The sequence below is a fragment of the Pantoea sp. ME81 genome, assembly GCF_903970985.1.
GTDB lineage: Bacteria > Pseudomonadota > Gammaproteobacteria > Enterobacterales > Enterobacteriaceae > Pantoea > Pantoea communis.
This window is the reverse complement of record NZ_CAJCKS010000012.1, coordinates 1-52,477: the sequence shown is the minus strand read 5'-3', so window position 1 is coordinate 52,477 and position 52,477 is coordinate 1. Positions and strand designations below refer to the sequence as shown.

Sequence of the window (52,477 nt, the reverse complement as noted above, 5' to 3'; positions counted from 1 at the left end):
GTCTGATAAATTGTTAAAGAGCGGTGCAATCAGCGCCTTAAGCTGCTGTTGCGAGGTGGCGTATATTACGCTTTCCTCCTTCAGAGTCAAACACTTTTTTTCAGCGTTTTTCTCCGGCGGGATGAATTTCTTCACTCCCTGCTGAGCCGTCTGCGTTGCCGCTTTGCCGTCTCAGTGGTGGCGCATTATAGGGAGTTATTCGGAGCTGACAAGGGTTTATTGCAAAAAAATGATCGTTCGACCTAAATTTAGCCACAACGCTTTATTTCACAACGATTTGCCTGGTAACTGCACAAAATCCTGGGCAAAAACCGCGACTTTATTCCAATCGGTGTATTCAACTTCTTTAGAGGTATCGGTCTCACCGCCCGTCATACGCATAATTAGTTGAATCATGGCACGGTCAAACCAGCGATAGCGGGGATAACGCAACGCGCCGGCAAACACCGCACAGCAATCTGGCTGCCAGGGTGACTGCTCCAGGAACTTATGCGTATAGGCGTTGGTTGCTGGCGTGCACTTATCCGCTTTACGCGCCGTAAGATTGACGCTGAAGAAGCCACTAACGCGCTGATGCAACTCAGCCTTATGCTGAGTAACAAACTTCATTAATGCCGGATGGAAATGTCCGTAACGGATTGAAGCGCCAATCAGCACGCGATCATACTGCGACCACTCAACCTGCTGTACTTCCAGTAAATCAATCACGTCACACAGCTGCTGCGGCGCTAGCGTCTGTGCAATACGCGCTGCGATCTCACGGGTTTGCCCATCACGGCTGGAATATAGAATCAATGCTTTCATTAGATAATCCTGTTTCTCTTATTCACGCCAGAAGGTCGGGGTGAACAGGACCAGCAGTGTGAACACCTCAAGGCGTCCAAAAAGCATGGTTAAAATCAAAATCCACTTAGCGACGTCATTCATAGACGTAAAGTTATCCGCTACAACACCTAAGCCTGGGCCGAGGTTATTCAGCGTTGCGGCAACCGCAGCGAAAGCGGAGAAGTCATCGACGCCCGTCGCGATAATCGCCAGCATGCTGAGTAAGAACACCAGCGCATAAGCAGAGAAGAATCCCCATACCGCTTCAAGGATACGCTCCGGCAGTGCGCGATTACCCAACTTGATGGTGTAGACCGCGTTCGGATGCACCAAACGCTTAAGCTCACGCGACCCCTGCTTAAACAGCAGCAGAATACGAATCACCTTCAAGCCACCGCCAGTCGATCCCGCCATACCGCCGATAAAAGCCGAACAGAGCAACAGTACAGGCAGGAATAATGGCCAGCGCGCAATACTATCGGTGGTAAAGCCAGCAGTCGTTGCCATCGACACCACCTGGAAAAAGGCCTGGTTCAATGTTTGCCAACCGCTGGCATAGACGTTGTGGAACCACAGCACTACCGTACAGATCAGCACTAACGTCAGCTGTACGCCAATAAACATGCGAAATTCGGGATCGCGCCAGTAAACTTTGAGGCTGCGGCCGCTCAATAAAGAGAAGTGCAAGCCATAGTTACAGCCCGAGATCAGCAGGAACACCGCCACGATGGTATTGATGGTAGGACTGTTGAAGTAGCCGATACTCGCATCATGTGTAGAAAAGCCACCAATCGCGATGGTCGAGAAGCTGTGACCGATGGCATCAAACACCGGCATGCCCGCCAGCCACAGCGCCACCGCACAGGCCACGGTAAGTAAGACATAGATTAGCCACAGCGTTTTAGCCGTTTCCGCAATACGCGGGCGCATCTTGTTATCTTTTAACGGCCCCGGCATCTCAGCACGATAAAGCTGCATGCCACCCACGCCCAGAATCGGCAAGATGGCCACCGCCAGTACAATGATCCCCATACCGCCCAGCCATTGCAGCATCTGACGATAGAACAAAATCGCTTTCGGTAAGGTATCAAGGCCCACCAACGTAGTGGCGCCCGTGGTGGTCAGCCCAGAGAAGGATTCGAAGAAAGCATCGGTAACCGAAAGGTGCGGCTGTTCGGCAAAAATGAAAGGCATCGCACCCACACTACCCAGCACCGTCCAGAACAGCACGACGATCAGAAACCCTTCGCGCGGTTTAAGTTCGGTTTTCTTTTTGCGATTAGGCCACCACAGCAGCGAACCAATCACAATCGCCATCATAAAGGTCTGGCTAAACGCGCGTCCGGCGCCATCGCGATAAATTAAGGCCACCAGCCCCGGTAGGATCATCGTCACCGAGAATAAAATTACCAACAGTCCCACGATGCGGGTAATGGCGCGAAAATGCATTCAGCCGTTCCTTTAAACAGATGCTTTTAGTTGTCCAGCGGGATGAGCGTCAGCGCGCCCCGGCTGTAATCAGAAAGGTTTTGCCGAAAGCCATCAACTTGCGGATGCGGCAACGCCAGACGTAGCGCGATACGATCCTGATAATGGCTCTCTTCAATGATGCCGTCAAAGCGTTGCAACAGACGCTCGATATCACTCAACTGGGCATAATCACATTGTAAGGTAAAAGATTGCATCGGCACTTTACGCGCACGCATCAGTTGCTTCAGCCCCTGCTGCACGCCGCCGCCATAAGCTTTTACTAATCCACCGGTACCCAGCATGATGCCGCCATAATAGCGCACTACCACTGCGGTGATTTCACCGACGCCGCTACCCATTAGCTGTGCCAGCATCGGTTTTCCCGCCGTACCAGAAGGCTCACCATCATCGGAGAAACCCAGCTGCTGCGAATCATCCGGCGCACCGGCAACCCACGCCCAGCAGTGATGGCGCGCCGCAGGATGTTCCAACTTCACCTGCTGGACAAACGCACGCGCCGCCTCAACGCCAACGGTATGCGCCAGATAAGTCATAAAGCGGCTTTTCTTGATGGTTTCCTCGCTGAGGCTCACAGCCTCAGCGGGAATATCGTACGCATCCATCAGGCCAGATGCAGATCGCGCGTCATGTTTTCAACGCGATTGGCATGGATCACCACATTATCTTCGATACGAATACCACCGTACGGTTTCAATGCGTCGATCGCCTGCCAGTCAAAGTACTGACTGTATTTACCACCACGCAGTTTTGCCAGTAGTGAATCGATAATGTAGAAACCAGGCTCGATGGTCAGCACCATGCCCGGCTCCAGTACGCGGGTACAACGCAGATAAGGATACTGTGATGGTGCCGCCAGGTGCGTGCCATTGTCATCCTGCATAAAGCCTGCGACGTCATGCACCTGTAAGCCCAGCGGATGGCCCAAACCGTGCGGCATAAACGGACCCGTCAGGTCTTCCGCCACCAGCGTCTCTTCGGTCAGACCTTTCACCAAATCGAACTTCAACAATAGACGGGCAATACGCTGATGCATTTGCAAATGGTAATCGGTGTAACGCACGCCCGCTTTCAACGTTGCAATCAGCGCCAGCTCTTCTTTATTCATCGCCTCTACCATTTCGGCATAACGCGATTTGCTTTGGGCTGCATAGCTGCGCGTCAGGTCGGCGGCGTAACCAAGGTATTCCGCACCCGCATCAATCAGGAAACTGTGGCGCTTCGCCGGTGGCTGATGGTCGAGCCTGGTGTAGTGCAGCACCGCAGCATGTTCGTTAAGCGCGATAATATTGCCGTAGGGCACATCCGTATCACGATGGCCAGTTGCCGTCAGATACGCCTGGTTGATATCGAACTCACTCATACCTGAGAAGAAGGCTTCTTTCGCCGCACGATGTCCTGCAACCGCCAGCTTCTGCGCTTCGCGCATACAGGCCAGTTCGTAATCCGTTTTGATGCTGCGATGGTAATGAAGGAAGTCGATCACGCCTTTTGGATTCACGCGATCGCTATTGATGCCGAGTTGTGTGGCGCGGGAGGGCACAGGTCCGATATAAGCCACATTGTCGCGCTGAGCCGGCAGCAGTTGCCCAATCTCATCGGCATCTTTCAGGCCCACCACCTCAACATCCTGAGTCCAGAAGCTGTTGGGCAATGGCTCGACGTTATGCCAGTAATCCACAGGTGAGTAGAACCACAATTTTGGCTTGTTAACGCCATCGATCCATAACCAGCAGTTAGGCACTTGTGTGACAGGAACCCAAGCCTTGAATTGCGGATTCACCTTAAACGGGTAGTCGTGATCGTCGAGAAAAACGGTTAACAGCTCGCCAGAGTGAATCAACATCGCATCAAGTTTAAAGCGTGCCAGCACCTGTTGCGCTCGCTGTTGCAGCGTATTGATATGCGCGTGATACAGGGTTTTCAGTGAATCCATGGACTTGTCTCCGATATCGCGAAATTGGCCGCAGTGTAGCACAGCCTCAAGTCTGTTGCCGTGCTGCACTCGCTGTGATCGGCGTATCAAATAAGCAAAGACTCGTTTGCAAAAAATTAACATGCCGCCCACACTCCAACTCATCTGGTATGACCAGATCACCTTTCGCGGTTTCAGGAGACGGACATGCTCTACCAAGGCGATACCCTTTCAGTTCACTGGCTTGATGACGGCATTGCCGAGCTGATTTTCGATGCCCCCGGTTCAGTGAACAAACTCGACACCAAAACAGTTGCCTCATTGGGCGATGCACTCAGCGTGCTGGAGCAACAGCCCGAGTTGCGTGGCCTGCTGCTCACCTCGGCCAAACCGGCATTCATTGTCGGTGCCGATATCACCGAATTCCTGTCGCTGTTTGATGCGCCAGAAGAGAAGCTGAGCCAATGGCTGGCGTTTGCCAACAGCATCTTCAATCGCCTGGAAGATTTGCCGGTGCCGACTGTTGCTGCGATTGACGGCTACGCGCTGGGCGGCGGCTGCGAGTGTGTGCTGGCGATAGATTTCCGCGTCGCGACGCCTGCTGCACGCATCGGCTTACCGGAAACCAAACTGGGCATCATGCCGGGGTTTGGCGGCAGCGTGCGCTTGCCACGTTTGCTCGGCGCTGATAGCGCACTGGAAATCATTGCCGCAGGAAAAGATGTTGATGGCACCAGCGCCCTGCAACTCGGTCTGGTCGATGCGGTCGTGAGCAGCGAAAAGCTACGCGCTGCAGCACTCACAATGTTGCAGGATGCCGTTGCGCAAGGCAGCTGGCAGGCGCGCCGGGCACCTAAGCTGGCCCCACTGAAATTAAGCCCGATTGAAGCGGCGATGAGCTTCACCATTGCCAAAAGCATGGTGATGCAAACAGCAGGCAAGCATTATCCCGCGCCTATCACCGCGGTGAAAACCATTGAAGCGGCATCCGGTTTACGTCGTGACGATGCATTGAAACTGGAAACCGCTGCATTCGTGCCGCTGGCACAAAGCGATGTGGCGCGCGCGCTGGTCGGTATCTTCCTGAACGATCAATATGTCAAAGGCCTGGCGAAAAAGCACAGCAACGCAGCCGGTGCACCGCAGCAGGCCGCCGTGTTAGGCGCAGGTATTATGGGGGGTGGGATTGCTTATCAGTCGGCATGGAAAGGCGTGCCGGTGAAAATGAAAGATATTAATCCGCAGGCGCTGACGCTGGGGATGACGGAAGCCAGCAACCTTCTTAACAAGCAACTGGAACGCGGCAAGATTAACGGTGCCAAACTGGCGAGCGTCCTCACGACGATTCAACCTACGCTGGATTACGCCGGTTTCGAACGTGCCGATGTGGTGGTCGAGGCCGTGGTCGAGAACCCGCAAATCAAGGCCAAAGTGTTGGCAGAAACCGAGCAACATCTGCGCGATGATGCCGTACTCGCCTCCAACACATCGACCATTCCGATTAGCCAGCTGGCGCAATCGCTGCAGCGCCCAGAAAACTTCTGCGGCATGCACTTCTTTAATCCCGTACCACGCATGCCACTGGTTGAGGTCATCCGTGGCGAGCAGACCTCAGAAGCCACCATCAGTAAAGTAGTGGCCTGGGCCAGCAAGATGGGCAAAACGCCGATCGTGGTGAATGACTGCCCAGGTTTCTTTGTGAACCGTGTGTTGTTCCCCTACTTTGCCGCTTTCAGCCTGCTGCTACGCGATGGCGCTGATTTCCGTCAGATCGATAAGGTGATGGAGAAACAGTTCGGCTGGCCTATGGGCCCGGCCTGGTTGCTGGATGTGGTGGGCATTGATACCGCCCATCACGCACAACAGGTCATGGCGCAAGGCTTCCCTTCCCGCATGCAGAAGGATTACCGCGACGCGATTGATGTGCTGTTTGAAGCCAAACGCTACGGCCAGAAAAACGGCCTGGGCTTTTACAGCTGGGAGCAAGATAAAAAAGGCAAAGCCCAGAAGAAAACCGATCCGGCTGTTGATGCGCTGCTGGAACCGATTTGCGAGCCGAAACGCGTGTTCAGCGATGAGGACATTGCTAACCGCATGATGCTGCCAATGCTCAATGAAGTGGTGCGCTGCCTCGAAGAGAAGATTATCGCCTCACCGGCTGAAGCCGATATGGCGCTGGTGTACGGCCTCGGTTTCCCTCCGTTCCGAGGGGGTGCCTGCCGTTATATGGACACGCTCGGCAACAGCAATCTGGTCGACCAGGCCAAACGATATCTCTCCCTTGGCCCGCTGTATGCGTTACCCGAACTGTTAGTGCACAAAGCGCATCAACAGCAAAGCTGGTATCCCGCAGCCCAACCGATTGACGAAGCGACACTGCAAAGTGCCTGAGGTAATGAATATGGAAAAGGTAGTCATAGTTGATGCAGTGCGCACACCAATGGGACGCTCAAAAGGCGGCGCGTTTCGTCAGGTACGCGCGGAAGATCTCTCGGCGCATCTGATGCGCGAACTGCTGAGCCGCAACCCCGGCGTTGATCCGGCCTCTCTGGATGACATCATCTGGGGATGCGTGCAGCAGACGCTGGAACAGGGCTTCAACATTGCGCGTAACGCAGCACTGCTGGCCGAAATTCCGCACCGCGTGCCAGCCAGCACGGTGAATCGCTTGTGCGGTTCGTCAATGCAGGCGCTGCACGATGCGGCACGCGCCATTATGGTGGGCGATGCGCACAGCTGTTTGATTGGCGGCGTCGAACATATGGGCCATGTGCCCATGAGCCACGGCGTTGATTTCCATCCGGGTTTGGGCCGCACCGTGGCAAAAGCCGCAGGCATGATGGGATTAACCGCTGAAATGCTGGCGCGCATGCATCACATCACCCGTGAGCAGCAGGATGCCTTTGCGCTGCGTTCACATCAGCGCGCCTGGGCCGCAACCCAACGTGGCGATTTCAAACGTGAAATCGTGCCGACCTATGGCCACGATGCCGACGGCGTATTGAAACGCTATGAAACGGATGAAGTGATCCGCGAAGATACCACGCTGGAAGGGTTGGCTGCGCTGCGTCCCGCGTTTGATCCGGTCAACGGCACCGTTACGGCGGGTACATCATCGGCACTCTCCGATGGCGCGGCTGCCATGTTGATCATGAGTGAAAGCCGCGCGCGCGAACTCGGCCTGACCCCGCGTGCACGTATTCGCAGCATGGCGGTGGTCGGCTGTGATCCTTCCATCATGGGTTACGGTCCAGTGCCAGCCAGCAAACTGGCACTGAAGCGTGCCGGATTAAGCGTGCAGGATATTGATCTATTTGAGCTTAACGAAGCCTTTGCCGCGCAGACACTGCCGTGCATTAAGGATTTGGGATTGCTGGATCAGCTTGATGAGAAAGTGAATTTGAATGGCGGCGCGATTGCGCTGGGGCATCCGCTGGGATGTTCGGGGGCGCGTATCAGCACGACGCTGCTCAATCTGATGGAACGTCGTGATGCGCAATTTGGTCTCGCGACCATGTGCATTGGCTTAGGCCAGGGGATCGCGACGGTGTTCGAACGCGTTTAATACGTTGAAGCACGTGTTCCCGCCCTTTCGGGCGGGCTTTTTTACTCAGATAAAGGCAAACGCATCGCCAAACATCTGCGCTTCAACTGCACCACGTTCCGCACAAAAACGCTCACGTGCAATCTTTGCCATCTCAAAGCGGCCCGCAATATAGATATCGTGCTCGCTGAGAGTTTCATAGTCCTGCATCACGGCGGTCAACACCGTGCCACTACGTCCATCCCAACCCTCTGCGGGTTGTTCTACCACCGGAATCACCTTGAGATGAGGATGCTTGACCGCCAACGCGTTCAACTCATCCAGATCGTACAAATGCATCAATTCCCGGCCGCCCCAGTAGATGGCGATATCGCGGTCTGGCTGCTGCGCCAGTGCCGTCAGCAGAATCGAACGTGCATAGGAGAAACCGGTGCCGCCCGCGATCAGAATAATGGGGCGATCGCTGTCTTCACGCAGCCAGGCATCGCCATGCGGCATATCCACCGTGATTTGACGATCGTTTTTGATGCGATCCATCACCGCCATCGCGTAGAGATTGAGGTCAGATGCGCCAATGTGCAGCTCAATGATGTCTTTTTCCATCGGGGTTGAAGCCAGTGAGAAGGGGCGCTTATCACGCTCATCCATCACCACCATCAGATATTGCCCCGCGCGGAAAGTAAAATCCGCCGCCGGAATCAAACGAACGCGGTAAACGGTATCCGTAATCGCTTCGACCGAAGTCACCTTGCAGTTTAACGTCGTCATACGTGCCCTTTTTTATGGTTTTCTGCCGCCTTTAGCGCTGCGGCGGCTCGGCAAAGATAGCTAACTCATCCCAAATGGCGTCAATACGCGCGGTCACCGCCGGATCTTTCACAATCGGTGTGCCCCATTCGCGAGTGGTTTCGCCCGGCCACTTATTGGTGGCATCAAGTCCCATCTTCGAGCCCAGGCCGGAAACCGGAGAGGCGAAGTCGAGATAGTCAATTGGCGTATTCTCCACCATCACGGTATCGCGCGCCGGATCCATACGCGTGGTGATCGCCCAAATCACATCGTTCCAGTCACGTGCGTTGACGTCGTCATCGCATACGATCACAAACTTGGTATACATAAACTGGCGCAGGAAAGACCAGACGCCAAACATTACGCGCTTGGCATGCCCGGCATATTGCTTCTTGATCGTCACCACCGCGAGGCGATAAGAACAGCCTTCCGGCGGCAAGTAAAAATCGACAATTTCCGGGAACTGCTTGATCAGAATCGGCACCAGCACTTCATTCAGCGCCACACCCAATACCGCAGGTTCATCCGGCGGACGACCGGTATACGTTGAATGATAAATCGGGTTGTGACGTTGCGTTATGTGCGTCACGGTAAATACCGGGAAGCTGTCTACTTCATTGTAGTAGCCTGTGTGGTCGCCGTAAGGGCCTTCTGGCGCCATGTCACCCGGTTCGATGTAACCTTCTAAAACGATCTCTGCGCTGGCTGGCACTTCAAGATCGTTAGACTGGCACTTCACCACCTCGGTTTTATTACCGCGCAGCAAGCCAGCAAAAGCATATTCCGACAACGTATCGGGTACCGGCGTCACTGCACCCAGAATCGTGGCCGGATCGGCACCCAGCGCCACGGACACCGGGAAGCGTTCGCCCGGATGGGCTTTGCACCACTCCTGGAAATCCAGCGCGCCGCCGCGATGCGACAGCCAGCGCATGATCACGCGGTTTTTGCCGATCACCTGCTGGCGATAAATACCCAGATTCTGACGTTCTTTATGCGGACCACGCGTGACGGTTAAGCCCCAGGTAATCAACGGCGCGGCATCGCCCGGCCAGCACTTCATCACCGGAATGCGCGACAGATCGACATCATCACCACTGAAGACCTCTTCCTGACACGGAGCATTGCGCAGGCGCTTGGTCGGCATGTTCAGCACTTGTTTGAACTGCGGCATTTTATCGAACAGATCGCGGAAACCTTTTGGTGGCTCGGGTTCTTTCAGAAACGCCAGCAGCTTGCCCACTTCACGCAGCGCGCTGACCTCTTCCTGTCCCATGCCCATCGCCACACGCTTAGGTGTGCCAAACAGGTTACACAATACGGGCATGTCGTACCCTTTCGGGTTCTCAAACAGCAGCGCCGGACCGCCGGCACGCAGGGTGCGATCGGCAATTTCAGTCATCTCTAACTCAGGATCGATCTCCTGAGTGATGCGCTTTAACTCGCCGCGCTGCTCCAGCAACGCGAGGAAGTCTCGTAAATCCTGATATTTCATGCGGCGTTAGCTTCCAGCCAGGGTGAATTGGCCATTATAGGTCTGATTCACGCCGGCGTGTTGTGGTTTGTGGTTCAAGCTGGCTGACAGGAGAAAGGCACCAGCGATTGAATGGCCAGCACATCGTGATGTGCGGCGATTGGCTCACCATGACGAAACACTTTAAAGTCTTCGCCGCGCGCGCTGTAGTAACGCAGGTGGTTTTCACTGACGTGCAGGAAACTGGCTTCTCGCAGGGCGATCACCGACTCATGTGGATTGACGGCGCAGAACTCCGCCAGACGCTCATCACGCGTTTCCCCCATATGCCCGCTGACGTGAGCATCCAGATAGTGCGGATTGATCTGCACCGGGAACAGGCCTAATGCAGGCAAGACCACGCTGCTGCGCACCGGCATATCGTTGGTGGTACGGATCGATGGCGTAGCCACATTGCAACCGGCGCTCCAGCCGACGTAAGGCACATCTCGCTCACGCACAGCACGCTGAATCGCCACGATCAGTCCGTGCTCATGCAGCATCTGATTGAGGAACCAGGTGTTGCCGCCGCTCACCAGGATCAACTCCGCCTGTTCAATCGCTGCCACCGGGGAGTCAAACTCATGCACGGTGCGCACCTGAATACCCAATGAGTCAGACAGGTCTTGTGCACGCTGCGCATGGTCGCCACGAATAATGGCATAAGGTACCAGCACCGCCGACGTAATGCCGCGCTGCGCAATCATCGCGTGCAGTTGGGGGTGAGCGTAGCTCAACAGTGGCGCGTCTTCGGCCACTTTGCCATTACTTAATAAGAACAGTTCCATCAGCCAGTCCTTTTTCAAATGAGAGCGAAAGATGGGGAAGGAGTCTGATACAGATGGTCATCAGCCGTCAATTTTCTTGCAAGAAAGCGTTAATAAGCCGCACCAATCGGAAAATTCGTAGTGATTTTTATTTCACAGCCGCGTTTCCACTGGCCGATGCGCTATAACTCTGACAGCAGGTTTGTTATTCTTAGCGTCCAATATTTGGGAGCAGTTATGGAATCCTGGTACTTACTCTATTGCAAACGTGGACAGCTGTTGCGCGCGAAAGAGCATCTTGAGCGGCAGGAGGTGAATTGCCTCAGCCCGATGATCGCTCTGGAAAAGATTGTGCGCGGTAAACGCACCACGGTGAGTGAGCCGCTGTTTCCCAACTATCTGTTTATCGAATTCGATCCGGAAGCGATTCACACCACCACCATCAGTAGCACGCGCGGCGTCAGCCACTTTGTGCGCTTTGGCGCGCAACCGGCAACGGTCTCCAGCGAAGTGATTGAAGCGCTGCAAACCGATGTGCCGCAAATTATGCTGGATCCAGAAACGCCACAAAGCGGTGATGAAGTGATCATCACCGAAGGGACTTTTGAGGGGCTGCGCGCTATTTTTGCCGAGCCTGATGGCGAAACCCGCTCGGTGTTACTGCTAAACCTGCTCAACAAACAAGTGATGCGCAGCGTCGACAACAAACAGTTCCGTAAGCTTTAAACCAGTTTAAACAGCTGACGTGCGTTGTGATTGACCTGCGCACCCAGCGCTTCAGCCTCTTCCCCACGCCAGTTCGCCACCTGCTGCACAATATGCGGCAGGAAACAGGGCTCGTTTCGACGCGAAGGCGGCCGTGGATGCATATCACGCGGGAGCAGATAAGGCGCATCGGTTTCCAGCAGCAGACGCTCGGCTGGAATCAATGGCAGCATCTCACGCAATTCCAGGCCACGACGTTCATCGCACACCCAGCCGGTAATGCCCACCGATAAGCCCAAGGCCAGGCACGATTCCAGTTCATCACGCGTGCCGGTAAAACAGTGTGCCACCGCGCCCGTCAATTTCGGCAGCCACGGCTCCAGCACTGCAACAAAACGATCGTGTGCTTCGCGGCAGTGGAGGAACACCGGCAGTTGTAACTCTGCTGCCAGCGCCAGCTGTGCATCAAAGGCATACTCCTGCTGGTCGTGCGCCGAGAGATTGCGGTTAAAATCGAGGCCGCATTCACCGATGGCCACCACTTGCTCACTCTCTGCCAGACGGCGCAGCGTGTTCGCCGTCTCCGCCGACCATTCACTGGCGTGATGCGGATGCACGCCGGCTGTAGACCAGCAGTAGCCAGGATGCTGTGCCGCGAGCTGACGCGCCTGCTGGCTCTCCAGCGCATTGGTGCCGGTAATCAGCAGGCCGGTGACGCCTGCTTCGCGCGCGCGTTTAACCACCTGATCGCGATCTTTTGCGAATTGCGTGCTGGTCAGGTTTACACCGATATCAAACATGTCTTCTCCCAAATAAAAACCGCCCAATGTGTGGGCGGTTTAGATTCTTAACGCTCATCCCGCTCGCGTGCGGGAATGCCTTGTCAGGACTCGGTATTCTGTTCCTCATCCTCTGAATCTGACGCCTTGCGCCCTTTACCCACATAGTAACGGGAGAAGAATACGCCGACTTCAAACAGGCAGTACATCGGAATAGCGAGCAAAGTTTGCGAGAAAACATCCGGCGGTGTGAGCAGCATCCCAACAACGAACGCGCCAACCAGAATGTAGGGGCGTTTCTTTTTCAAATCCTCTGGCGAGGTAATGCCGGTCCAGCACAGCAGAACAATCGCAATCGGTACCTCAAACGCTACGCCAAATGCCATGAAGAGAGTCATGACGAAGTCGAGATAATTGGTGATATCAGTAGCAATGGTGACGCCCTGTGGCGCGGTTTTGGCAAAGAAGCCAAACGCCAGCGGGAACACGATGAAGTAAGCGAAAGCCACGCCAACGTAGAACAGCAGCGTACTGGAGAACAGCAGCGGCATCACTAGCTTACGCTCATGGCGATACAGCGCAGGCGCCACAAAAGCCCACACCTGATACAAGATCACCGGCACCGCAAGGAACACCGAAACAATGATGGTGAGCTTTATGGGGGTGAAGAACGGTGAAGCCACGTCAGTGGCGATCATGCTGGCACCGGCCGGCATCTGGCTAATCAGCGGCGAAGCCACTAAGTGATAGATGTCGTTGGCGAAATAAACCAGGCACAAAAAGATAGCAAACACCGCAATAATGCAGTTCAGCAAACGCTTACGCAGCTCAATCAGGTGGCTGATGAGCGGTTGGGTATCTTCAACGGCCATGTTTATCTTTCATCTTTTACGGTGGGGGTGGGCGTCGCATTCTGCGCGGTATTAACAGGTGCCGCAGCCTCTGCTGTGACCGGTTGAGGTTTCTGAGCCGGTGCGCTGGCCGGGTGCTCTGCCGCCGCTGGCTGAGGTGCCTGAGCCGGTGCGCTGGCCTGATGCTCTGCCGCCGCTGGCTGAGGTGCCTGAGCCGGTGCGCTAGCCTGATGCTCTGCCGCCGCGGGAGTGACCGGAGGCTGGCTTACCGGTTCAGAAGATGTGCCTGCAGCCGACGGTTGATGAATGGTGTTCGCTTCATCTTCCGCTTTTTCGATATCGATGCTCTGCTGCACAGAACGCTTCATCGAATCGGCGGTTTTACGCAACTCTTCCATCGACTCTTTCAGTTCCGGTGACAGTGAGCCACGGCCCGCTTCCTCAACCTTTTTCAGGCTGTCCTGCAATTCCTGCAGTTTCAGCTCCTGCGCCAGTTCGTTTTGCACGTTAGCAGCCAGGGAGCGAATCGCCCGAATCCAGCCCACGACGGTTTTCACCGCAACCGGTAATCGTTGCGGGCCAAGAACGATCAGCCCGATAACGAACACCAATACCAGTTCACTAAAACCAATATCGAACACAGTTAACCCTTACTTGTCCCGGGCGTCGTCTTTACTCGCCGAGGTTTGCTGTTTGTCTGCCAGAGTCTTGGCGTTGAAGTCAGCGTCCTGCTCTTTCGGTTGATCCTTTTTATCGTCCTCATCGCCCATGGCTTTTTTGAAACCACGAATAGAAGAACCTAAATCCGAACCCAGGTTGCGAAGTTTATTGGTACCGAACAGAAGTACAACAATGACGGCAATGATGATCAATTGCCAAATACTGATACCGCCCATGAGATATGCCTCTAATATTCTGTGAAAAACTCTGAATTGAAACGCACAGAAAGCCCGTATGAATTCGGGCTTTAGCCTGCGACATTACGCGATTTGCACCAGTCAAACAATCAGTTTGTCTTGCGCCAGCCTATCAGCCAGGTGACGATGCCAGCGGCCATTAGTAAGGCTGGGAAGAAATCCCAGTCGGGTCGACTTAACAGCACCGCGGTGCCACTTAATAACAGTGTAGCCCCTACGCCAAACAGATAACGTGCCTTGTGATGGCGCGTACGTTGCGCATTCATATCGCTGACCAGTTTATCGACGCTGTGCTGCAATAATTTATGCTGACGCATGCTGTCGTAGAACAGTTCAGGCAACTCCGGCAGTTTTTCAGCCCAAAATGGCGCCTTCTCTTTCACTGCGCGCAGAATCGCAGGAATGCCGATCTGATCTTTGATCCAGTCTTCAAGGAACGGCTTCGCGGTTTTCCACAGATCGAGCTGCGGATAAAGCTGACGGCCAATACCTTCGATGTAGAGCAGCGTTTTCTGTAACAGCACCAGTTGTGGCTGCACTTCCATATTGAAGCGACGCGCGGTGTTAAACAGGTTCAGCAGCACGTGGCCAAATGAAATCTCAGCCAGCGGCTTCTCGAAAATCGGCTCGCAGACGGTACGAATGGCGAACTCAAAATCTTCCACATTGGTATCCGGCGGTACCCAGCCTGAATCCACATGCAGTTCTGCCACTTTACGGTAATCACGGTTAAAGAAGGCAATGAAGTTTTCCGCCAGATAGCGCTTATCTTCTTTATTCAGCGAACCGACAATACCGCAGTCAATCGCGATGTACTGCGGATCTTCTGGATGGTCATAGCTAACGAAGATGTTGCCGGGGTGCATGTCAGCATGGAAGAAGCTATCGCGGAACACCTGGGTGAAGAACACCTGCACGCCGCGTTCTGCCAGCAGCTTCATGTTGACACCATGCTTCTCCAGCGTCGCCACATCAGAAATGGGAATGCCGTAAATACGTTCCATCACCATCATCGATTCGCTGCAGTAATCCGAGAACACTTCCGGCACATACAGCATCGGGCTCTGCTCAAAGTTACGACGCAGCTGAATGGCGTTCGCCGATTCGCGCAGCAGATTGAGTTCATCAATCAGGGTCTTTTCGTAATCGCGCACCACTTCAACCGGGCGCAGACGACGACCATCCGGCAACAGACGAGGAACCCAATGTGCCATGCGGTAAATCAGCTTCATATCCGCTTTGATCACCGGCAGGATGTCCGGGCGAATCACTTTGATCACGACGTCACAGCCGTTAGACTTAAGCGTGGCAGTGTGAACCTGCGCAATCGAAGCAGAAGCCAGCGGCTTAATATCAAAATCGTCAAACCAGGTGTCGACAGGACCGCCAATGGATTGTTCAATCTGCTGCTGGGCTTTCAGCCCATCAAAAGGCGCCACGCGGTCCTGCAACACCGCCAGTTCATCGGCGATGGCCGGTGGGAAGAGATCGCGGCGCGTCGAAAGCATCTGACCAAATTTGATCCACACTGGACCAAGTTGCTCCATTGCCAGACGAATGCGCACGCCCGTCGATTCATTCTTGTGCTTGTTAGGGATCCAGAAAATACAACGTCGCCAGATACGAAGCGGCAACGTGATGCGCATGTGAGGGATCAGTTCATCAAGCCCGTAAGTCAGAAAGACCTTGATGATGAAGTATAAGCGCCGAATTTCTCCCAGCGTCATTTCGCCTCCAGCTGTGCTAAACGCGCTTCGAGCGCATTAAGCGAACGTTCCATCGCTTCAACCTCTTCACAAAACCATGCCAGCTCCAGTGCACCGGGCGCAACCCGCCACTCTTCCGTCAGCACCTGACCGAGATAATCCTGCCGACGCGTCACCTGTCGCTGCACAAATTTCAGCGCCTGCTGAGCAGCCTGACTGACACCCTGCGCGGCAATGTCGCCGATCCACGGCGCCAGATACTCGGCTGGATCGAGCTCAGCGAGATCCATTAGCGCAGAGAATTGCTGAACCACTTGCAGATCGCCTTCCACATCCAGCTCACCGCTACGGATCAAACTGGTCAGCTGCTGGCGATCGCGCAGTTTCGGCAAGGTGCTGAGGCGCAGGCTCACGCTACAGTCGCTGCTGTCCTGCCAGTCACTCAGCACATCCAGCTGCGATTCGCTAAACACCAGCACCAGCGGGAAATCCAGCTCCTGCAGGCGTAGCATCAGCACTTTACCTGCCAGACGTTGACGCGCGGCTTTCAGGCTACGATCACGATACAGAACACGATTGAGGGCGGTTTCAAGTCCGCCCGTGATTAGCGGGGTAAAAGTCATGATCAATCAGAACTTAAAGCCGCGATGCAACGCCACAATACCGCCGGTCATGTTGAAGTAAGTGGTATTTTCAAAACCCACATCGTTCATCATCGCCTTCAGGGTTTCCTGATCGGGATGCATACGAATCGATTCTGCCAGATAGCGATAGCTATCAGCATCCTGCGCCACCAGCTGCCCAATACGCGGCAGGATGTGGAAGGAATAGGTATCGTAGGCTTTGCTCAGCGGTTCCAGCAGCGGTTTGGAAAACTCCAGCACCAGCAAGCGTCCGCCTGGTTTCAGCACCCGGAACATCGAGGCCAGTGCCTTCTCTTTTTCGGTGACGTTACGCAAACCGAAAGAGATGGTGATGCAATCGAAATAGTTATCCGGGAACGGCAGCGCTTCGGCGTTGGCCTGCACATAGCTGACGTTGCCTGACACGCCCATGTTGCGCAGCTTCTCGCGGCCCATCTTCAGCATCGAGCTGTTGATATCCGCCAAAACAACCTGACCCGTCTCGCCCACCAGGCGAGAGAATTTTGCTGTCAAATCACCGGTGCCGCCGGCCAGATCCAGCACACGCTGACCACGACGCACGCCGCTGCTGTCGATGGTAAAACGCTTCCAGACACGATGGATGCCAAACGACATCAAATCGTTCATCAGGTCATATTTTGCCGCTACGGAATGAAACACGTCCGCGACTTTATCGGCCTTTTCGCTTTTCGCGACGGTCTGAAAGCCAAAATGAGTAGTTTCCTGCTGTGATTCATCTGCCATCGGGTTTACCTGTTCCACAAACAATTCTTGCCGAAGTGTATCAGAGTCGCGCTACGCGAGCACGCGACCACCGTGCTATTCGTTGATGCGGCGCAGTGAAGCGGTGGGAGAATCTGCCACATTTTCATTGGGCTCGGGATCGTCCGCCCAATCTTCGCCCGCTTCTTCCGGCTGCGATTGTTCGACCAATTGGGGATTGATCGGCCGTTTAATCTCCACGCCTAACGCGCGGAAGGATTCGCTTTGCGCAATCAAATTGCCGCGCCCTTCTGACAGCTTTTTCATCGCCTGATGATAACTCTGCTGCGCTTTATCGAGGCTGTGACCGATACCGCTCATATCATCCACAAACAGCCGCATTTTATCGTACAACCGCGTAGCTCGGTCGGCGATGCGTTGCGCATTGCGACTCTGATGCTCATAACGCCACAGGTTGTTGATGGTGCGCAACGCCACCAATAATGTCGTAGGGCTTACCAGCATGATGTTCTGCTGCAGCGCTTCGCTGATCAGCTCTGGCTGCCGATCAATCGCCAACAAGAACGCGGGCTCGACCGGAATAAACATCAACACATAATCCAGAGAGCGTAAACCGGGCAATTGTTGATAATCTTTTCGCCCCAGCAGCCGAATATGGCCGCGCATGGCGTTAACGTGCTCCTGGATCGCCTGCTCGCGCGTGGCTTCATCTTCCGCATTGAAATAGCGTTCGTAAGCCACCAGCGTCATTTTGGCGTCAATCACCACATCCTTGCCCTGCGGCAACCGCACGATCACATCCGGTTGCATCCTGCCCTGCTGTTCCAGCTGCACGCTGACCTGCGTCTGATATTCATAACCTTCGCGCAGGCCGGAAGCCTCCAGCACGCGCGCCAGCACCACTTCACCCCAGTTGCCCTGAATTTTATTGTCGCCTTTCAACGCTTTGGTGAGGTTGACCGCTTCCTGCGCCATCTGTGCGTTAAGCTGTTGCAGCTGACGAATTTCATGAGCCAGCGTATGGCGTTCACGCGCTTCCTGGCCAAAGCTGTCGGTTACCTGGCGACGGAAACCATCCAGCTGTTCACGCAGCGGACCAATCAGCCCGTTGAGGCTTTGCCGATTCTGCTCATCCACCCGACGTCCGCTGTTTTCAAAAATGCGGTTGGCCAGATTTTCAAACTGCGCGCTGAGGCGCTGTTCGCTGTTAGTGAGCAGGCGCTGCTTCTCTTCTGCGCCAAAACGCGTCTCTTCTAAACGGATGGTGACTTCACGCAGTTCAGCTTCTTGCGCACTGTTCACTTCCAGCTGATTGCGCAGTTCCCGGCTGAGCTGCTCGCTTTCGCCACGCCAGTAATCGAGCTGTTGCAGCCGTTCCTGTGCACCGCTAAGCGTGCCATGAAGCTGCCGCAGTTCTTGCTCGCGCTGCTGAATTTGTTGTTGTAACCGTTCGAGCTGCTGCTGCTGACGCTGTTGCGCCTCTTCCAGCAGGCGGCGTTCGGTAGTGAAGCTGGCGTGCTGGTGCCCGGCCCGCAACTGGGCCAAAATCCAGCCGAGACCCAGTCCGGCCAGCGCCAGTGCGCCGTTAATGATAAGTTGCTGATCCATAATCCCCCCGCGGATCGTTTCGCTGAGGGAAAAGGTAAGTCGCTACTGTATGAATGTCCAGACTGTTGTGTAGCTGGCAGATCATTTACAGCGCTTTCACCGTCAAATCACCCGCCTTCCACGCATCAATCAGGAAAAACGGCATCGGCAACAGCCATTCACTGCCTTTCACTTTGGCGGGATAGCACCAGCTTTGTCCGTTGTGAGTGAGTTCAACCTGCTGCCAGCCGTTATCAGCATTCTCCACCTTGCCCGCCATGCTGGAATACCCTGCGTTGCTGCCGACGTGAAAACGCTCGGTTTGCCAGCGAATTGGCGGATGTGCGGGCCACGCCTGGGCATGATGGAATCGGAAGATGTCATCATGATTCAGCAGGCTTTCGCGCACCGTCGGCCACAACGCCACTTTGAGGAAGTATTGATCGGTGAAGCGTTCACTGCCGCTGTACTGGGCGATAAAGTCGCGTATCTGCTGTTCAACGTTGTGGAATACGCCATGACAGCCGCCCCACATGCCTGCCAGCAGCAGTTCGGTATGCGTAAAGTAGTCACGCATGTGATGGAACCAGCAGGGCGATTGCAGCCAGGCTTCTACCGCCGCCACTTCACGCTCCGACAGCAGGGAGTCCGCATCTCGCACGATATAACGCTTTACGCATGGATCATCCATCACCAGAAAGCGCCACAGCGTCGGGAATATGGTCTTCTCATGTGACATATCCACTAACTGGACATTTGACTGCTTCAGACGCTGCCAGACGTGTTGCGGCACGCTGTCGTCAAGATAGATGCGACACATCCAGCCGGGATAGAACTCGCGCGCAACGTCGATATTTTTGATCAGCGTTTCACAGTAGCGTGGTTGGCCACCATACAGACTGAAAGAGATGATATTTTCAGTTGGATTGGTGGGATTGAAAGACGGCGGTGTTTCTGCGGGATACGCCACTGTGTGGCCCTGACGAAAGATCGCGTCAGACTTCTCCAGCGACTCACGGCCGTAACGTGCCACTTCATCGTGCTTTTCCAGCCAGCCACACACTTCGGTTAAGCCATCGAGCCAGGTGTCGGAAGCCTGCGCACGCTGCGCTGCCGATGCCTGATAGATCTTTTGATAAGTTTTGTAGGATTTTTTGTACTCCCCCACGCGCATTAGCGTCAGCGCATAGTCACTCAGTACCTGCATGTTTTGCGGCATGACGCGCAAAACCTCTTCACAGCACTGACGTGCCACGGGGAAATCAGAGGCCGCCATCGCCTGGCGGAAACGCGCTGCCACGCTTTCAATGCGAGACTGAGCAGCCGTGGAAGGATGATTAAAGGCAGGACGCGGAGCAGAAACCGTTTTGCGCATAGTTGTTTTCTCAGTATCAGCTGAAAACGTGCGCAATGTGATGGCAGCAGGGAATTCCTTATCCGTAATACCTGCTGCCTTGCGCACTAAATTAAGCGACGCGCGGCTTCTACAACAATTTTCACCGCATCGCTTTCGGTCTGTTTCATGGTCGCGGCATCCGGGATCTCTTTTTGCGTACGGTTAACGATAACACCCGCCACCATGCCCGCTCGCAGCCCCTGACTGGCGCACATGGTTAACAGTGTAGCGGATTCCATCTCATAGTTAAGAACCCCCATTTGCTGCCACTCTTGCATTGAGCCCTGGAAGCGATTCACCACACGTCCTGAGAACGTGTCGTAACGCTCCTGCCCCGGATAGAAGGTGTCAGATGAAGCGGTGATACCAATGTGCGTTTTGGCACCGCAGGCTTCTGCTGCGGCCACCAGCGCGGTGGTGCAGGTGAAATCGGCCACTGCCGGGAACTCCATCGGCGCAAAGTGCATGCTGGCACCGTCAAGACGCACCGAAGCAGTAGTCACCAGCACGTCGCCTACATTGATATTCGGCTGGATCGCCCCGGTCGTGCCCACACGCAGGAAAGTGCGCACGCCGAGCTGCGCCAGTTCTTCCACGGCAATAGAGGTCGATGGACCGCCGATCCCGGTAGAACAGACCACCACCGGCTTGCCATCCACTTCCGCCAGGTAAGTGGTGAATTCACGGTGCGAAGCCAGATGCTGCGGATTATCCATCAGCGCAGCGATTTTTTTCACACGCTCCGGATCGCCGGGAACGATAGCCAGTGTGGCTCCTTTCAGATCGGCTTTAGTGATACCAAGGTGGAAAACGTCAGACTGGGCCATAACAGACTCCTGATAGATAAGGGATATGCGTGTCACTCTACGCCAGAGCGCCATATAAATATGTGATTTATTTCACCATCGACAATGAAACTTACATTATCAGAAAATTATTATGTGATTCACATCACACATTGCAGCTCAGCAATTCTGAATTGCTACAAGCGGTGCTGTGTAAGTTCGGGTGGCAGTGTTAATAGAGAAGAAGAACATAAGTACACATCCCTCTGAACCCTACGTCAGCCTTGCTCCTGAAGCAGGCTATAGTTACGTGATTGCGCATTTGCTAGCACGGAGAGAACCATGAAAACCGAAGACAATATGGCACAAAAATCAGTAGCCGGTGGCTTTGCCCCTGCCGTTCAGCCCATCGCCAGCAGCACCATTACCACCGTCAGTGACGCTATTCACACCGGTGAAACTTCTGTTCCCAGCCAGGGAGAAAACCTTCCGGCTTATTATGCTCGCCCCAAATCCTATGAAGGCAAACTACCGGTGATTCTGGTGGTGCAGGAGATTTTTGGCGTTCACGAACATATTAAAGATATCTGCCGTCGTCTGGCGCTGGAAGGCTATCTGGCGGTCGCACCTGAACTCTACTTCCGTGAAGGCGATCCCGGTGACTACAGTGATATCCCGACACTGTTCAAAGAACTGGTCAGCAAGGTGCCCGATTCTCAGGTGCTGTCCGATCTCGATCACGTTGCCAACTGGGCCGCACGCCACGATGGCGATATTCGTCGCATGGCCATCACGGGCTTCTGCTGGGGCGGACGCATCAGTTGGCTGTTCGCCGCGCACAATCCGCAGGTGCGGGCGGCAGCGGCCTGGTATGGTCGGTTAGAGGGTGAGAAAACCCTCAAACAACAAAAACATCCTATCGATGTAGCCGTCGATCTTAACGCACCGGTGCTCGGATTGTACGGCGGTCAGGATGAGAGCATCCCGTTAGAGAGCATTGATAAGATGCGTCAGGCACTGCATGCCGCCAATGCCAAAGCGGAAATCGTGGTGTATCCGGAAGCGGGACACGCGTTTAATGCCGATTATCGCCCAAGCTACCATGCTGACTCAGCCGCTGATGGCTGGGTACGAATGCTGGCCTGGTTTAAGCAGTATGGCGTTGCACCCAACGCGTAATAACAAGGGGCGCTGCAAGGCGCCCCTGTTTCTCACGATTAAGCCGATTCCGCGCGCAGCTTTTTCGCGGCGGTCACCATGTTCGCCAGCGCCTGCCGGGTTTCACTCCAGCCACGGGTTTTCAGACCGCAGTCCGGGTTGACCCACAAACGTGCGGGCGGAATGCTTTGCGCCGCTTTGTGCAGCAGATCTTCAATCCATTCGACGCTGGGTACGTTCGGGGAATGAATGTCATACACACCTGGCCCAATTTCGTTCGGGTATTCGAACGCTTTAAACGCATCCAGCAATTCCATATCCGAGCGTGAGGTTTCGATGGTAATCACGTCCGCGTCCAGTGCCGCTATCGATTCCATGATGTCATTGAACTCGCAATAACACATGTGCGTGTGGATCTGCGTTTCATCCTGCGCCACAGCCGCGTTGAGGCGGAAGGCATCCACTGCCCAGGTCAGGTACGCCGCCCAATCCGACTGGTGCAAGGGTAAGCCTTCGCGCAGCGCGGGTTCATCAATCTGGATGATCCCGATCCCGGCTTTTTCCAGGTCTTCCACTTCATCACGCAGCGCCAGTGCAATCTGTTTAGCAAGGGTTTCCCGCGTCACGTCTTCACGCGGGAACGACCAGCACAAAATCGTGACCGGGCCGGTGAGCATGCCTTTCACTGGCTTTTCAGTCAGCGATTGCGCGTACTTCGCCCACTCAACGGTAATCGGCTGCGGACGACTGACATCACCGATGATCACCGGCGGCTTCACACAGCGAGAGCCATAGCTTTGCACCCAGCCATTTTGCGTAAACACGAAGCCATCGAGGTTTTCGCCGAAGTATTCCACCATGTCATTACGCTCTGCTTCGCCGTGCACCAGCACATCCAGCCCGAGCCGTTCCTGTTCGGCAATCGCCTGCTTGATGTGCTCCGCGATGCCGGTGCGATAGTGGCCTCCATCGATATTGCCTTTTTTGAAGTCGAGTCGCAGGCCGCGAATTTCGGTGGTTTGCGGGAAGGATCCAATCGTGGTGGTCGGCCAGGCAGGCAGATTAAAGCGATGGCGCTGCGCTTTGGCGCGTTCGTCATAGTGGCTGGCGCGCTCAACGTCTTTGGCCTGAATATTCGCCAGACGTGCGCCCACTGCGGCATTGTGCACGCGCGAAGAATGAGAACGGGCATGAATCGGCGCACTCCACTCCGTCAGCGAGGCCGCATCGTTATTATTGAGCGCCTGGCTCAACAACCTCAGCTCAGCACACTTCTGTAAAGCAAAGGCAAACCAGCTTTTCACTTCCGCATCGAGCCGGGTTTCGACACTGAGATCGATCGGGCTGTGCAGCAGCGAGCAGGAGGAACCAATCCACAGATTTTCACGCTGCCCGACCAGCGGTTGCAGGCGATCGAACCAGCAGCTGAGCTCGGCACGCCAGACATTGCGGCCGTTGATCACCCCGACTGAGAGCAGCCAGTCGGCGGGGAGCTGTTGGTGGATATGCTGGATGTCATCTTTGCCATGCACCAGGTCAACGTGTAAACCTTGAACCGGTAGCGTCTTAATCACGTCGAGATTTTGACCGATGCTGTCAAAGTAGGTCGTCAGTAGCAGTTTTACATGACCTTGTAGCGCATCGTAGGCAGGCTTGAACGCATCACGCCATTCCTGTGGCAGCTCCAGCACCAGCGCGGGTTCATCGATCTGCACCCATTCAATACCGCGCTGATGCAGTTCAGCCAGCACTTGCTGATAGACCGGCAGTATCGCTTTCAGCAACGACAGGCGGTCAAACGGCTCACCTTTGACTTTGCCCAACCACAGGTAAGTGACCGGTCCCAGCAGCACCGGTTTGATCGGGTGACCCAGCGCCAATGCTTCGTCCACTTCTTCAAGGAGCTGTGTCCAGCTTAGAGAGAACTGCTGGCCCTGAGTGAATTCCGGCACCATATAGTGATAGTTGGTGTTGAACCATTTGGTCATTTCAGCGGCGGCGGCAGGATTGCCGCTGGGGGCGCGGCCACGTCCCAGACGGAACAGCGTATCGAGATCGACCGATCCATCCTGGTTCTGATGGCGCGCCGGCACATTGCCCAGCATCAGGCTGGTGGTCAGCACATGATCATACCAGGCGAAATCGCCCACCGGCAGCAGATCCACCCCCGCGTCTTTCTGCTGTTGCCAGTGACGAGCGCGCAGCTCGCGCCCCACGGCTAGCAGCGTTTCCTGTGAGCTATTACCTGCCCAGTAGCTTTCCTGTGCTTTTTTCAGTTCACGACGCAGACCGACACGAGGGAAACCGAGGGTATGGTTCAGAATGGTCATTTAGTGATCTCCAGATATGCTTAACGGGTCGAGCCCGTTTACGTTCATCCAGCGGGTGACATTGCCGTCCGCTGAACGCCTGAACTGGACGAAAGTCATGTGGCGGTGGCGCTTGCTTGAGATGTTTAGCCGTCCAGATGTTTACACCGCCATAATCTGCGGGTACTGTATCTTCCTCAAGCGCAATTTGTTCAATCTCGATGTGAAGGACTCTCATGATCGAACTCAAACATCTGAGAACGCTGCAGGCGTTGCAAAATACCGGCTCGTTGGCCGCTGCCGCCGCTCAGCTTCATCAGACACAATCGGCGTTATCGCATCAGTTCAGCGATCTGGAACAGCGGCTGGGCTTTCGCCTGTTTGTGCGCAAGAGCCAGCCGTTGCGGTTTACGCCGCAGGGGGAAATCATGCTGCAGTTGGCCGAGCAGATTTTGCCGCAGATTCAGCAAGCGTTGCAGGCATGCCACGAGCCGCATCAGACCACGTTACGCATTGCCATTGAGTGCCACAGCTGCATTCAGTGGCTGACGCCAGCCCTCAATAATTTCCGCCAGAGCTGGCCGCAAGTGGTGGTCGATTTTAAATCGGGCGTGACTTTTGATCCCCAGCCCGCCTTGCAACAGGGCGAACTGGATGTGGTGTTGACCTCCGATATCCTGCCGCGCAGCGGTTTGTTCTATACGCCGATGTTTGATTTTGAGGTACGTCTGGTGCTGGCCCCGGACCATCCGCTGGCGAAGCTGGAACATATCTCACCGGAAGATTTAGCCGATGAGGTACTGATGATCTATCCGGTGCAGCGTCAGCGTCTCGATATCTGGCGTCATTTCCTGCAGCCTGCAGGCATCAGCCCGGCGCTGAAGAGTGTGGATAATACGCTGTTGCTGATTCAGATGGTGTCAGCACAGATGGGTATTGCGGCCCTTCCGCATTGGGTGGTGGAGAGTTTTGAAAAGCAGGGTCTGGTGGTGACCAAGACATTGGGTGAGGGTTTGTGGAGCCGTTTATATGCCGCCGTGCGCGATGGTGAGCAGCGTCAGCCGGTGTTAGAAGCCTTTGTACGCTTCGCCCGCCAGCACGCCTGTGACCATCTGCCGTTTGTGCGCGATGCCGCCCGCCCGGGTTCACTGCAGTCGATTTCTTGATGTTCTCACGGGTGGCTGGTGTCACCCGTGCTGTTATCCCTGCCCAGCCTGCTCTATAATGCGCCGCCTCAATCCGCGACCAAGAGAGTTTCACCATGACGAGTAACGATGTTCTGCGCAGCGTGCGCTATATGCTTGATTTGAGCGATAGCAAAGTGGTGGAGATTTTTGCCTTAGCGGGCAGTGAAGTGCCGCTGGAGGATGTGCAGGCGTGGATGAAGAAGGATGAAGACGCGGCATTCCGTAAGCTGCCGGACGTGCTGATGGGCTATTTCCTCAACGGTTTGATTTTCTTCCGTCGCGGTAAGAGTGAAGATGCGCCAGCGCCGTCAGTCGAACGTCGTATGAATAACAATATTTTCATTAAGAAGCTGCGTATCGCGTTTGCGCTGAAGACCACGGATATTCCGGTGGTGCTGGAGAAGGCAAACTTTAAGATTTCACAGGCTGAAGTCGGTGCGATTTTCCGCAATCCGGATCATAAAAACTACCGCGAGTGCGGTGACCAGATTCTGCGTAACTTTTTGAAGGGATTGACGATGATGAATCGTCCTGCGGCGCCAGCCAAAAAGGTGTAATCGCTTTTTGATCGGAGTTAGGTCAGATACAGGCCGCTCCGATCACGAAGGAATCTCACATCCCTGTGGATCGGCCTCGCCATCCATGGCTCGGACGCTTCGCTCTTCGTAGCGGCCTGTATCTTCCCTTTGGCTTAGGTGCTGCTTTTTCCCAGCACATAGCGCTTCTGCAAGTTCAACGAAACCAGATCAAGGATCGTCTCAGTTAGGCAGCGCTTTTGGACCCATGTCCCAGCACCCAGCGCTTATGCACGTAAAGTGAAGCGAAAATGACAATCGCCCCGGCAATAAAGCTCGGCCAGTGCGGTTTTTCCTGCCAGATCGCCAGATTCACCAGCAAGCCCGCCGGCACGTGCATGTTGTTCATGATGCCCAGCGTACCGGCATCGACCTGCGTCGCACCGTAGTTCCACATAAAGTAGCCAAGCCCCGAAGCCGCCACGCCCAGCCACACCAGAATGCCCCATTGCAGGTTAGTGGTCGGCAGTTTGTTCGGATTACCCCACAGGCTCCACGCAATGATGGCGATGATCACCGCGCCAAGATAGAACCACGAGAAGGCCGTGTGTTGCGGCATTGGGCGGGTTTCCTGCAAGCGCTTGTAACCAACCATACCAATGGCGAAGCAGATGTTAGCCGCCTGAACCAGCAGCAAACCAAACCAGAAATGATCGCTGACTTTGTCATAGCGAATGATGGCCGCCCCGGCTACCGCCAACAGCGCGCTGAAGGCATAGCCGATTCGCAGCCGACGTCTGCTGAGCAAATCGTAAATCAGCGTGACGTAGAGCGGCGTCATCACGGTAAATAACAGGAATTCTGTCACGCTGAGGTAGGTATAAGCCTCGAAACTCAGCAGGTACATGACGCCGAGTTGCAGCATCCCCACCAGCATATACAGCAGGATGGTTGAGGCGCGATAGCCTTTCCAGCGCAGGAACGGCAGGAAGACAATCGCGGCCAACCCAAGGCGCATCAGTACAGAGAACCAGGAGTCAACCTGGCCCGCCAGGTATTCCCCTATCAAACTAAAGGAAAAAGCCCACAAAATGGTGGTAACGATCAGTAACGGCACGGCATCGATCCCAAAATGAACAGTGGCGCTAGTGTAAACAAACTGTCGTGGACGGGCTGAAATATCTGGTTGACGAGTGGTCAAATTAAAATCAAACAAATCGCCGTATCCCCGTCACTCATTGAGATAAGGTCCATTGCTGAAATCAGGTCGCTGGTTGCAGATGCAGTGAATCTGATTCGACACGGCAACGGATTCCCCTTCTAAACCCAAAAGCCTCGACGCTTCATGCGCGAATACCAACATTTCCTGGTTTATATCGCTCTTTAATGTCATCAAACTGTAACAATTGTGTCACACATCACAGTAACGTGGCGTAACCATCACTATCCTTTGCGCGAAATGGAACTTTGGTTTTGTTGTCACGCCAGAGGGCATTTGACCCAACCTGCTGGGAATTTATAAAAATATCGCGCCCTGGAGGGCCACATTCATGTTGAGTATCTTCAAACCGGCACCGCATCAGCCGCAAGTCGCTGACGATCGTGTCGATCCGCTCTATCGTCGGCTACGCTGGCAAATCTTCATCGGCATTTTCTTTGGCTATGCCGCCTATTACCTGGTCCGTAAAAACTTTGCGCTGGCGATGCCCTATTTGGTTGAGCAGGGCTTTTCGCGTGGCGATCTTGGCTTTGCGCTGTCCGGAATCTCCATCGCCTACGGTTTTTCCAAGTTCATCATGGGTTCCGTCTCTGACCGTTCAAATCCGCGTGTCTTTTTACCTGCCGGACTGGTTCTGGCCGCTGCGGTGATGCTGTTTATGGGCTTTGTCCCCTGGGCCACCTCCAGCATCATGGTGATGTTTGTGCTGCTGTTCCTGTGCGGTTGGTTCCAGGGCATGGGCTGGCCACCGTGCGGGCGCACCATGGTGCACTGGTGGTCACAGAAGGAGCGTGGCGGGATTGTCTCGGTGTGGAACTGCGCCCATAACGTGGGCGGTGGTATTCCACCCTTGCTGTTCCTGCTGGGTATGGCGTGGTTTAACGACTGGAAAGCCGCGCTCTATATGCCGGCGTTTGGTGCCATCCTCATCGCGATTATTGCCTTTGCCCTGATGCGCGATACGCCGCAGTCTTGTGGTTTGCCGCCGATTGAGGCGTACAAGAATGATTATCCGCCAGACTACAGCGAGGATCATGAGGAGGAGTTGACGGCGAAGCAGATTTTTATGCAGTACATCCTGCCTAATAAACTGCTGTGGTATATCGCGCTGGCCAACGTGTTCGTTTACCTGCTGCGCTACGGCATTCTCGACTGGTCACCGACCTACCTGAAAGAGGTGAAGCATTTCACGCTGGATAAATCTTCGTGGGCTTACTTCTTCTATGAATATGCGGGCATTCCCGGCACCTTGCTGTGCGGCTGGATGTCGGACAAGGTGTTCAGAGGCAATCGTGGCGCCACCGGCGTGTTCTTTATGACGCTGGTAACCATCGCGACGGTGGTGTACTGGCTTAACCCACCCGGCAATCCAGGTCTCGATATGCTGTGCATGATCGTCATCGGCTTCCTGATCTACGGTCCGGTAATGTTAATTGGTCTGCATGCGCTGGAGCTAGCGCCGAAAAAAGCCGCAGGTACCGCCGCGGGCTTTACCGGATTGTTTGGTTATCTTGGCGGTTCAGTGGCAGCCAGTGCGATTGTCGGTTACACCGTGGATTATTTCGGCTGGGATGGTGGATTCATGGTGATGATTGCCGGATCGGTATTGGCGGTGGTTTTACTGCTGCTCACCATGGTCAGCGAGCACAAACATAAGAAACAGATGGCATAATAAAAATGGGCCGGTATCACCGGCCCATTTTTTTAAGCAAGGAACAACTTACGCAACGTATGCGGCACCGCATCTTCGGCGTTGCTGCCAATGACTTCCAGCGTCGGCAAGGTATCTTTCAACCGCTGATGCGCATTACGCATGATGCAGCCTTTACCCGCCATACTCAGCATTTCCACATCATTCATGCCATCACCAAAAGCGATGCACTCTTTCAGTGAGAAGCCAAGCTGCTTTGATACTGCTTCTAGCGCGTGACCTTTCGATACGCCACCCGCCATCACTTCCAGACAGGTCGGCAGTGAGAAGCTGACGTTAACGCGATCGCCCCAGCGCGCTTCGATCGCCAGCTCCAGCGGCACCAGACGTTCGGGATCGTCGCAGGTAAAGAACACCTTGCTGATGCCGTCGGTTTCAAGCATGCCCGGCTGATAAACCTGATAGTTAAACACCGACTCACGGAAGTAGTCCTGCTCCTCCGGGCGATGGCGGCTCATATACCACTCATCGTCGCGATACACGTGCGTCAGGATATGTTCATCGTGGTACTGCAGACCGTAAAGCTCGCTGGCGATGTCGGCGTCGAGGTTATGGCTAAACACCAGTTCACCGTCTGCGTTGTGTACGCGGGCCCCGTTGGAAGTAATCATGTACGCCGGAATGCCAAGGTTATCGCGCATCTGGCCTACGTCGATATAGTGGCGGCCGGTGGCGAAAACGAAGTGGACATCTTGCGCCACCAGTTCCTGCAGCGTGGTACGGGCAAAAGGCGTCAGGCGGTGTTCCGGTGAGAGCAGCGTGCCATCCAGGTCGGATGCGACGATGTGGTACATGTAAACCTCTGGTATTGATGTCGGAAAATGAGTTAAACGTGGCGCTCGAAAAAATCGACCACCATGTTGAGCGCTTCAGCGCGCATAGCGTCTGTTTCAAACAAAATCTCGTGACGCGCGCCTTGAATCACATACGGCACGGTACCTTCGCAGGGATGTCCCGCGTCAGCCATCGCCGTACAAAAAATATCTTGTGCGCGGTTATCCACCACATCGTCTTCGCTGGCCTGTAACACCAGGGAAGGCGTGGTGATTTTCGCTGCCTGGCTGATGATACTGCGTCCGGCATAGACGCCTTCGCGCACCCAATGATAGGTCGGGCCACCGACGCGCAGTCCCGGATCGTCCGCGTAAAAACGCAGGTTGCGCCGATAGCGCTCCCGACTGTGCGTCAGGCGATTAATGCCAAACGGGCTGGCGCGCCAGCGGCCGGTGCCAAGCGCATAGCGTTCGCGAATCGCCGGCAGTTTTTCCGCCCAGTCCAGAATCGGGTGCGCCATCCAGTCAGGCAACGGCAGCACAATGCCAAACATCGGTGCCGAGAATACCGCCGCATGAAAAGCCTGCGGTTGACGCGCCAGAAACAGCGCTAAAATCGCACCGCCCATCGAATGCGCCAGCACGTAGCGTTGCTGATAATGGTTGCTGACCATCTCTTTCAGATACAGCGTTTCTAAGTCGTCAACATAGTGGCTGAACTCAACCACATGGCCGCGATGCGAATCCGCCAGCAAGCGATCGGAGCGGCCCTGCCCGCGATGGTCAATGATCACCACGTCATAGCCGCAGTGGAACAGATCGTAAGCCAGTTCCGGGTATTTGATATAGCTTTCGATGCGGCCGGGAACAATCAGGATGACACGGCGATGTTGCGGTGAGGTGAAACGAACATAGCGAATCTTCAGGTTACCGACGCCGGTGAATTCGCACTCTTCACGACGACGCCAGAAGTCGAGCAGCGGACCGGTAGCAAAGGCGGAAAAGCCTTTCTCTCGCCCGAGCCAACGCTGTTTGTGATGCTGCATCCGTCCCCCTGAAAAAAAGCCTCATCGCGCGTCTGTACGCCATAGCGCACCGCGATATTCTGGCGTATTGTGTCACACTTCGTTCACTTCAGGGAATGTCACACATGACCATTGAATGGTGGTTAACCTACCTGTTGACCACAACTATCCTCAGTCTTTCACCCGGTTCCGGTGCCATCAACACCATGAGCACCGGCATCAGCCATGGCTATCGCGGCGCGGCGGCTTCCATCACTGGCTTACAGCTTGGGCTGGCGATTCACATTGTGCTGGTGGGTGCCGGTTTGGGTGCGCTATTTTCACAATCGATCATGGCGTTTGAAGTGCTGAAGTGGGCAGGCGCCGCCTATTTGGTGTGGCTGGGCATTCAGCAGTGGCGTTCCGCAGGCGGTATTGATCTGGATGCCGTGGCAAAAGCGATGCCGCGTCGTCGTTTGTTCAAACGCGCCATTCTGGTGAATCTCACCAACCCGAAAAGCATCGTGTTTCTCGCCGCGCTGTTCCCGCAGTTTATTCAGCCACACCAGCCGCAGTTGATGCAGTATCTGGTGCTCGGTGTCACCACCATCGTGGTCGATATTATCGTGATGATTGGTTACGCCACGCTGGCAACCCGTATTGCGGGCTGGATTAAAGGGCCAAAACAGATGAAGCTGATGAACCGCACCTTTGGTGGGCTGTTTATGGCCGTCGGAGCCTTGCTGGCAAGTGCGCGCAGAATCGCGTAAGAGGCTTTAAAAAACCGCGGCACCGAGGTGATAACCGTCAGTGCCGCAGCTATTTCAAGGTAGTCAGTGCGCAAGTTCTAGTGCACAGATGCTGAACGTAAAGCACGCGAGCACTGCCCGGTGGCGAAATAGCAAGTAAACCCGATTTAACGCGAGATAATCAGGTGGATGCCGAATCCGGCAAACAGCACACCCGCCATCCCATCGACCCACTTCGCCATACGCTGATACTTATCCCGCATCCACGGCAGCGCGAAGATCGCCGCGACCAGTGTGAACCAGGCAAAGGTCTCGCCGATAATCAGCAGAAACAGGCCCCAGCGTTCCATCGCGCCCACATCGTTGCCGACAAACAGTGAGAACACGCTGCCGAAATAGATAATCGCTTTCGGGTTCGACAGATTAGTCAGAAAACCTTTCAGGAAACTCATGCCTTTTTTTGGCAGCTCCACCACCGGCGCATCAACCTGCGGGGCTTTATGCTGCTGACGTGCCGAGCGCAGGAGTTGCCAACCCATCCACAGCAGGTACAAACCACCGCCCACCATGATGATTTCATGCAGCCAGGCCATTTTTTGCAGGATCAGATGCAAGCCCATCAGCGCCACACCGGCCCAGATCACGATTCCCAGCGTAATGCCCAACACGCCCATCATCGCCTCTTTACGTGAACGGCTGGCCGCCGTTTGCGACACAAAGAAGAAGTCCGGGCCGGGACTCATCAGCGCAACCAAATGCACCAGCGCGACGGTGGCGAATAACATCAACATGGTTTCTTTCCTTTACTCTTCATCGACATGTTCTTTGATCATCACCAGGAACGGTTTACCAAAACGTTCCAGCTTGCGATGACCGACACCGTTCACGCTCAACATTTCTGACGCGGTAATCGGCATTTGCTCCGCCATCTCAATCAATGTGGCATCGTTAAACACCACGTACGGCGGAATATTGGATTCGTCAGCAATCGCCTTACGCAATTTACGCAGTTTGCCAAATAGCGTGCGATCGTAATTGCCGCTGTGCACTTTCGGCGAGCTGCTGCGGCTCTTCACCGTGACGATACGCGGCACCGCCAGCATCAATGGCACTTCGGCACGCAATACCGGACGCGCCGCTTCCGTTAGCTGTAAAGCGGAGTGCATGGCGATATTTTGCGTCACCATACCAAGATGGATCAGCTGACGCAGCACGCTGACCCAATGCTCCTGGCTCTGCTCACGACCAATGCCGTACACCGGCAATTTGTCGTGCCCGTTATCGCGAACGCGATGGTTAGTGGAACCGCGCAGCACGTCGACAATATAGCCCATACCAAAGCGCTGGCCGGTACGATAGATGCTGGAAAGCGCCTTCTGCGCCTCCACCAAACCATCATAGCGACGCGGAGGATCAAGGCAGATATCGCAGTTGCCGCACTGCTGCTGACGCCCTTCACCAAAGTAGTTGAGCAACACTAAACGACGGCAGGTTTGCGCTTCGGCAAACGCGCCCATCGCATTGAGCTTGTGACGCTCAATATCCTGTAACGGGCCGGGCGCCTTCTCCTCCAGACATTTACGGAGCCACGCCATATCCGCCGGATCGTAAAGCATCATCGCTTCTGCGGGCAGGCCATCACGCCCGGCGCGGCCGGTTTCCTGATAGTAGGATTCGATATTGCGCGGAATATCGAAGTGCACCACGAAACGCACGTTAGGTTTGTTAATGCCCATACCAAACGCCACGGTGGCGACCACGATTTGTAAGTCATCGCGCTGGAAGGCTTCCTGCACGTGCGCACGCTGAGCGCTGTCGATACCGGCGTGATAAGCGCCGACACTCAGCCCACGGCTTTGCAAACGCGCAGCCGTGTCTTCCACCTTGGCACGGCTGTTACAGTAAATAATGCCGCTCTTACCGCGCTGCTCTTGCACGTAGCGCAACAGCTGATCGGTGGGTTTGAATTTCTCCACCAGCGTGTAGCGAATATTCGGGCGGTCAAAGCTGCTGATTTGAATCAGCGGATCGTCCATCTGCAACAGATGAGCGATGTCATTACGCGTGGTTTCGTCAGCGGTTGCCGTCAGCGCCATCACCGGCAGATCCGGGAAACGCTGACGCAGTTGACCAATCGAGCCGTATTCCGGGCGGAAATCATGGCCCCATTGCGAGATACAGTGCGCCTCATCCACCGCCAACATCACCGGATTCCACTGGTGCAGGCTGTCGAGGAAGTTATCCATCATCAGACGTTCAGGCGCGATATACAGCAGTTTCAGCTTGCCGGTACGGCAATCCGCAAAGACCTGTTGCTGCTGCTCACGCGTTTGCGTCGAGTTAAGACACGCCGCTGCCACGCCGTTGGCCAGCAATTGATCGACCTGATCTTTCATCAGTGAGATCAGCGGTGAAACCACCAGCGTCAACCCTTCGCGCACCAGCGCCGGAATTTGATAGCACAGCGATTTCCCGCCGCCGGTCGGCATCACCACCAGACAATCACGCCCGGCAAGAGCGGTTTCGATGATGGTTTGCTGACCGGGACGAAATTGCTGGTAGCCGAAGGTATCTTGTAATACCTGCTGCGCCAGCATTTCCTGATTAAGCACTGCCGATGTTGCCACGGTAATCCTGTTTTTCTGACTGGTTAGAACAGATCGTTAAGTGTTACGCCCACGCCAAAACGTGTCTGGCGGTGGTTATAGTCGATAAGCGATTCACCATACCCGCTGAACAGCTGGGTGTAAAAGCGCACATGTTCAGAGATAGGATAGCTCCAGGCAAAAGTCGCGCCGCCGTAGCCGCTGTTCCAGTTGTAATTACCTTCCACACTGAAAATACTTTCACCCATTTCATAACCGAGCTTGGCGCGATAGTAGCCCATGTACTTGGTGATGTCGGGGTTATCATCGTTATTTTCATTTTCTGGAATGCGATACCAGGGTTTGATTTCCGCGAGGAAGTTACCGTTCTGTGCCATCAGACGCGCATAGACGCGGTTCCAGCTGCGTGAAGTCGGATCGCTGCGGCCGTTCGACTCGTGGTTCAGACCGGTTTCAATATCACGCAGTGTCCAGCCGGCAAAGGTGTAATCCGTTGCCCAGCCAAGGAAAATCTGCGGCTCATAGTTGGTTTCACGGAACGGCGATGAGGCTCCACGGTTAGAGAGCTGCCACCATGAACGTTGCGTATAGGATGCGGCCAGTACCGAATTATCACCCAGAATGCCACGCCACAGCGGGAACGCCAGGCTGAGCTGAAATTTTACTTCATCGTTTTTTGCTTTGTCCGCCCAGTTGTACGAAGAGATCGCCTCTTTGTTCATGTCGCTGGTGTAGGTGTAGAGCAAATAGTTGTTTTCGTAAGGATAAAGCACGAACGGGTTATCGTGTTTCTCCAACAGGTTCGCAATAATACTGCCCTTCACTGCCGGGGCGTCATGCACCTCTTTTATGGTGGCTTCATCAGCCTGTGCCAGCGCAGGTATCATCAAAGCTGCGGTCAGCAACGCGTATAGCTTACGCATAACATTCTCCAGGGAACTGCGTGTTGTCATTATTAGGCCCATGTTCAAAAAGCACGCCATTCTACACGCAAAGAGACAGGTTGATCAGTGCCGATTTCTGAAACTGGAAAGCCGCGCGAACGCGGCATAATATACACAACTCTTTAACATCTTAAGGCAGAAAACATGTCATCCCCGTTGCTGTCACAGCAGGAAGCTCGCCGCCTGATTGGCGAAATCTTTGTTTATCACATGCCCTTCAACCAGGCGCTGGGTTTAGAGCTGGATCGACTCGAAGCGGATTACGCCGAGTTGGGCTTTGCCAACAAAACCATGCTGGTTGGCAATGCGGCCCAAAATATTTTGCACGGTGGCGTGATTGCATCAGTGCTGGATGTCGCCGCCGGTCTGGTGTGCGTCAGTCATGCACTGTCGCGTCAGGAAAACATCAGCGAAGAGGAACTGCGTCAGCGTCTGTCGCGCATGGGCACTATCGATATGCGCGTTGATTATTTACGTCCCGGACGCGGCGATCGCTTTGTCGCCACCAGCAGCCTGCTACGCGCCGGCAATAAAGTGGCGGTAGCGCGAGTGGAACTGCACAACCAGCAGGGCGATTATATCGCCACAGCAACCGCCACCTATTTGATTGGCTAGTTACCTTTTTTGGAAAGCATGATGGATACGCAACAAACGCGTCAGGGCATTGGCTATGCGCTCGGCGCTTATTTTATCTGGGGCATTGCGCCAGCCTACTTCAAGCTGGTGAAAGAAGTCCCGCCAACAGAAATCATGACGCATCGCGTGATTTGGTCGGCACTGTTTATGCTGGTGCTGATTACCCTGAGCCGCAGCTGGCAGCAGGTACGCACAGTGCTGGCTCAACCAAAGAAAGTGCTGTTGCTGGCCGTCACTGCCGTCACCATTGGCGGCAACTGGCTGCTGTTTATCTGGGCAGTGAATAATCAGCACATGCTGGAAGCCAGCCTCGGCTACTTTATCAACCCGCTGATCAACGTAGTGTTTGGCATGCTGTTCCTGCGCGAGCGCTTCCGCCGCTTGCAGTGGCTGGCGGTGTTGCTGGCAACGATTGGCGTACTGGTGCAGCTGTGGCAATTTGGCTCGCTGCCGATTATTGGCCTGGGACTGGCGCTAAGTTTTGCCGTCTATGGTTTGCTGAGAAAGAAAATTCAGGTGGATGCGCAGAGCGGCATGCTGATCGAGACCGCATGGTTATTCCCGCTGGCGGCCATCTACTTGTTTGGCTTTGCTGACAGCGCCACCAGCCACCTCAGCGCCAATCCAATGAGCCTCAATTTCAAGCTGATCGCGGCGGGCATCGTCACCACGATTCCGCTGATGCTGTTTGCCGCCGCCTGTGCGCGTCTGCGTTTGTCGACCGTGGGCTTTTTCCAATACCTCGGTCCCACGTTGATGTTCCTTTTGGCCGTGCTGTTCTACGGCGAGAGCCTGACGCCGGACAAGATGGTCACCTTCGGCTTTATCTGGCTGGCACTCGCCGTATTTATCGCTGATGCAATCGCGTTCTCAGCTCGCACCCGCGTGCGCGTAGCGTGAGATAAAGCGCGCGATAGCCGGGCCGGTCAGCAGGATGGTGAACAGGCGTAAGGTCTGCAACGCCATCACAAACGCGATATCGACCCGGCTGCCCGCCGCAATAATCGCCACGGTATCCAGCCCGCCCGGGCTGGTTGCCAGATACGCCGTCATCAGATCGACGTGCAGCACCTGCGTCAGCATCCACGCCAATCCACCACACAGCAGCATCAAGCCGAAAATCGACACCAGCATTTGCGGAAGGGTGCGCAGCGCCAGCAGGAAGATCGGGCGCGTAAAGCGCAAACCCACGCTCCAGCCAATTAACGCATAGGCCAGCGCCAGCAACCACTCCGGCACCTGCAAGGTGGCGACATCGGTGCCGTGGAGCGTCGCACCAATCAGCGCGGGCAGCAGCAGCGCACCCGAAGGGATACGCAGTTTTTGACCCAGCCACGCCCCGGCAAACATCACCACCAATGTCAGGATGAAGCTGCTTTGTAAAGCAGGGAACCATACCAGCTCCACTGCACCACCGTTGGTGCCCAGCCCAATGCGCGCCACCACTGCCGCTGCAGTCGCCACAAACAGCACGCGCAGATACTGCATAAACGCCACTAAGCGCACGTCCGCACCGAAATCACCGGCCATCGCCACCATCGCAGAAGCGCCGCCGGGAGACGATCCCCACGCACCGGTTGGCCCTGGAAGGTTGCTAAAGCGCACCAGTAGAAAACCTGACAAACCGCTGGCCGCCAGCGTAAGCACCAACACCGCCAGCACCACCGGCCAATCCGCTAACAGCGGTGAGAGAATAGCCGGTGACAGTGTTTGCCCGATCATGCAACCCAACACCGCTTGTGCGAGCACAAACAAACGTTTGTCGATGCGTACGGTGGCGCCAGAAAGGCCCATGACGGTTCCGACGATCATCGGACCTAAAAGCAGTGCAGCAGGAAGGTGAAACAGCTGGAGAATGATCCCCAGTACTAACGAAGCAATCAGCAGAATGGTCCACTGCTGTCGCAAAGAAAAACGCGCCATAGGGTGGAAATCAGAAAGTGAGAAGTGACAACAGCCTACGCAGAATTGTGATGCAGCGCCAGTTTAAAGGGCCGCAAATGCGGCCCCGAAAGGGTTACAACCAGTTTTTCCGTTTGAAATAGAGGTACGGCGCCAGACCGGCAAGGATCATCAGCGTAATAGCGCCAGGATAACCAAAACTCCATTTCAGCTCAGGCATAAACTCGAAGTTCATCCCGTAGCTGGATGCCACTAGCGTGGGTGGCAGGAACACCACCGACACCACTGAGAAGATCTTAATGATGCGGTTCTGCTCGATGTTGATAAAGCCCATTGCCGCCTGCATCAGGAAGTTGACCTTCTGGAACAGCGATTCGTTATGCGGCAGCAGGGATTCGATATCGCGCAGGATTTCACGCGCCTGCTCCAGCTGATTGCCCGGCAGGCGAGCTTTACGCACCAGGAAGTTCAATGCACGTTGGGTATCCATCAGACACAAACGCACTTTCCAGCCGATATCCTCCAGCTCCGCCAGACGCGACAGCGCCTGATCGTACTCTTCGCCCTGTTGCCCTTCCATGATCACGCGGCTGAGTTTTTCCAGCGCGCTATAGATGTTCTCGATCTCATCCGCCAGCTGTTCGATTTTCGTCTCAAACAGATCCAGCAACAGCTCGTAGGCGTTGCCATCGGTCAGCGTCTGGTTGCGCGCACGCATACGATACAGACGAAAAGCCGGCAGCTCGCGCTCGCGTAATGTATAGAGGCGATCTTCACGGATGGTGAATGCCACGGTGGAGTTGCCAGCGTGGTCTTCCGCATCTTCAAAGAAGAAGAAGGAGTGAATGTGCAGTCCATCTTCATCTTCGAAGAAACGTGCGGAGGCCTCGATGTCTTCCAGCTCCGGACGCGTCGCCAGGCTTTGACCCAGCTCGGATTGCACACGATCACGCTCAGTGTCGTCGGGCTCGATGAGATCGACCCACACCGAGGTGTTGAGTGTGTCGTTGTTATCTTCCAGTTCGATGCGCGTCAGGCGATCGCGTTCGAGTTTAAAAGCGCTCAGCATAGCAATACTCCCCATTGCAGACTTAATGGGACAAGGCGGCACACCGTGATGCCGAAGGCAAAACGGGCACGGCAAAGCCTGAACGCGGAAACTTTCGCTTCAAGGGTAAATCAGTGCTGACTCGTGCGACGAGAGTGTAAAGGGAGGTCGCTGATAACCGCTAAGGCTACCCGCGTATAGAGGTAGCCTTAGATGTTATTCCTGTTAAACAGGCGGTTGAGCCAGCATCGACTGGGCGCGTCCAAGGCATTGTCCTCTCATGATAATAGTGCGCGCATGTTACGCTGAGACGAAAAAGTCGTCAAGGTAACGCAACGGCGCTACACCGTTTCCAGACGCGCGTACGCCGCCACCAGCCACTTGATGCCCTGGCCCTGAAATGCCACCTGCAAGCGGCTGTGTTCACCGCTGCCTTCGAGGTTGATGATGGTGCCTTCACCGAATTTGGCATGGCGTACACGCTGGCCCAGCGCGAAACCACTGTCGTTTTCCGTGATTGGCGTGCCCATGCGTTGATGGCTCACCGGACGGCTGACGCTGGCGCGCAGACGCACTTCCTCGACGCACTCTTCCGGCAATTCGCCGATGAAGCGCGATGGACGGTGATACACTTCTTTACCATAAAGGCGGCGAGTTTCGGCGTAGGTCAGCGTGAGCTTCTCCATCGCGCGCGTGACGCCAACGTAGGCAAGACGACGCTCCTCTTCCAGACGTCCGCCTTCATCCAGCGACATCTGGCTTGGGAACATGCCCTCTTCCATACCCACGATAAATACCTGAGTGAACTCAAGACCTTTCGCCGAGTGCATGGTCATCAGCTGTACCGCATCCTGCCATTTGTCGGCCTGACCTTCACCGGCCTCCAGCGCCGCATGCGACAGAAACGCCTGCAGCGGCATCAGATCTTCGTCCTCGTCCTGATAGCTGAACTGACGCGTTGCCGTCACCAGCTCCTCTAAGTTTTCGATACGCGCCTGGCCTTTCTCGCCCTTTTCCTGCTCGTACATGATCCACAGGCCGGAATCCTTGATCACGCGATCGGTCTGCACGTGCAGTGGCATATCGGCGGTTTCCGTGGCCAGCGAATCCACCAGCTCGCAGAAGCGCTGCAGCGCGGAAGCCGCACGTCCCGCCAGGGCTTTGTTTTGCAGCAGTTCACGCGTCGCTTGCCACAGCGTTAATTGCTGTTCGCGCGCGGTCTGGCGCACCACATCCAATGTGCGATCGCCCACGCCGCGCACCGGTGTGTTCACCACACGCTCAAACGCGGCATCGTCATTGCGGTTCGCCATCAGACGCAGATACGCCAGCGCATCTTTGATCTCCTGGCGTTCGAAGAAGCGCATGCCGCCGTAAATACGGTACGGCATGCTGCCTTGCAACAGCGCCTCCTCCAGCACGCGCGACTGGGCGTTGCTGCGGTAGAGAATGGCGCAATCCTGCAGCGCATTGCCGTTCTCATGCCAGGTTTTGATACGGTTTACCACGAAGCGCGCTTCGTCTAATTCGTTAAACGCGCAGTAGAGGGATATCTTTTCGCCGTCACTGCCATCGGTCCACAGCTCTTTACCGAGGCGACCATTGTTATTGGCGATCAGCGTGTTGGCCGCTTTCAGGATGTTATTGGTCGAGCGGTAGTTTTGCTCCAGGCGAATGGTTTCCGCGCCAGGGAAATCCTGCAGGAAGCGCTGGATGTTCTCGACCTGGGCGCCACGCCAGCCGTAAATCGACTGATCGTCATCCCCGACGATAATCACACGACCGGTATCGCCCGCCAGCATACGGATCCACGCGTATTGGATGTTGTTGGTATCCTGGAATTCGTCCACCAGCACGTTGCTAAAACGCTCGCGGTAATGATTCAGGATATGCGGCTTGTTCAGCCACAGCTCATGCGCACGCAGCAGCAGTTCGGCAAAATCCACTAAGCCCGCGCGATCGCAAGCCTCCTGATAAGCCTGATAGATGCGCAGCCAGGTTTGTTCGATCGGATTACCGTAGCTTTCGATGTGTTTTGGACGCAGCCCTTCATCTTTTTTGCCGTTGATGTACCACATGCCCTGGCGTGCAGGCCACTGTTTCTCATCAAGGTTCATGGCTTTGATCAGACGCTTGAGCAGGCGCAGCTGATCGTCGCTATCGAGAATCTGGAAATCCTGCGGCAGATTGGCATCAAGATGATGGGCACGCAGTAAACGGTGCGCCAGGCCGTGGAAGGTACCAATCCACATACCGCCCTGACTGGTGCCGATCAGTTGATCGATACGATGGCGCATTTCAGCCGCCGCTTTGTTGGTAAAGGTCACCGCCATGATCGAGTAAGGCGAGCAATTCTCTACCGACAGCAGCCAGGCAATGCGATGCACCAGCACGCGCGTTTTGCCACTGCCTGCCCCGGCCAGCACCAGCAGATTGCTGCGCGGCGCGGCGACCGCCTCGCGCTGTTTGTCATTCAAGCCGTTAAGCAGATCAGAAACGTCCATAAGCACCGTTTTGCCAAAATAATAAAAGGAGGATTGAGAAATGCGGTTTCTCAGCATTCAGTCAACGCACCATTTGTAGCGGCGCTATTCATCGCAAAATGAAGGGTGCCGCTACGATTTGTGCGTCAGGAAATGCCTGCCATCATCCAGCCATTAGCTGGATGAACATACAGCATTATAGCAGCGAGGTCAGCGATGCCAACTGATGAATTTCGACGTGCGGCAGCAAACGCGCATCATCAATCTTCATCAGATTGCCATCGCGCAGGTTGATCCAGCAGGCTTGCATGCCCGCGTTTATTGAACCGACCACATCGGTGGTGAGATCGTCGCCCACATGAAGAATATGCTCAGGTGCGATGTTCAAACGCTCAGCCGCCAGCTGATACATATCCTGCCACGGCTTAGCACGGCCGTGCGGGCCGGCGCGCAGGGCGAACTGGAAGTAGTGGTTAATTCCCAGTTTTTCCGGACAGGCATTGCCGTTGGTGATCGCCACCAGCGGGACGCGCTCGCCCAGCCACGTCAGCGTTTGGTGCGTCTCATCTGGCATCTCGACTTCACTGCGCCACTGATGGAACACGCCCATCACTTCGCTGGCACCGGCGCGGGCTTCAGCAGCGGATAAGCCAATATTGATCATTGCCAGCTCAACCGAGCGGCGGCGCCACTCAGACACGTCGTGGTAAATTTCCGGCTCACGCGCCAGCAGTTCGTCACGTAGCGCCTGATAATCAGCGGGGGTGAATTCACGCAGTGCCGGATGGAAGGCCTGCAACGCGGCGTGGGATTCGGCGGTGGTTTTACGGATCACCGGATGGTTGTCATACAGCGTATCGTCGAGATCGAAAGTGATCGCTTTGATCGGGCCCAGCGGGCGGTAGAACTTCATTCAGACTTTCCTCGTTTAGCACGTGGATGCGCCGCGTCGTACACGGTCGCCAGATGCTGGAAATCGAGATGGGTATAGATTTGCGTGGTCGACAGATTAGCGTGCCCGAGCAGTTCCTGCACCGCGCGCAGATCGCCACTCGATTCGAGTAAATGGGTCGCAAAAGAGTGGCGCAGTTTATGCGGATGAATATGGTTGGCCACGCCCTGCTTAATGCCCCACTCGGCAAAGCGCTTTTGCACGTTACGCGCTGAAATACGCGTGCCGCGACTGGAAACAAACATCGCATCATCCTGCGGCGCGAAGCTTGCACGCAGTGGCAGCCAGTGTTGCAGCCAGGTCACCGCCGTGCCACCAATCGGCACACGTCGCTCTTTACTGCCTTTCCCCAACACCCACACTTCACCGGCGTCGAGATCGACATGACGACAATCCATGCCCACCAGCTCCGACAAACGTAAACCGCCGCCGTACATGGTTTCCAGCATCGCTCGGTCGCGCACCGCCAGCGGATCGTTCAGGTCGATTTCCAGCAGCTGGTTAACCTCGTCGACATCCATATTTTTTGGCAGATGGCGAGCATTGCGCGGCGTGGAAATACCTTTGGCTGGATTGGCACTCAACATGCCCTGGCTGACCTGCCAGTCAAGAAAACTGCGCAGTGCTGACATACGTAATGCCAGACTGCTGGGCCCGAGTCCGGCACGACGGCTGCGAGCCGCCAGCTGACGAACCTGTGCGGGCTCCAGTTGTGCCCATGAGGCGATCTTCATCTCATCGGCCATCGCGGTCATCGTCTGCAACTGGCGGGTGTAATTCTTTTGCGTCAACGGGCTGAGCTGGCGTTCGACTTTCAGATAACGCAGAAAGCCCTCAACGGCTGGCTGCAACGGGCTGACGTCACTCATGCGCGTTCAATCCAGCGAGACAGCAGATCCGGCAGCATTTGCGCCAGATGCTGTAACAGCAAAGTGCCCATGCCCGCTTGATAATGCTGGTTGTCGCGGCTGCTGAAAATTAGTACGCCAAGCTCGCCGCGTTCGCCCATCAGCGACATCGCCACCGACCCGATGGCTTTCGCCTGAGGCAACAACAGCAGTAACTCCGGGCCATTCAGGCTGCCAAGGTAATGATGTTCAGCACCAAAGCGTTGAATACGCAGCGGCTCAAAAGCCTGACGAGAAAGACCCAACTGGGTGAAATCAGAAGGTGCGCCGATGTGCCAATGGTCGTTGAACACCCGCACATTGGCGCCGGCCAGACCCAACTCACGCGCCCAACGGTGCAGACGCGTTAACATTTCCTGCAGGCTGTCCGCCGCGGCAAGATGGCCTTGTAACCCCAGCAGACGATCGAACAGTTGATGGTTGGCCGTAGCCTGCTCCATCAACAGCGTGATTTCCTCTTCCAGCTGCTGGATGTGGTTGCGCTGACGCGCCATGTGCCACTCTACCAGCGATACGCTGCCGCGCACCGGGTGCGGCACCATCATCTGTTCAACCTGGCGCGCATTGCGAATAAAGAAATCGGGGTTCTGGCGCAGGAAGGCGCTTACCGACTGATCGTCCAGCAAAACCGCGCTGTCGGTTTGCTCTTCGACATTTTTCATAGATGAATAAACCCATCGTAGACGTGTGTGGCTGGCCCGGTCATAAACAGCGGCTGACCCACTCCTTTCCAGGCGATATGCAGCGTTCCGCCAGGCAAATCAACGCGAACTTTTTCCGCCAGAATGCCTTGCTGAATGCCGCAGGCAACGGCTGCGCAAGCGCCGCTGCCACAGGCCTGGGTTTCACCCGCGCCGCGTTCATACACGCGCAGACGAATGTGTTCAGGATTAACCACTTCCATAAAGCCCACGTTGACGCGCTCCGGGAAGCGTTCGTGGCTTTCCAGCAGCGGACCGAGGGTTTCCACGGCGGCCGTTTTCACACTCTCAACCTGAATCACACAGTGCGGGTTGCCCATCGACACCGCACCAAACATCACGGTCTGCTCCGCAACACGTTGCAGATACAGGCGTTCCGCTTTATTGGCGCGCAGCGGCACCTGTTGCGGATCGAAGTTGGGTTCACCCATGTTGACACGTACCAGCTCATCGCTGGTCACGCTCAGCACCATGCGACCGGTTTGCGTACTCACGCGAATGTCGCTTTTGTTGGTCAGCCCTTTCAGGCGCACAAAGCGAGCAAAACAGCGCGCACCGTTACCGCACTGAGCCACTTCGCTGCCATCGGCGTTGAAAATTCGGTAATGAAAATCGAGATCCGGATCATAAGGCGGTTCGACGATCAGCAGCTGATCGAAACCGATCCCCAGATGCCGATCCGCCAGACGGCGAATCAGTTCCGGCGAAAAAAAGACGTTTTGCGTCACGGCATCCACAACCATGAAATCGTTGCCGAGACCGTGCATTTTCGAGAACTGCATTTTCTGCTCCGCCGGATTACTCATAGAGATTAGTTCGCCTGTGAACCCGATTTGCTGGTGACCAAACCGTTAACGTCAGCATTCTGTGCCGCTTTTTGCTGCTGTTCGGTGACCTGCTGGTTTTGTTTGGTCGGCTGATCTTTGGGCGGGAAATACAGCGGTCCTTTCAGGCCACAGCCTGCGAGGCTGACCAGTGCCAGCGCCATACCCAGCTGACTTATCATATGTCTCATTCTGTCTGCTCTTCCTGTCCTTAAGCCTTGGCTGCTTATCATCGCAGTTGACGTTGTAAAAGCAACAGGAAATACCCGCAAATCCGGGCGCATGTCAGAGGAAAAGCCAATCCCACCACGCGAACGCAGGCGGGATCAGTGCATTTGGTAGCGCGGCTGGAAATCGCCGTTGTCGTTATCGGGCTGCGTCGCACAGAGCTGTGTCAGCGTCTGGCTGCGGAATGGAATCACCTGGAAGCGATCGCCCGCGTGCACAATCTGGTAGAACTGCGGCAGGTTGAAGTTGATAAAGCTGGAGCCATAGGTGAAGCGGTCATGCGACGAGGAGTAAAAACGGCTCACGTCACGCACCAACTCTTCTTTGCTGCCTTCACAATGGTGATAAACCTCAACGCGATTGGTTTCGTCGAGGATATAAATGTTGAAGCCGCGATCGTCATTGGTGTCTTCAAAGAAGAACTGAATGATGCCTTCGCTGGCATAGCCGTTCACCACCGGCGGTAATGGCGTCTGATTCGATTCCACTTTGATCGACAAACCGTGCAGCTTGTTGTTGGAAATTGCGCCGTAGAACTCGACCGCATTTTCCAGTTTCTGCACCGAGACGCTCATGCGCTCGAAGAACAAGCCCCACGTCTGGCCCGCCATGCGCAGCGCTTTAAAGCGGCCTGGCTCCTGACGGGTACTCGACAGACGCAGCTCAATGCACTCAGACACCAGCTGCTGCACGCGGGTACGAATCAAACCGCGCAGATGCTGGCTGTAGCAGAACACTTCCACCGTATCTGGCGGTGCGGCGTCCTGATGCATTTTGCCGAGAATGGTTTTCAGCGCTTCGATCATCGCCTGCTCACCGCTGAAGTGCAGCGTACGCACTTCATTCCATGAGTTGCGGTACAGCAGATCAATGCTACCAATCAGGCACTGTTGCTGCTGGCCGAAGCTGAACACATCCAGCTTGCGGAAATCAAAGTGCACCACCTGATTGCGGAAGGCGGAGGTCGGATCGTGTTCGAGGTTAACGATAATCGCCAGATGACGGATTTCGCACGGGCTGTACAACGCTTTTGGCGTCGGCGCAGGTACACGCAGCGGGAAGTGGCTCGACACATCGTTCACCAACTCCTGCAAACGCGGCAGATCGCAGAATTCGTTGCCCTTCATATGTAAACGCGTTTTGCTGGTCAGCAAACCGTTGAACCACGCCCACGCCACTAACTTGTTCAGGTAGCGGTTATATTCCAGCGGCTGATGGCTGATGATCGAACTCATGTCCGGCGACTGGTTGTAAAGATACCAACCGGCGCGATTGGCGCGACCTTCCGGCACATGAATAAAGGTCAGATTATCTTCCGACAGGTCAGGCGAAATCTGTGGGTTCACCAGCGTCACTTTGCCCGGCAACGCTTCAAACGCGGCATACAGTTTACGCGTCAGCACGCCGATATCCTGCGGGCTGGCACTGACGCTTAAATTGTTACGACGGGCAAAACGGATCAGGTTGCGATAGCTCTGCATCATCGCATCCAGCAACTCGTTGTGCGCTTCACGCACACGCTCAATTTTCCACTGGGCGCGGTTATCCAATACCGCAATTTTCTCTTCATCCCAACCCCACTCTTTCACCAGCTGCGAAAGAATCTCGCGACGCCAGCCTGAGCGGTGATGGTGGTGATCGTCACTCGAGAGCTTCTCACACACTTTTAAATAGAAACATCGACGCACCAAATCGAGGCGCGCCATGTCATCGACGCTGGTCAGATAGCGCGTCACACGCTCCAGCATCATGCAATAAGGGTCGAGACCGAAGCAGACAATTTCGCCATCGTGCAGGCGCTGTTTGATATCCATCGCCAGCAATTGCGTGTTCGGGTATTCCCAGCTGTACGCTTCTAACAACAGGGTTTTCAGCACCGCTTTGTACGGTGAATCGATGCTTTTATACAGCTGCCACAAGCTGGCCCCGAAGTACTCTTCGGCTGACAGCGTGCCGAGACCGCCGAGATCCAGCCACTCATTCGGCGTCAACACGCCTTGAGAATAGAGTGACATCACGTAATCGTCGTAATGGTGCTCTTCTTCGCCGGGCACCATGTTCCACAGGATGCGTTTACCCGCCATACGCACAGCGGTACGGTAGAACTCATCCAGCAGCAAAATATGTTGGGTAGAACCGCAGTCTTCACCACCGAGGCTGCCGCTCTCATTGTGGCGGAAACGATTCTCGTCGATCAGGAAGAAACTGACTTCCACACCCATCGACACACACCATTTCTGCAACAGGGTACACTTGCGCTGCAGATTGAGGCGCTCTTCATTATCCAGCCAGGATTGATGACACACCCAGATGTCGAGATCGGACACGCTGTTCTGACCGACAGACGAGGTACTGCCCATCGAATAGATACCGGTAATCGGACGTTCACCTTTGACGGCAGTGCTGAGATCCAGAGACTGATCGCCTGCCAACTGTTGCAACAAATGCTGTTGGTTTTCATCAGGCGTGAAGAAGCTGACGCCGTGGGGAACGCTACCGTCAAGGTAGCCCGGCATCAGCGGGTGATGATAGTGCAGTAATGTTGGCAGCAGACTGTAGACTTGCTGGAAGGCAGGTCCCATAGCAGCCAGTGCGCGATCAACGCGCAGCTGGTTAATTGCATCCAGTCTCTGTTTCAGTGTCTCAATGTAGAGGTACAAGACGTTTCGCCTGATTGTCCCAGTGTTAAGCACCCTGTTTCCAAAACCTGCCGCTTAATAATAAAGATGTTGGGCAAATTATTGCTGGAAACGTGATCAATCTAACACCTGGAGGATTGACCGTAAAGAAAGTTGCGCTACATGACAGTTTAGCACGTTCCCCATGTAGCCCTGCTTTTTCGGACTTAGACGTCAGAAAATGACGCAATAATGCGTAACAACTGACATCGAGGCCTTTTCAATCCGTTGAAACTGACAGCATTCCCCTATCAATGATAGGATAATCGATGAACGATCAAAATGGTTAACAGCATGTTAAACAAAATTTTCAGAATTGCTACCAGACAAAGCCCCCTTGCTCTATGGCAGGCACAATATGTCCAACAGCGCCTGATGGCAGCACATCCGGGCGTGCAGGTTGAGCTGGTGCCCATGGTCACCAAAGGCGACATCATCCTCGATACACCGCTGGCTAAAGTCGGTGGAAAAGGCCTGTTTGTTAAAGAGCTTGAACTGGCAATGCTGGAAAACCGTGCCGATCTTGCGGTGCACTCCATGAAGGATGTGCCGGTGGATTTCCCGGAAGGCCTGGGCCTCGTCACCATCTGCGAGCGTGAAGACCCGCGTGATGCCTTCGTTTCCAACCTGTATAACAGTATTGATGAACTGCCACAGGGCGCGATTGTGGGGACGTCCAGTCTGCGTCGTCAGTGTCAGCTCAGCGCGCGTCGTCCCGATCTGATCATCCGTTCGTTACGCGGGAACGTGGGCACCCGTTTAGGTAAGCTGGATGCCGGAGAATATGACGCCATTATTCTGGCCGCGGCAGGCCTGAAGCGCTTGAACCTCGACGACCGCATTCGTCAGGCGATGCCCGCTGAAATCTCGCTGCCCGCCGTTGGCCAGGGCGCCGTCGGCATCGAATGTCGCCTTGATGATCACGAACTGATTACCTTATTGCAGGCGCTGAATCACGCCGACACCGATGTTTGTGTGCGCGCTGAACGCGCGATGAACACACGCCTCGAAGGCGGTTGTCAGGTACCGATCGGCAGCTTTGCCGTGCTGGAAGATAATCAGCTATGGTTACGTGGCTTAGTCGGCTCACCGGATGGCCAGCAAATGGTGGTAGGTGAACGCCGTGGTCCGCGCGAAAACGCCGTGCAAATGGGGATCTCCCTTGCAGAAGAGCTGCTGGATGGCGGCGCCCGCGACATTCTGCGCGACGTTTATCAGGGGCAAACGCCTGCATGACCATTCTCGTGACCCGCCCGGAGCCCGCTGCCAGTGAACTGGTTTCGCGTCTGCGAACCCAGGGAAAACTGGCGTGGACTCTACCGCTGATTGAATTCACGCCGGGTCGCGATCTGCAACAATTGCCGCAAAAACTGGCGGCTTTACGGCCGGGCGATCTGGTGTTTTTGCTGTCGCAGCAGGTGGTGTTGTTTGCCCATCCAGCGCTACAGCAGAGTGCCCTCACCTGGCCCGAAACACTCGACTACTATGCGATAGGGCGCAGCACCGCGCTGGCACTGCATACCGTCAGTCATCTGAAAGTAGACTATCCTCATGCGCGGGAGACCAGCGAAGAGTTAGTGCGCCTCAACCGTCTGCAGCAGGTAAAAGGCAAGCGTGCGCTGATTTTGCGCGGCAGCCCAGGCCGTGAGTTACTGGCTGAAACCCTGCTGGAACGCGGCGCCGAGGTGGAATACTGCGAGTGCTATCAACGGTGTGAAAAGTATTATGAGGGCGCGATTGAGGGTCGTCGCTGGCGCGATCGCGGAATTACCACGCTGGTGGTCACCAGCGGTGAGATGTTACAACAACTGTTTGCACTGTTTCCGCCGATCGATCGTCGGGAATGGTTATTGCACTGTCGACTGGTGGTCGTCAGTGAACGTTTGGCTACTCAGGCCGCCGAATTAGGCTGGCAGGATATTGAGGTAGCCGATGGTGCTGATAACGATGCGCTGCTGCGCGCGTTACGCTGAACTTAACAATGGGATGAGCCATAATGACGGAACAAAAAGCCTCCTCCGCCATGGTTGAAGAAACCACCCCTGCGGACACTTCCCCCACGCCAGACGGTAAAAAGCCTCGCGATAAAAAAAGCGATGGCAAAGTACTGAGCGCGGTGGCGATTGTGATTGCGCTGGCGATTGGCGCGGGACTTTACCTCAATGGGAAACATCAGGCCGATTTACAGGCTCAGACAAACCAGAACCTGAGTGAACAGCTGAGCGCCCTGCAGCAGCAACTGGGCAGCGACAAACAGCAGCTGACGCAACAACTGGACACCGCGAACACAGCGTTGCAGGAAGCGCGTACCCAGCAGGACAACAGCGCCAAAGAGCTGGAAACCCTGCGCGATAAAGTTGCGACGATTTCCGGCAATGACACCCGCACCTGGCTACTGGCGCAAGCGGACTACCTCGTGAAACTGGCGGGTCGCAAGCTGTGGAGCGATCAGGATGTCACCACAGCAGCCGCGCTGCTGAAAAGCGCCGATACCAGCCTGGCCGATATGAATGACCCGAGCGTGATGAACGTGCGTCGTGCTTTAACGCAGGACATCAGTTCTCTCTCAACGGTGAGCCAGGTCGATTACGATGGCATCATCCTCAAACTCAATCAGTTGTCGAACGGCGTCGATAATCTGCGTCTGGCTGACAATGACAGTGATGATTCACCGATGGATGCCGATGGCGGAGAGCTTTCCAGCTCGCTGCACGAATGGCGTCAAAACCTGGTGAAGAGCTGGCATAACTTCATGGATGATTTCATTACCATCCGCCGCCGTGATAACACCGCACAGCCGCTACTGGCACCGAATCAGGACGTTTACCTGCGTGAAAACATTCGTTCACGTCTGCTGATTGCCGCCCAGGCTGTGCCACGTCATCAGGATGAAATCTACAAACAGTCGATTGATGCGGTCTCAACCTGGGTGCGCGCCTGGTATGACACCAACGACGCTGCCACCAAAGCCTTCCTCGCACAGCTGGATGAGCTGAGTCAGCAAAACATCTCAATGGATGTGCCGGATACGCTGGAAAGTCAGGCGCTGCTGGAAAAATTGATGCAGACGCGCGTGCGCAACCTGCTGGCGCAGCCATCGGTTCCGGCTGATCAACAGGGAGGCTAAGCATGCTGAAAGTATTGGTGCTTTTCCTGCTGCTGATCGCAGGCGTGGTATTGGGGCCGATGATTGCTGGCCACCAGGGCTACGTGCTGATTCAGACCGATAACTGGAACGTGGAAACCAGCGTCACGGGACTGGCAATCATCCTGATTCTCAGTCTGCTGGTGATTCTGTTCATTGAATGGATTTTACGCCGCGTGTTCCGCACCGGTGCACGCACGCGTGGTTGGTTCACTGGACGTAAACGCCGCAGCGCACAGCGTCACACGCAGAGCGCGCTGATGAAGCTGGCGGAAGGTGATTACAAGCAGGTTGAAAAACTGCTGTCAAAGAATGCCGATCACGCCGATCAGCCGGTGGCTAACTATCTGCTGGCAGCCGAAGCGGCGCAGCAGCGTGGTGACGAAGTGCGTGCCAATCAACATCTGGAACGTGCGTCTGAGCTGTCCGAGAACGACACCATTCCGGTTGAAATCACCCGCGTACGCCTGCAACTGGCACGTAATGAAGATCACGCCGCCCGTCATGGCATTGACCGATTGCTGGAAGTCGCACCGCGTCATCCGGAAGTGCTGCGTCTGGCTGAACAGGCTTATATTCGCACCGGCGCATGGGGCGCGTTGCTGGATATTCTGCCCTCCATGCAGAAATCTCAGGTTAACGATGAAACCCATCGTGAGGCGCTGCAACAGCAAGCCTGGCTAGGCATGATGAATCAGGCCATGGCCGATCAAGGCAGCGAAGGCCTGAAGAAGTGGTGGCAAAACCAGAGCCGTAAAACGCGTCAGGAAACGGCGCTGCAGGTGGCGATGGCGGAACATCTGATTGAGTGTGATGACCCGGATACCGCACAAAGCATCGTGCTGGAAGGATTGAAGCGCCAGTATGACGATCGCCTGGTGCTGTTAATGCCACGCATTAAAAGTGGCGATCCGCAATCGCTGGAGAAAGCGCTGCGCCAGCAAATCAAACAACATGGCGCAACGCCGCTGCTGCACAGCACCTTGGGCCAGATGCTGATGCGCCACGGTGAGTGGCAACAGGCCGCTGAAGCTTTCCAGCAGGCACTGGCACAACGCCCTGATGCTTTTGATTATGCCTGGTTGGCCGATGTCTATGATCGCCTGCATCGCCCCGAGGACGCTGCTCAAATGCGCCGTGAAGGTCTGCTTCTTACCTTAAAAACGAATCCAAACGCTTGATTTAACGATTGTTACTTTTGTGCACGCCGGGCTTGTCCCGGCTTTTTTTTGCCTGAAGAGTAGCGGCGTGAGGGTAAATCGCAGATAAAAAAACACCTGCCATAAGCAGGTGTAAGATCAGGTCGTTCAGACAACTGATGGTATCCGACTCAACGTAATGTCCTTCTTACTGCAGTAAAGCGTGCGCAATAACTGCCAGGCTGGACAACGGATACCGTAAGGGGCTCTGCATCATTCCCAGGTTTATGTAGCATCAGCAAACATAAGAGGTGGAATGAGCATCTACAGGATTATTATTGCATAAGCCGTGCCAGAATTGCAGATTAAGAGATAAGTTATTTTAAATCAGCAAGATAACCGTACAGCCTCACTTCAGGCTGAGAAGTGCGTCATTATTTCGCAACACTCCCCTCAATAACTGTCTCCTCTCAACGACAACCAATGCAAGGAACTGTCAGTCCATTTAAAATCAATGGTTTATGAGTCTCATTATGACGACAACAGCCAGTGGCGTGATTTAAGAAGCCGCATGGTGTTGAGAAGCCGGGATGCTGAGTTGCTGAGTTGCTGAGTTGCTGAGTTGCTGAGTTGCTGAGTTGCTGAGTTGCTGAGTTGCTGAGTTGCTGAGTTGCTGAGTTGCTGAGTTGCTGAGTTGCTGAGTTGCTGAGTTGCTGAGTTGCTG

At 55.1% G+C, this 52,477-nt stretch carries 47 protein-coding genes; 14 read left to right on the top strand and 33 right to left on the bottom strand.

Translation table 11 applies throughout. From position 1 onward, the window contains the following. Window positions 1–267 precede the first annotated feature (267 nt). Genes hemG through pepQ form a run of 4 tightly spaced genes read right to left on the bottom strand, consistent with a single transcriptional unit; the run spans window position 268 to window position 4,249 of the window. Window positions 268–804 (bottom strand): menaquinone-dependent protoporphyrinogen IX dehydrogenase, encoded by a 537-nt coding sequence (gene hemG / locus H7A81_RS04070; protein WP_166936624.1) that lies wholly within the window; start codon window positions 802–804, stop codon window positions 268–270. Between the two features lie 18 nt (window positions 805–822). After that, window positions 823–2,274, bottom strand: coding sequence for a Trk system potassium transporter TrkH (trkH, locus tag H7A81_RS04065; RefSeq protein ID WP_034827948.1), 1,452 nt, complete (start codon window positions 2,272–2,274; stop codon window positions 823–825). Between the two features lie 26 nt (window positions 2,275–2,300). After that, window positions 2,301–2,918 (bottom strand): IMPACT family protein, encoded by a 618-nt coding sequence (locus tag H7A81_RS04060; RefSeq protein ID WP_182056799.1) that lies wholly within the window; start codon window positions 2,916–2,918, stop codon window positions 2,301–2,303. After that, window positions 2,918–4,249, bottom strand: a complete 1,332-nt coding sequence (gene pepQ, locus H7A81_RS04055) for a Xaa-Pro dipeptidase (protein WP_034827944.1) — start codon at window positions 4,247–4,249, stop codon at window positions 2,918–2,920. Before pepQ ends, H7A81_RS04060 begins: the two co-directional genes overlap by 1 nt. 186 nt (window positions 4,250–4,435) lie before the next feature. Here pepQ and fadB point away from each other — a divergent pair, with 186 nt between their 5' ends. Together fadB and fadA are read left to right on the top strand one after the other, a co-directional pair. Continuing rightward, window positions 4,436–6,619 (top strand): fatty acid oxidation complex subunit alpha FadB, encoded by a 2,184-nt coding sequence (gene fadB / locus H7A81_RS04050; RefSeq protein WP_182056797.1) that lies wholly within the window; start codon window positions 4,436–4,438, stop codon window positions 6,617–6,619. A gap of 10 nt (window positions 6,620–6,629) precedes the next feature. Continuing rightward, complete coding sequence (fadA, locus tag H7A81_RS04045) at window positions 6,630–7,793, top strand: acetyl-CoA C-acyltransferase FadA (RefSeq protein WP_182056795.1); 1,164 nt, start codon at window positions 6,630–6,632, stop codon at window positions 7,791–7,793. 45 nt (window positions 7,794–7,838) lie between these two features. On the opposite strand, the gene fre is transcribed toward fadA, so the two are convergent. The 3 genes from fre to pepE form a co-directional block, all read right to left on the bottom strand. After that, window positions 7,839–8,540 (bottom strand): NAD(P)H-flavin reductase, encoded by a 702-nt coding sequence (gene fre / locus H7A81_RS04040; RefSeq protein ID WP_097118532.1) that lies wholly within the window; start codon window positions 8,538–8,540, stop codon window positions 7,839–7,841. Window positions 8,541–8,571: 31 nt separating this feature from the next. After that, window positions 8,572–10,056 carry a 4-hydroxy-3-polyprenylbenzoate decarboxylase gene (gene ubiD, locus H7A81_RS04035; protein ID WP_182056793.1) on the bottom strand — a complete coding sequence of 495 codons (1,485 nt, stop codon included), beginning with the start codon at window positions 10,054–10,056 and terminating at the stop codon, window positions 8,572–8,574. Between the two features lie 74 nt (window positions 10,057–10,130). Continuing rightward, entirely contained in the window at window positions 10,131–10,862 is a 732-nt protein-coding gene (gene pepE / locus H7A81_RS04030) for a dipeptidase PepE (protein ID WP_182056791.1), read from the bottom strand. 216 nt (window positions 10,863–11,078) lie between these two features. On the opposite strand from pepE, the gene rfaH reads away from it, so the two are divergent. Beyond that, window positions 11,079–11,567, top strand: coding sequence for a transcription/translation regulatory transformer protein RfaH (rfaH, locus tag H7A81_RS04025; protein WP_038643771.1), 489 nt, complete (start codon window positions 11,079–11,081; stop codon window positions 11,565–11,567). Here the strand turns inward: rfaH and tatD are convergent. From tatD to udp, 10 genes are all read right to left on the bottom strand, one after another. Beyond that, on the bottom strand, window positions 11,564–12,346 hold the full coding sequence (tatD, locus tag H7A81_RS04020; protein WP_034827928.1) for a 3'-5' ssDNA/RNA exonuclease TatD: 783 nt from the start codon (window positions 12,344–12,346) through the stop codon (window positions 11,564–11,566). The genes rfaH and tatD overlap by 4 nt on opposite strands. An 83-nt stretch (window positions 12,347–12,429) precedes the next feature. Further along, window positions 12,430–13,197 (bottom strand): Sec-independent protein translocase subunit TatC, encoded by a 768-nt coding sequence (gene tatC / locus H7A81_RS04015; protein ID WP_034827926.1) that lies wholly within the window; start codon window positions 13,195–13,197, stop codon window positions 12,430–12,432. A gap of 2 nt (window positions 13,198–13,199) precedes the next feature. Next, the gene (tatB, locus tag H7A81_RS04010) at window positions 13,200–13,817 is read right to left on the bottom strand and encodes a Sec-independent protein translocase protein TatB (protein WP_166936636.1); all 618 of its coding nucleotides are present in this window, start codon (window positions 13,815–13,817) and stop codon (window positions 13,200–13,202) included. Window positions 13,818–13,826: 9 nt separating this feature from the next. Further along, the gene (gene tatA, locus H7A81_RS04005; protein ID WP_034827923.1) at window positions 13,827–14,072 is read right to left on the bottom strand and encodes a twin-arginine translocase TatA/TatE family subunit; all 246 of its coding nucleotides are present in this window, start codon (window positions 14,070–14,072) and stop codon (window positions 13,827–13,829) included. A 110-nt stretch (window positions 14,073–14,182) separates the two neighbouring features. Next, window positions 14,183–15,820: a ubiquinone biosynthesis regulatory protein kinase UbiB gene (gene ubiB, locus H7A81_RS04000; protein ID WP_182056788.1), complete on the bottom strand. Its 1,638-nt coding sequence runs from the start codon at window positions 15,818–15,820 to the stop codon at window positions 14,183–14,185. Next, entirely contained in the window at window positions 15,817–16,422 is a 606-nt protein-coding gene (locus H7A81_RS03995) for an SCP2 domain-containing protein (protein WP_097118528.1), read from the bottom strand. The genes ubiB and H7A81_RS03995 overlap by 4 nt, the downstream gene beginning before the upstream one ends. A 6-nt stretch (window positions 16,423–16,428) precedes the next feature. After that, window positions 16,429–17,187: a bifunctional demethylmenaquinone methyltransferase/2-methoxy-6-polyprenyl-1,4-benzoquinol methylase UbiE gene (ubiE, locus tag H7A81_RS03990; RefSeq protein WP_097118527.1), complete on the bottom strand. Its 759-nt coding sequence runs from the start codon at window positions 17,185–17,187 to the stop codon at window positions 16,429–16,431. A gap of 75 nt (window positions 17,188–17,262) precedes the next feature. Then, window positions 17,263–18,774, bottom strand: coding sequence for a DNA recombination protein RmuC (gene rmuC / locus H7A81_RS03985; RefSeq protein WP_182056786.1), 1,512 nt, complete (start codon window positions 18,772–18,774; stop codon window positions 17,263–17,265). 85 nt (window positions 18,775–18,859) lie between these two features. Next, window positions 18,860–20,128: a tetratricopeptide repeat protein gene (locus H7A81_RS03980; protein ID WP_182056785.1), complete on the bottom strand. Its 1,269-nt coding sequence runs from the start codon at window positions 20,126–20,128 to the stop codon at window positions 18,860–18,862. A gap of 86 nt (window positions 20,129–20,214) precedes the next feature. Then, window positions 20,215–20,976: a uridine phosphorylase gene (gene udp / locus H7A81_RS03975; RefSeq protein WP_182056783.1), complete on the bottom strand. Its 762-nt coding sequence runs from the start codon at window positions 20,974–20,976 to the stop codon at window positions 20,215–20,217. Window positions 20,977–21,276: 300 nt separating this feature from the next. Between udp and H7A81_RS03970 the strand changes: the two genes are divergently transcribed. Beyond that, the gene (locus H7A81_RS03970) at window positions 21,277–22,113 is read left to right on the top strand and encodes a dienelactone hydrolase family protein (protein WP_160868712.1); all 837 of its coding nucleotides are present in this window, start codon (window positions 21,277–21,279) and stop codon (window positions 22,111–22,113) included. A 38-nt stretch (window positions 22,114–22,151) separates the two neighbouring features. On the opposite strand, the gene metE is transcribed toward H7A81_RS03970, so the two are convergent. After that, window positions 22,152–24,422 carry a 5-methyltetrahydropteroyltriglutamate--homocysteine S-methyltransferase gene (metE, locus tag H7A81_RS03965; RefSeq protein WP_182056781.1) on the bottom strand — a complete coding sequence of 757 codons (2,271 nt, stop codon included), beginning with the start codon at window positions 24,420–24,422 and terminating at the stop codon, window positions 22,152–22,154. Between the two features lie 215 nt (window positions 24,423–24,637). On the opposite strand from metE, the gene metR reads away from it, so the two are divergent. Both metR and H7A81_RS03955 read left to right on the top strand, forming a co-directional pair. After that, window positions 24,638–25,567, top strand: coding sequence for an HTH-type transcriptional regulator MetR (gene metR / locus H7A81_RS03960; RefSeq protein WP_034827906.1), 930 nt, complete (start codon window positions 24,638–24,640; stop codon window positions 25,565–25,567). Window positions 25,568–25,662: 95 nt separating this feature from the next. Then, on the top strand, window positions 25,663–26,145 hold the full coding sequence (locus H7A81_RS03955) for a DUF1456 family protein (RefSeq protein WP_034827905.1): 483 nt from the start codon (window positions 25,663–25,665) through the stop codon (window positions 26,143–26,145). Between the two features lie 205 nt (window positions 26,146–26,350). On the opposite strand, the gene H7A81_RS03950 is transcribed toward H7A81_RS03955, so the two are convergent. After that, window positions 26,351–27,220 (bottom strand): carboxylate/amino acid/amine transporter, encoded by an 870-nt coding sequence (locus H7A81_RS03950; protein ID WP_182056779.1) that lies wholly within the window; start codon window positions 27,218–27,220, stop codon window positions 26,351–26,353. Between the two features lie 433 nt (window positions 27,221–27,653). Here H7A81_RS03950 and glpT point away from each other — a divergent pair, with 433 nt between their 5' ends. Further along, window positions 27,654–28,994 carry a glycerol-3-phosphate transporter gene (gene glpT, locus H7A81_RS03945; protein ID WP_182056777.1) on the top strand — a complete coding sequence of 447 codons (1,341 nt, stop codon included), beginning with the start codon at window positions 27,654–27,656 and terminating at the stop codon, window positions 28,992–28,994. 32 nt (window positions 28,995–29,026) lie between these two features. Here glpT and yigL read toward each other — a convergent pair whose 3' ends face one another. Both yigL and pldB read right to left on the bottom strand, forming a co-directional pair. After that, window positions 29,027–29,827, bottom strand: a complete 801-nt coding sequence (gene yigL, locus H7A81_RS03940) for a sugar/pyridoxal phosphate phosphatase YigL (protein ID WP_160868709.1) — start codon at window positions 29,825–29,827, stop codon at window positions 29,027–29,029. Window positions 29,828–29,859: 32 nt separating this feature from the next. After that, the gene (gene pldB / locus H7A81_RS03935) at window positions 29,860–30,852 is read right to left on the bottom strand and encodes a lysophospholipase L2 (protein WP_182056774.1); all 993 of its coding nucleotides are present in this window, start codon (window positions 30,850–30,852) and stop codon (window positions 29,860–29,862) included. Window positions 30,853–30,956: 104 nt separating this feature from the next. On the opposite strand from pldB, the gene rhtB reads away from it, so the two are divergent. After that, window positions 30,957–31,580: a homoserine/homoserine lactone efflux protein gene (rhtB, locus tag H7A81_RS03930; protein ID WP_034827889.1), complete on the top strand. Its 624-nt coding sequence runs from the start codon at window positions 30,957–30,959 to the stop codon at window positions 31,578–31,580. 146 nt (window positions 31,581–31,726) lie between these two features. Here rhtB and rhtC read toward each other — a convergent pair whose 3' ends face one another. The 3 genes from rhtC to pldA are packed head-to-tail and all read right to left on the bottom strand — an operon-like array spanning window position 31,727 to window position 35,088. Further along, window positions 31,727–32,350, bottom strand: coding sequence for a threonine export protein RhtC (gene rhtC, locus H7A81_RS03925; protein ID WP_034827887.1), 624 nt, complete (start codon window positions 32,348–32,350; stop codon window positions 31,727–31,729). A 12-nt stretch (window positions 32,351–32,362) separates the two neighbouring features. Then, the gene (recQ, locus tag H7A81_RS03920; RefSeq protein ID WP_058960360.1) at window positions 32,363–34,186 is read right to left on the bottom strand and encodes an ATP-dependent DNA helicase RecQ; all 1,824 of its coding nucleotides are present in this window, start codon (window positions 34,184–34,186) and stop codon (window positions 32,363–32,365) included. A 23-nt stretch (window positions 34,187–34,209) separates the two neighbouring features. Further along, a complete protein-coding gene (gene pldA, locus H7A81_RS03915; RefSeq protein ID WP_034827877.1) occupies window positions 34,210–35,088 on the bottom strand; it encodes a phospholipase A in 879 nt (292 codons plus the stop codon). A 165-nt stretch (window positions 35,089–35,253) separates the two neighbouring features. Here pldA and H7A81_RS03910 point away from each other — a divergent pair, with 165 nt between their 5' ends. Both H7A81_RS03910 and rarD read left to right on the top strand, forming a co-directional pair. Beyond that, complete coding sequence (locus tag H7A81_RS03910) at window positions 35,254–35,724, top strand: thioesterase family protein (RefSeq protein ID WP_182056772.1); 471 nt, start codon at window positions 35,254–35,256, stop codon at window positions 35,722–35,724. 21 nt (window positions 35,725–35,745) lie between these two features. Further along, the gene (gene rarD / locus H7A81_RS03905; protein ID WP_166933213.1) at window positions 35,746–36,645 is read left to right on the top strand and encodes an EamA family transporter RarD; all 900 of its coding nucleotides are present in this window, start codon (window positions 35,746–35,748) and stop codon (window positions 36,643–36,645) included. On the opposite strand, the gene H7A81_RS03900 is transcribed toward rarD, so the two are convergent. From H7A81_RS03900 to H7A81_RS03860, 9 genes are all read right to left on the bottom strand, one after another. Beyond that, window positions 36,616–37,668, bottom strand: a complete 1,053-nt coding sequence (locus H7A81_RS03900; RefSeq protein ID WP_058960363.1) for an AbrB family transcriptional regulator — start codon at window positions 37,666–37,668, stop codon at window positions 36,616–36,618. The two genes, rarD and H7A81_RS03900, sit on opposite strands and share 30 nt — an antisense overlap. 94 nt (window positions 37,669–37,762) lie before the next feature. Next, window positions 37,763–38,716: a magnesium/cobalt transporter CorA gene (gene corA, locus H7A81_RS03895; protein WP_034827871.1), complete on the bottom strand. Its 954-nt coding sequence runs from the start codon at window positions 38,714–38,716 to the stop codon at window positions 37,763–37,765. Window positions 38,717–39,036: 320 nt separating this feature from the next. Beyond that, on the bottom strand, window positions 39,037–41,199 hold the full coding sequence (uvrD, locus tag H7A81_RS03890) for a DNA helicase II (RefSeq protein WP_058960397.1): 2,163 nt from the start codon (window positions 41,197–41,199) through the stop codon (window positions 39,037–39,039). 175 nt (window positions 41,200–41,374) lie between these two features. Next, on the bottom strand, window positions 41,375–42,091 hold the full coding sequence (yigB, locus tag H7A81_RS03885; RefSeq protein ID WP_058960364.1) for a 5-amino-6-(5-phospho-D-ribitylamino)uracil phosphatase YigB: 717 nt from the start codon (window positions 42,089–42,091) through the stop codon (window positions 41,375–41,377). Further along, window positions 42,088–42,999: a tyrosine recombinase XerC gene (gene xerC / locus H7A81_RS03880; RefSeq protein WP_058960365.1), complete on the bottom strand. Its 912-nt coding sequence runs from the start codon at window positions 42,997–42,999 to the stop codon at window positions 42,088–42,090. The genes yigB and xerC overlap by 4 nt, the downstream gene beginning before the upstream one ends. Then, the gene (locus tag H7A81_RS03875; RefSeq protein ID WP_034827865.1) at window positions 42,996–43,700 is read right to left on the bottom strand and encodes a DUF484 domain-containing protein; all 705 of its coding nucleotides are present in this window, start codon (window positions 43,698–43,700) and stop codon (window positions 42,996–42,998) included. The genes xerC and H7A81_RS03875 overlap by 4 nt, the downstream gene beginning before the upstream one ends. Further along, the gene (gene dapF / locus H7A81_RS03870; RefSeq protein ID WP_182056801.1) at window positions 43,697–44,521 is read right to left on the bottom strand and encodes a diaminopimelate epimerase; all 825 of its coding nucleotides are present in this window, start codon (window positions 44,519–44,521) and stop codon (window positions 43,697–43,699) included. Before dapF ends, H7A81_RS03875 begins: the two co-directional genes overlap by 4 nt. Before the next feature lie 29 nt (window positions 44,522–44,550). Then, window positions 44,551–44,754, bottom strand: coding sequence for a lipoprotein (locus tag H7A81_RS03865; RefSeq protein WP_166933217.1), 204 nt, complete (start codon window positions 44,752–44,754; stop codon window positions 44,551–44,553). A gap of 135 nt (window positions 44,755–44,889) precedes the next feature. Continuing rightward, a complete protein-coding gene (locus H7A81_RS03860) occupies window positions 44,890–47,451 on the bottom strand; it encodes a class I adenylate cyclase (RefSeq protein WP_097118518.1) in 2,562 nt (853 codons plus the stop codon). 312 nt (window positions 47,452–47,763) lie between these two features. Here H7A81_RS03860 and hemC point away from each other — a divergent pair, with 312 nt between their 5' ends. From hemC to hemY, 4 genes are read left to right on the top strand one after another with little or no spacing between them, the layout of a single operon-like run. Then, a complete protein-coding gene (hemC, locus tag H7A81_RS03855) occupies window positions 47,764–48,705 on the top strand; it encodes a hydroxymethylbilane synthase (protein ID WP_058960399.1) in 942 nt (313 codons plus the stop codon). After that, window positions 48,702–49,442, top strand: coding sequence for a uroporphyrinogen-III synthase (gene hemD, locus H7A81_RS03850; RefSeq protein WP_034827859.1), 741 nt, complete (start codon window positions 48,702–48,704; stop codon window positions 49,440–49,442). The genes hemC and hemD overlap by 4 nt, the downstream gene beginning before the upstream one ends. 23 nt (window positions 49,443–49,465) lie before the next feature. Then, window positions 49,466–50,596, top strand: coding sequence for a uroporphyrinogen-III C-methyltransferase (gene hemX / locus H7A81_RS03845; protein ID WP_034827857.1), 1,131 nt, complete (start codon window positions 49,466–49,468; stop codon window positions 50,594–50,596). 2 nt (window positions 50,597–50,598) lie between these two features. Then, complete coding sequence (gene hemY / locus H7A81_RS03840) at window positions 50,599–51,795, top strand: protoheme IX biogenesis protein HemY (RefSeq protein ID WP_182056770.1); 1,197 nt, start codon at window positions 50,599–50,601, stop codon at window positions 51,793–51,795. Window positions 51,796–52,477: the final 682 nt, after the last annotated feature.

Excerpts from the sequence above, each read along its gene's own strand:
- hemG (WP_166936624.1), bottom strand. The coding sequence starts at position 804 with ATGAAAGCATTGATTCTATATTCCAGCCGTGATGGGCAAACCCGTGAG.
- trkH (WP_034827948.1), bottom strand. The coding sequence starts at position 2,274 with ATGCATTTTCGCGCCATTACCCGCATCGTGGGACTGTTGGTAATTTTA.
- H7A81_RS04060 (WP_182056799.1), bottom strand. The coding sequence starts at position 2,918 with ATGGATGCGTACGATATTCCCGCTGAGGCTGTGAGCCTCAGCGAGGAA.
- pepQ (WP_034827944.1), bottom strand. The coding sequence starts at position 4,249 with ATGGATTCACTGAAAACCCTGTATCACGCGCATATCAATACGCTGCAA.
- fadB (WP_182056797.1), top strand. The coding sequence starts at position 4,436 with ATGCTCTACCAAGGCGATACCCTTTCAGTTCACTGGCTTGATGACGGC.
- fadA (WP_182056795.1), top strand. The coding sequence starts at position 6,630 with ATGGAAAAGGTAGTCATAGTTGATGCAGTGCGCACACCAATGGGACGC.
- fre (WP_097118532.1), bottom strand. The coding sequence starts at position 8,540 with ATGACGACGTTAAACTGCAAGGTGACTTCGGTCGAAGCGATTACGGAT.
- ubiD (WP_182056793.1), bottom strand. The coding sequence starts at position 10,056 with ATGAAATATCAGGATTTACGAGACTTCCTCGCGTTGCTGGAGCAGCGC.
- pepE (WP_182056791.1), bottom strand. The coding sequence starts at position 10,862 with ATGGAACTGTTCTTATTAAGTAATGGCAAAGTGGCCGAAGACGCGCCA.
- rfaH (WP_038643771.1), top strand. The coding sequence starts at position 11,079 with ATGGAATCCTGGTACTTACTCTATTGCAAACGTGGACAGCTGTTGCGC.
- tatD (WP_034827928.1), bottom strand. The coding sequence starts at position 12,346 with ATGTTTGATATCGGTGTAAACCTGACCAGCACGCAATTCGCAAAAGAT.
- tatC (WP_034827926.1), bottom strand. The coding sequence starts at position 13,197 with ATGGCCGTTGAAGATACCCAACCGCTCATCAGCCACCTGATTGAGCTG.
- tatA (WP_034827923.1), bottom strand. The coding sequence starts at position 14,072 with ATGGGCGGTATCAGTATTTGGCAATTGATCATCATTGCCGTCATTGTT.
- ubiB (WP_182056788.1), bottom strand. The coding sequence starts at position 15,820 with ATGACGCTGGGAGAAATTCGGCGCTTATACTTCATCATCAAGGTCTTT.
- H7A81_RS03995 (WP_097118528.1), bottom strand. The coding sequence starts at position 16,422 with ATGACTTTTACCCCGCTAATCACGGGCGGACTTGAAACCGCCCTCAAT.
- ubiE (WP_097118527.1), bottom strand. The coding sequence starts at position 17,187 with ATGGCAGATGAATCACAGCAGGAAACTACTCATTTTGGCTTTCAGACC.
- rmuC (WP_182056786.1), bottom strand. The coding sequence starts at position 18,774 with ATGGATCAGCAACTTATCATTAACGGCGCACTGGCGCTGGCCGGACTG.
- H7A81_RS03980 (WP_182056785.1), bottom strand. The coding sequence starts at position 20,128 with ATGCGCAAAACGGTTTCTGCTCCGCGTCCTGCCTTTAATCATCCTTCC.
- udp (WP_182056783.1), bottom strand. The coding sequence starts at position 20,976 with ATGGCCCAGTCTGACGTTTTCCACCTTGGTATCACTAAAGCCGATCTG.
- H7A81_RS03970 (WP_160868712.1), top strand. The coding sequence starts at position 21,277 with ATGAAAACCGAAGACAATATGGCACAAAAATCAGTAGCCGGTGGCTTT.
- metE (WP_182056781.1), bottom strand. The coding sequence starts at position 24,422 with ATGACCATTCTGAACCATACCCTCGGTTTCCCTCGTGTCGGTCTGCGT.
- metR (WP_034827906.1), top strand. The coding sequence starts at position 24,638 with ATGATCGAACTCAAACATCTGAGAACGCTGCAGGCGTTGCAAAATACC.
- H7A81_RS03955 (WP_034827905.1), top strand. The coding sequence starts at position 25,663 with ATGACGAGTAACGATGTTCTGCGCAGCGTGCGCTATATGCTTGATTTG.
- glpT (WP_182056777.1), top strand. The coding sequence starts at position 27,654 with ATGTTGAGTATCTTCAAACCGGCACCGCATCAGCCGCAAGTCGCTGAC.
- yigL (WP_160868709.1), bottom strand. The coding sequence starts at position 29,827 with ATGTACCACATCGTCGCATCCGACCTGGATGGCACGCTGCTCTCACCG.
- pldB (WP_182056774.1), bottom strand. The coding sequence starts at position 30,852 with ATGCAGCATCACAAACAGCGTTGGCTCGGGCGAGAGAAAGGCTTTTCC.
- rhtB (WP_034827889.1), top strand. The coding sequence starts at position 30,957 with ATGACCATTGAATGGTGGTTAACCTACCTGTTGACCACAACTATCCTC.
- rhtC (WP_034827887.1), bottom strand. The coding sequence starts at position 32,350 with ATGTTGATGTTATTCGCCACCGTCGCGCTGGTGCATTTGGTTGCGCTG.
- pldA (WP_034827877.1), bottom strand. The coding sequence starts at position 35,088 with ATGCGTAAGCTATACGCGTTGCTGACCGCAGCTTTGATGATACCTGCG.
- H7A81_RS03910 (WP_182056772.1), top strand. The coding sequence starts at position 35,254 with ATGTCATCCCCGTTGCTGTCACAGCAGGAAGCTCGCCGCCTGATTGGC.
- rarD (WP_166933213.1), top strand. The coding sequence starts at position 35,746 with ATGGATACGCAACAAACGCGTCAGGGCATTGGCTATGCGCTCGGCGCT.
- H7A81_RS03900 (WP_058960363.1), bottom strand. The coding sequence starts at position 37,668 with ATGGCGCGTTTTTCTTTGCGACAGCAGTGGACCATTCTGCTGATTGCT.
- corA (WP_034827871.1), bottom strand. The coding sequence starts at position 38,716 with ATGCTGAGCGCTTTTAAACTCGAACGCGATCGCCTGACGCGCATCGAA.
- uvrD (WP_058960397.1), bottom strand. The coding sequence starts at position 41,199 with ATGGACGTTTCTGATCTGCTTAACGGCTTGAATGACAAACAGCGCGAG.
- yigB (WP_058960364.1), bottom strand. The coding sequence starts at position 42,091 with ATGAAGTTCTACCGCCCGCTGGGCCCGATCAAAGCGATCACTTTCGAT.
- xerC (WP_058960365.1), bottom strand. The coding sequence starts at position 42,999 with ATGAGTGACGTCAGCCCGTTGCAGCCAGCCGTTGAGGGCTTTCTGCGT.
- H7A81_RS03875 (WP_034827865.1), bottom strand. The coding sequence starts at position 43,700 with ATGAAAAATGTCGAAGAGCAAACCGACAGCGCGGTTTTGCTGGACGAT.
- dapF (WP_182056801.1), bottom strand. The coding sequence starts at position 44,521 with ATGCAGTTCTCGAAAATGCACGGTCTCGGCAACGATTTCATGGTTGTG.
- H7A81_RS03865 (WP_166933217.1), bottom strand. The coding sequence starts at position 44,754 with ATGAGACATATGATAAGTCAGCTGGGTATGGCGCTGGCACTGGTCAGC.
- hemC (WP_058960399.1), top strand. The coding sequence starts at position 47,764 with ATGTTAAACAAAATTTTCAGAATTGCTACCAGACAAAGCCCCCTTGCT.
- hemD (WP_034827859.1), top strand. The coding sequence starts at position 48,702 with ATGACCATTCTCGTGACCCGCCCGGAGCCCGCTGCCAGTGAACTGGTT.
- hemX (WP_034827857.1), top strand. The coding sequence starts at position 49,466 with ATGACGGAACAAAAAGCCTCCTCCGCCATGGTTGAAGAAACCACCCCT.
- hemY (WP_182056770.1), top strand. The coding sequence starts at position 50,599 with ATGCTGAAAGTATTGGTGCTTTTCCTGCTGCTGATCGCAGGCGTGGTA.